Origin of the sequence: Actinoplanes sp. CA-252034 (genome assembly GCF_050956125.1) — a bacterium.
Classification (GTDB): Bacteria; Actinomycetota; Actinomycetes; order Mycobacteriales; family Micromonosporaceae; genus Actinoplanes.
In genome coordinates, this window is sequence record NZ_CP191846.1 from 5,027,710 (window position 1) to 5,083,566 (window position 55,857).

The window sequence follows — 55,857 nt, forward strand, 5'->3', positions numbered from 1 at the left end:
GGCGCCCGGGACAGCACCCCGACGAACAGGCCGTCGATCACCGCGCACACCACCGGCGGTTGGTCGCGCAGCGCCCGCTCGTCGAAGCCGGGGCGCGCCACCAGCACCCACAGCCCGTCGGCGACCGGCAGGCCCGCCTCGGCGACCGCCAGCGCCGCCGCCGACCCGCCCTGCAGCAGCCGCCGCAGGATGGCCGCGTCCCGCCCGACCGGGCGTGGATCGGCGAGCGCCTTGGTGGCCCGGTGCGCGGAGATCAGCCGGCCGCGGACGGCGTCGGCCCAGTCGTCGTAGAGCTCGCGGGCGTCCAGCAGCCTCTCGGCGCTGACCCCTTCGGCCCGGCCCATCTCGCGTGCCCGCGCCCAGACGGCCCGCTCGGCGACGTGGATGGCGCCGAGAACCGCCTCGATCGGCACGCCCTGCCGGGCCCGGGTCACGCCCAGCTCCTCCACGAACGACAGCTCGGCCTCGGTCGGGCCGCGCCGGTCGGCCAGCGCCCGGGTCGCGGCGGTCAGCAGGGCGCGGGTGTGCCCGGCGATGTCCGACGGCGGCAGCACCGCCACCTCGCGCACGGTGGCGCGGACCCCGGAGATCACCGACGGCAGCAGATCGTCGGCGCCCATCACCCGCTCGATCAGGTCGACCATCCCGGCCCAGCCGTCGTTCATGCCGTCATGCTGCCGTGCCGTTGTGGCGGCCCACAACCGTGACGGCAAACGGCGTGGTCCACACCATGTTCCGGCAGGCCGCCGACGCCTACGGTTTGGCCAGCGCCACAACGTCGGTAGGAGAGGTTCCATGCGTGTCGCCGTGATCGGCGCGGGGGCGGCCGGCCTGGCCACCCTCAAGGCCCTGCTCGGCGCCGGGTGCGAGGCCGTCGGCTACGAGAGCGGGGACCGGCCCGGTGGCCTGTGGACCGACACCTACGCCTCCCTGCACCTGAACACCAGCAAGGGCCGCACCGAGTTCGCCGGCTTCCCGATGCCCGCCGACTGGCCCGACTACCCGTCCGCCGCCCGGATCGCCGGCTATCTCGCCGACTACGCCGACCGGTTCGGGCTCACGCCGCACATCCGGTTCGGCACGACCGTCACCCGCGTCGAGCCGTCCTGGACGGTCACCACCGACCACGGCGACGCCGAGCGGTTCGACGCCGTGGTCGTCGCCAACGGCCACAACCGGGTGCCGCGACGGCCGGATCCGGGCTATCCCGGTGACTTCGACGGCCTGCAGATGCACGCGCACGACTACCGCACCCCCGAGGTGTTCCGGGACCGGCGGGTCCTGGTCGTCGGCATGGGCAACTCGGCCATGGACATCGCCGTCGACGCGTCGCACACCGCCCGCGGCCCGGTGCTGCTCTCCGCCCGGCGCGGCGTCCACATCGTGCCGAAATACCTGTTCGGGCGCCCGGCGGACGCCACCGGCGGGGCGATCGCGGGCCTTCCCTGGCGGTGGCGGCAGGCGATCGCCGAGACGTTGCTGCGGGTCGCGGTCGGGACCCCTCAGCGGTACGGGCTACCCGCCCCGTCCGGCGGCCTGTTCCGCAACCACCCGACCGTCAGCGACACGATCCTGCACCGGCTCACCCACGGGGAGGTCGTCGCGCGGCCCGGCATCGAGCGTCTCGACGGCTCGAAGGTCGTGTTCACCGACGCGACGATCGACGCCGTCGACGTCATCGTGTGGGCCACCGGCTACCGCGTGGACATCCCGTTCCTGTCCGCGCGGTGGCGGGGCCCGGACCCGGAGGCACTGCCGCTCTACCGCCGGGTCTTCCACCTCGACGACCCGACACTGGCGTTCGTCGGGCTCATGCAGTCCACCGGCGCGGCGCTCCCGGTCGTCGAGGCGCAGGCCGAGCTCGTCGCGGCGTACCTCTCCGGGTCCTATGTCCTGCCCTCCGCCGATCAGCAGCGCCGCGCCGTCGCAGGGGCCCTGCGTGCCGCCGTCGCCCGGTGGGGCGAGCATGCGCGCCCGCACCTGCGTGTCGATTTCGACCGCTACGTCGCCGAGCTCCACCGCGAGATCGCCCGAGGAGGCCCCCGATGAGCGCCCGCGACCCCCGCGGCATGCGTGTCCTGGTCACCGGCGCGTCCGGGACGTTCGGCCGGGCGATCTGCGCCCGCCTGGACGGCCTCGGCGCCCGGGTCGTCGGCCTCGACCGCGCGCCCCGCGTCAACGACCCGGTCGAGGTCCTGCCCTGCGACATCACCGACGACCACGCGGTGCGCGCCGCCGTGTCCGAGGCGATCGCCCTGCTCGGCGGTCTCGACCTGCTCGTCAACAACGCCGGAGTCGGCGGGCCGGCCCCGGCCGAACTGCCACCCGGGGAGCAGGCCCGGCGGCAGCTCGACATCAATCTGCTGGGCACCTGGCGGGTCACCGCCGCCTGTGTGGACGCCCTGGTCGCCTCCCGCGGCCGGATCGTCATGCTCTCCTCGCGGATGGCGGTGATGCAGCTTCCCCTGGCGGCGGCCTACGGCGCGTCCAAGAGGGCCCTGGTGGCGTACGCCGACGCCCTGCGCCTGGAGATCGGGACGCATGTGGGCGTCACCTGTGTCTACCCGTCCGCCGTGCGCAGCCCGATCCACGACTCCACGGCCGAGGCGGGCCTCTCCCTCGAGGGCATGAGCCGGTACGAGCCACTCGACGGTGTGGTCGACACCGTCGTGCGGGCCGCGGTGCGCCGACGGGCCCGCCGCGACATGCCGACCACCCGTCGCGGGGCGGTCGAGTTCTTCCTGGCCCGTCACCTGCCGGCGCTGACCGACCGGATCGTCGCCCGGACCCTCGCCGGGCGGGTCCGGTCCGGGGCCTTCGGCGAGGCCACCCTGGCCGCCGGTGTCGTCGCCCGGCACGGGGACGCGCGGTGAGCGTCCGGCGAGGGGATCTCGTCGCGTACGCCACCGGGTCGATCGGCATGGGCGTCTGGGTGACCGTGCCCGGCCTGTTGCTGCTCTACTTCCTCACCCACACGCTGGGGGTGCCGCCCGCGCTCGCCGGCCTCACCCTGCTCCTGCCCAAGGTCATCGATGTGGTTGTGCATCCGTACCTGGGCAGCCGCTCCGACCGGGACGCTCACCGGACCGGCCACCGGCTCGGCATGCTGCGTTTCGGCATCGTGCTCGCCGTCGCCATGACCGGCATGTTCGCGGTGCCGGCCGGGCTGTCCGGTGCCGGGGCGGCGCTGTGGGTGGGCGGCTGGTTCATCGCTGGGAACCTGCTGTTCGCCTGCTTCCAGGTGCCCTACCTGACGACGCCGTCGGATCTGGAGGTCGGCTACCACGAGCGCACCCGCGTCTTCATGGTCCGCATGCTGTTCCTGACCCTCGGGCTGCTCGGTGCCGGTGTCGCCGCTCCGGCACTGGTCGCCGGCGGTGGCCGCGGCGACTACGCCCGGATGGCGTTGCTGCTGTCCGCGGTCATGGTCGTCTCCGGTCTGGTCGCCGTCACCGGGGTCCGCCGCCTCACGGCCCACGCCGGGTTCCGGCCGCCCGCCCGGTCCCACTCCACGCTCGCCGACGTCGCCGTGGCCCGGCGCGACCGCGACTTCCGGGCGTTGGTGCTGTCCTACCTGTTCACCGGCACCACCACCCACCTGTTCCTGGCCGCTCTGCCGTTCTACACCGAGTACGTCTTCGCGGACACGGCGCTCACGGCGGTGTTCATGGGCGCGTTCCTGGGTCCGGCGGTGATCGCCGGGCCGGTCTGGGCCGTCGTGTCGCGGCGGATCGGCAAGCAGCGGGGGCTGGTCGTCTCGCAGGCGGTGTTCGTGGCCGGGTCGCTGGCGCCGCTGCTCGGGTACGGGACCGTTCCGGCGCTGCTCGTGGTGGCCGTCCTCGGGATCGCCTTCGCCGGGCTGCAGCTGTTCGCGTTCGCGATGGTCCCGGACGCGGTCGCCGCCGCCTCGGCCCGTGGCGACACGCGGGCGGGCGCGTACACCGGGGTGTGGACCGCCACCGAGGCCACCGGAACCGCCGTCGGTCCCTACCTGTACTCGGCCGTGCTGGCGCTGGGCGGTTTCGTCGCCACCACCGGCGGCCGGAGCGTGGTCCAGCCGGAATCGGCCCACACCGCCCTGCTCCTGGGGTTCACCGTGGTCCCGGCCGCTCTGATGGCCGTCGCCCTCGCCTTCCAACTCCGCTGGACCCTCGACCGGCCCGCCGTCGCCCAGCCGTCGTCCGCGTAGCGGGCCCGTTCGGTGGTGGGGGTGCGGCGGGTTCGAGCGGGCCGCTAGCCTGGCCGGTGATGACCAGAGATCTCGACGCCGCCCGTGAGCTCGCCGCCGGTCTGGCAGTCCGGGCCGGGCGGCTGCAACTGGAGCGGCGCGACACCCTGCGCATGGGCGCCCCCAAGGCGCACGCCAACGACGTGGTCTCCGACGTCGACATCGCCAGCGAGCAGCTGATCGTGGAGGCGGTCCTGGAGGCCTGGCCGGAGGACGCCGTGCAGGCCGAGGAGGGGCACGGGCGGGCCGGTGGCAGCGGCTGGAGCTGGATCGTCGACCCGCTCGACGGCACCCGCAACTACGTGAGCCGGACCGGGCCGTGGTCGGTGTGCATCGCCCTCTACGAGGGCGGCGAGCCGCGGATGGCGGTCGTCCACGATCCGGCCGCGGGGGAGACGTTCAGTGCCGTCGACGGCGGCGGGGCGCTGCTCGACGGCCGGCCGATGCGCGTGTCGGGCGGGCCGCCGCTGGCCGAGGCGCTGATCGGTGTCAGCTTCCAGCCGAACCCGGCGACCAAGGAGCGTGCCGGGCGGGTGCTGCGTGAGCTGCTGCCGGTCTCCGGTGACATCCGGCGGATCCCGGCCGCCCTGAACCTGGTCTACCAGGCCGCGGGCCGGCTCGACGGCGGCCTGGCCCTGGACACGAAGCTGTGGGACATCGCGGCGGGCGCGCTCATCGCCCGCGAGGCGGGGGTGACCCTCGGCGGCCGCGGGCCCGACTACTCGACCGAGCTCACCATCGGCGCTGCTCCCACCCTGTGGGCCGAGTTGTCGGAGAGGGTCCGTGCCGTCGCCGGCTGAGACGCCCGGTGTGCAGGCCGCCCGCCCCGCGCGGGCCCGGACCGTCGTTTTGTGACCACTGTTACCATCGGCCGCCATCCGGAAGAACCCCGGTGGGGGCCGACTTGTCGGTGAGGTGGCCTCAACTCGCACCCTGACCCCGCCCGACGACGACCTCTCGCCAGGCGAGCTGCTCCCGGCCGGGCGCCGCTTCCGGATCGTTCTCGTGCTCGGCCTGCTGACCGCGCTCGGGCCGCTGACCATCGACATGTACCTTCCATCGCTGCCGGCGATCACCAGTGAACTGCAGACCAGCGCCGCGGCCGTGCAGCTCACGCTGACCGGGACCCTGGTCGGCCTGGCGTTCGGTCAGCTGCTGGTCGGCCCGCTCTCCGACGCGTTCGGCCGGCGGTGGCCGCTGCTCGCCGGCATCGCGGTGCACATCCTCGCCTCGGTCTTCTGCGTGATCGCGCCGAACGTGGCCGTCCTCGGCACGCTGCGGGTGCTGCAGGGCTTCGGCGCCTCGGCGGCCGCCGTCGTGGCGATGGCGATGGTCCGCGACCTGTTCGCCGACAACGCCGCCGCCCGTCTCTTCTCCCGGCTGATGCTGGTTGTCGGTGTCGCCCCGATCCTCGCCCCGACCATCGGCGGCCTGGTGCTGAACTGGACGTCGTGGCGAGGCGTGTTCGTGGTGCTGACCGTCGTCGCGGTCACGATCAGTGCGGTGTCGGCGCTGGTCCTGCCGGAGACCCTGCCGCCGGCGGCACGTCGCAGCGGCGGTGTTCTCGGTACGGTCCGTGACTACGGCCGGCTGCTCACCGACCGTGTCTACGTCGGGCTGATCCTGGTGGCGGGGCTGGCCATGGCGGCGCTGTTCGCCTACGTGAGCGGCTCGTCGTATGTCTTCCAGGACGGGTACGGCATGAGCGAGCAGCAGTTCGCCCTGATCTTCGCGGGCGGCGCGGTTGGGCTGATCGGCGCCACCCAGTTCAACGTGCGGCTGCTGCGCCGGTGGCAGCCCCAGCAGATCATGAGCGCGTCGCTGATGGCGGGCCTGGTGTTCGGGCTGGTGCTGCTGGTCCTGGCGGTCACCGGGGTCGGCGGCCTGGCCGGCATCCTGATCCCGTTGTGGCTGGTCCTGGCCATGGTCGGCTTCGCCATGCCGAACGCCCCGGCTCTGGCGCTGTCCCGGCACGGCGAGGCGGCCGGGACCGCGGCGGCGCTGCTGGGCGCGGTCCAGTTCGGTGTCGGCGCGCTGGCCGCCCCGCTCGTCGGGGTGCTGGGGGTCGATGAGGTGGCGATGGCGATCGTCGTCTTCGGCGGCATGCTGTCGGCGACGCTGGTCTGCTTCCTGGTGGTCCGGCCGCACCGCCTGCCCGTTCACCAGACCGCCCCGGTCGTCGCCGTGGCGCACTGACGCGCGAGGTTCCGCCGGAGGCTCCCGGAACCTTTCGACATGGCGCCTGCTGTCGTCTCACCGCCCGTGGGACGACGACAGGCGCCATTCGCGTCTCGCCGTCCGGGGGACGACGAGGGGCGCCAACGGCGGGCGCCGTCGGTGTCTCAGGCCTTCCGCAGGCCGATGGCGGACGCCCAGAGCCGGGACAGGTGGTCGACCATCCGCTCGGTGTCGAGGGGCTCGCGGAGCTCGTTGATGATCACGGCGACCTGCTCGACCATGCCGCCGAGCGCGATCGCCGTCAGGCGGGGATCGAGGTCGGGGTCGGCGAGCCCGTCCGCCTGCAACCGGCGGATGCCTTCGGCGCTGCGGCCGACGTAGAACTCACGGATCTCCAGCAGCAGGCCGCGCAGTGTGTCGTCGAGGTAGGCGCCGTGCTCGACCATGCGGAGCACCTTCGCCGCACGGCCGGTGGCGGCCAGGTACCGCCGGTTCGCCTCGACTATCCGCGCGTACGGGTCGTCGAGGGTCTCCGGCACCAGGCTCGCGGTGATCATCTCGTCGGCCGCCGCCTGCACGATCTTGCGTAACAGGTCGTCCTTGGACTCGAAGTACGTGTAGAAGGTGCCGTAGGAGACCCCGGCGGCCTGGGTGACGGCCTCCGGTGTGAACCCCGCCCACCCGTGCTCCTCGATGACCTCCCGGCCGGCCGCGATCAGCGCGTCGTGGGTCCGCCGGCCCCGGGCGGTGGCCGGCGCCGCCGGTGCGGGGTTGGTCCGCGCTCTTCCCATCTGGCACCCCTCACGATCTGACCTGACTATTTTGTCAGAAGGTACTTGACTACTTTGTCAGAAAGTTTAGTGTGACGATCACCCCCTACACACTGAGGTGTTGAGCCGGACAATGCGCACGATCCGCATCGGGAACTGCTCGGGCTTCTACGGCGACCGCTTCTCGGCGATGGCCGAGATGCTCGACGGCGGTCCGCTGGACTATCTGACCGGGGACTACCTGGCCGAGCTCACCATGCTCATCCTGGGCCGCGACCGCCGGAAGGACCCGTCGCTCGGCTACGCGAAGACGTTCCTGCGGCAGCTCGCCGACTGTCTCGCGCCGGCCCGCCGACGCGGGGTCCGGATCGTCACCAACGCCGGTGGGCTCAACCCGGCCGGGCTCGCGCGGGCCGTCCGGGCGCTCGCGGCACAGCAGGGCGTCGAGGTGGCCGTCGCCCACGTCGAGGGCGACGACCTGATCGGCCGGGCCGAGGCACACGGCTGGCGGGGCGCGCTGACCGCCAACGCCTACCTCGGCGCCTTCGGGATCGCCCGTGCGCTCGAGGCCGGCGCCGACATCGTCGTCACCGGCCGGGTCACCGACGCGTCGCTGACGCTGGGACCCGCGATCGCCGAGTTCGGCTGGGGGCGCACCGACTTCGACCGTCTGGCGGCCGGGGTCGTCGCCGGCCACGTCCTCGAATGCGGCACGCAGGCCACCGGCGGGAACTTCTCCGGCTTCGCCACGGTCGACACCACCCGCCCGCTGGGCTTCCCGCTGGCCGAGGTCGGCGACGACGGCACGGCCGTGGTGACCAAACACCCCGGCACCGGCGGCGCGGTCACCGTCGACACGGTCACCGCACAACTGGTGTACGAGGTGGCCGGGCCCCTCTACGCGAACCCGGACGTGACCGCGCGACTGGACACCGTCGAGCTGGAGCAGGCCGGTCCGGACCGGGTGCGCATCACCGCGGTCCGGGGCGCCGCCCCGCCCCCGACCACGAAGATCGCCCTCAACAGCGCCGGCGGCTGGCGCAACACGGTCGAGTTCGTGCTGACCGGCCTGGACATCGAGGAGAAGGACGCCTGGGTCCGCCGGCAGATGACACAGGCGCTCGCCGCACGGCCACCGGCCGAGATCGTCTGGGACCTCGCCCGCACCGACCACGCCGACCCCGCCACCGAGTCCACGGCGTCCGCGGTGCTGCGCTGCCACGTCAAGGACCCGGACCCGGCCGTGGCCGGCCGCGCGTTCAGCAGCGCCGCCGTCGAGCTGGCGCTCGCGTCCTACCCGGGCTTCCATGTGACGGCGCCGCCCGGTGCGGGCACCCCGTTCGGGATCTACCGTGCCGTGTACCTGGATCAGGAGCTGGTGCCGCACGTCGTGGTCGGGCCCGACGGCACCGCACTGGACATCGCGCCGCCACCGGTCACCGCGGACCTGCCGGAGGAGACGGTGGACGCCTTCGGCCGTACCCCCGAAGGTCTGGGGTCGGAGGTCGCCGTGCCGTTGGGCCGCCTCGTCTTCGCCCGCTCCGGGGACAAGGGCGGAACGGCGAACGTCGGGGTGTGGATTCCGGCCGGCCATCCCCGGCGGGCCGAGGCGTACGCGTGGTTGCGCGCCTGGCTGACACCCGACGCCGTCGCACGGCTCCTTCCCGAGGCGGCGGGGCTCGGCGTCGACGTCCACGCGCTGCCCGACCTCTGCGCGATGAACATCGTGATCGACGGACTTCTCGGTGACGGTGTCGCCTCGTCCACCCGTTTCGACCCGCAGGCCAAGGCCGTCGGTGAATGGCTGCGCGCCCGCGTGGTGACCCTGCCCGAGGAGCTTCTCGCGTGAAGACCAGCGTCGACCCCACCTCGCCCGGCTACGCCGCCAACCGGGAGGCGATGCTGGAACGCGTCGCCGACCTCGCGGCGCAGCAGGCCGTGGCCCTGGCCGGCGGTGGCCCCAAGGCCGTCGAGCGGCATCACCGGCGCGGCAAGCTGACCGCCCGCGAGCGTATCGAGCTGCTCATCGACCCCGACTCGCCGTTCCTGGAGCTGGGCGTCCTGGCCGGCTGGGGGACCGACTTCACCGTCGGCGGCTCGGTGGTCACCGGTCTGGGCGTGATCGAGGGCGTCGAGTGCCTGATCATCGCCCACGACCCGACGGTCAAAGGCGGATCCTCCAACCCGGTGACGGTACGGAAGATCTTCCGCGCCAACCGCATCGCCGAGCAGAACCGGCTGCCCACCGTCACCCTGGTCGAGTCCGGTGGCGCGGATCTGCAGTCCCAGAAGGACATCTTCATCCCCGGCGGCGCGGTGTTCCGCAACTTGACCGTGGCCAGCGCCGACCGCCGGCCCACGATCGCCCTGGTGTTCGGCAACTCCACCGCGGGCGGCGCCTACGTGCCGGGCATGAGCGACTACACCGTGATGGTCAAGGGCGGCGCGAAGGTGTTCCTGGGCGGCCCGCCCCTGGTCAAGATGGCCACCGGTGAGGAGTCCGACGACGAGTCGCTGGGCGGCGCCGAGATGCACGCCCGCACCTCCGGCCTGGCCGACTACCTGGCCGTCGACGAGCTCGACGCGCTGCGGATCGGGCGGTCCATCGTGCGGCGGCTCAACTGGCGCAAGGCCGGGCCCGCCCCCCGGACCGGCTACGCCGAGCCGCTGCTGGACGCCGAGGACCTGCTCGGCATCGTCCCGGCCGACCTCAAGGTCCCCTTCGACCCTCGTGAGGTGATCCGCCGGATCGTCGACGGCAGCGAGTTCGACGAGTTCAAGCCGCTCTACGGGGCGTCGCTGGTGACCGGCTGGGCGCAACTGCACGGCTATCCGGTCGGCATCCTCGCCAACGCGCAGGGCGTGCTGTTCAGCCCGGAGGCGCAGAAGGCCGCCCAGTTCATCCAGCTGGCCAACCAGAGCGACACGCCGCTGCTGTTCCTGCACAACACCACCGGCTACATGGTCGGCGCCGAGTACGAGCAGGGCGGCATCATCAAACACGGCGCCCAGATGATCAATGCGGTGTCCAACTCGACCGTCCCGCACCTGTCGGTGGTGATGGGCGCGTCCTACGGGGCCGGCAACTATGGTATGAGCGGCCGTGCGTACGACCCGCGGTTCCTGTTCAGCTGGGCCGGCGCCAAGTCGGCGGTGATGGGCCCGGCTCAGCTCGCCGGGGTCATCTCGATCGTCTCCCAGCAGGCGGCCGCGGCCCGCGGGGTGCCCTTCGACGCCGAGGGGGACGCCAGGATGCGCGCCCTCGTCGAGAAGCAGGTCGAGGAGCAGTCGCTGGCCTACTTCACGTCCGGGCTGGGCTACGACGACGGCGTCGTCGACCCGCGGGACACCCGCACGATCCTCGGCATCTGCCTGTCGGCGATCCACAGCGCGCCGGTGGCCGGCGCCCGTGGCTACGGCGTCTTCCGCCTGTGAAGGAGAGTCAGTGATCCGCAAGGTTCTGGTCGCCAACCGCGGGGAGATCGCGCGCCGGGTGTTCCGTACCTGTCGCGAGCTCGGCATCGCCACCGTCGCCGTCCACTCCGACGCCGACGCCACGGCCCCGTTCGTCAGCGACGCCGACCAGGCGATCCGGCTGCCGGGCAACGCGCCCGGCGACACCTACCTGCGCGGTGACCTCATCATCGAGGCGGCACGGGCGGCCGGCGCCGACGCCGTCCACCCCGGCTACGGCTTCCTCTCCGAGAACGCCGGCTTCGCCCGCGCCGTCGAGTCGGCCGGCCTCATCTGGATCGGCCCGGCCCCGGAGTCCATCGAGACGATGGGCAGCAAGATCGACGCCAAACGGATCATGGCCGCCGCCGGAGTGCCGATCCTCGAGGTCGACCTCGCCACCGTCACACCGTCCGACCTGCCACTGCTGGTCAAGGCGTCGGCGGGCGGGGGAGGCCGGGGGATGCGGATCGTCGCGTCACTCGACCGGCTGCCCGGGCAGATCGCAGAGGCCGAGCGGGAGGCGGCGTCCGCGTTCGGCGACGGCACCGTCTTCGTCGAGCCGTACCTGCCGACCGCCCGGCACGTCGAGGTGCAGATCCTGGCCGACACCCACGGCACGATCTGGGTGCTGGGCGACCGCGACTGCTCGATCCAGCGCCGGCACCAGAAGGTGGTCGAGGAGGCGCCCGCCCCGCACCTGTCCGAAGCCACCCGCGCCGTGCTGCACGACTCGGCCCGGGCCGCCGCACGGGCGGTGGGCTACCGCGGAGCGGGGACGGTCGAGTTCCTCGTGGACTCCCACCGGGTCTACTTCCTCGAGATGAACACCCGCCTGCAGGTCGAGCACCCGGTCACCGAATGCGTCACCGGCCTCGACCTGGTCGCCTACCAGATCGCCGTGGCCGAGGGGCGGCCCCTGCCCGGCCCGGCGCCCGCGATCTCGGGCCACGCGATCGAGGTGCGGCTCTACGCCGAGGACCCGGCCGCCGGGTTCGCCCCGCAGACCGGCCGCATCCGCACCTTCGACTTCCCGGGCGTCGCCTTCGGCCTGCCGGACCGGTACGGGGTACGGGTCGACTCCGCGATCGAGGACGGCAGCGACGTCAGCGTCCACTACGACGCCATGCTCGCCAAGGTCATAGCCTGCGCCGACGACCGCGACGCCGCGATCCGCCTGCTCGACGACGCTCTGCGGCGTGGACGGGTGCACGGCGTCGTCACCAACCTCGATCTGCTCCGGGCCGTGATCGCCGACGACGAGTTCACCGCCGGGCGGATGCACACCACCCTGCTCGACGAGCGCCTCGACCGCTGGACCGGCGGCCCCGACCCGCGGTCGGTCGCCAAGGCCGCGCTCGCCGCCGCCGTCGGGCAGGCCACCCGGGTCGCGGCGACGGCGCCGGTGCTCGGCCGGATCCCCGCCGCGTGGCGCAACGCCGCCGGCCGGCCCCGGCAGCGGGTGTACCGGCGCGGGCCGCAGGAGTACGCCGTGACCTACGCGTCGACGGGCCACCGGCTGGTGTCGGACTTCGTCGCCGGCGTCGACGTCCTCGACGTGCGGGGCGACCGGGTCGTCCTGAGCGACGGCCCGGTCCGGGAGACCTACCGGGTCACCGTCGCGGGCGATGCGGTCGACGTCGACGGCCCGTACGGCTCCGTCGGTTTCGAGCTGGTCCCCACCTTCGTCGACCCGGCCGAGACGGTCGCCGCCGGCTCGTTGCTGGCCCCGATGCCGGCCACGATCACCGCGGTATCGGTCGAGGTCGGCGCCGTCGTCGGCAAGGGCGACCCCATCGTCGTCCTGGAAGCCATGAAGATGCAGCACACGGTGACCGCGCCCACGGCCGGAACCGTCACCGCGCTCACCGCCAGTGCGGGCCGGCAGGTCGTCGCGGGCGCCGTGCTCGCCGTCATCGAGGAGATCCATTGACCAGTTTCGTCGAGTCCCAGGAGCGCCGCGACCTGCGTGAGGCGGTCCATCAGCTCGGAAGCCGGTACGGCGATTCCTACTTCTACGCGGCCGCGGCCCGGGGCGCCAAGACCACCGAGCTCTGGGACGACGCCGCCGAGGCCGGCTACCTGGGAGTGTCGATCCCCGAGGAGTACGGCGGGGGCGGCGGCGACATCGGCGATCTCGCAGCCGTCGTGGAGGAGCTGGCGACCGCCGGCTGCCCCCTGCTGCTGCTCGTGGTGTCGCCCGCGATCGTCGGCACGATCATCGCCCGTTCCGGCACCGGCGAGCAGAGGCGACGATGGCTGCCGGGGCTGGCCACCGGGCAGGCCCGTTACGCCTTCGCCATCACCGAGCCGGATGCCGGCTCGAACGCGCACCAGATCATCACCCGCGCCCGCCGCGACGGCGACGACTGGCTGCTCGACGGTCGCAAGACGTACATCAGCGGTGTCGACGAGGCGAGCCACGTCCTCGTCGTCGCCCGCACCGAGGACGCCCGCACCGGCAAGCTCAAGCCCGCCCTGTTCATGGTGCCGACCGACGCTCCTGGGCTCGTCCGCCGGCCGATCGAGACCGGGCTCGTCTCGCCCGAGAAGCAGTTCGGTCTCTTCCTCGACGACGTCCGGCTGCCCGCCGACGCGCTCGTCGGCCGGGAGGACGCCGGACTCGACCAGCTCTTCGCCGGCCTCAACCCCGAGCGGATCATGGCGGCGTCGCAGGCCACCGGCACCGCACGGTGGGCGCTGCGCAAGGCCGTCGCCTACGCCGGGCAGCGCGAGGTCTGGGGCACGCCGATCGGCACCCATCAGGCGATCGCCCACCCCCTGGCCCAGATCCACGTCGAGATCGAGGCGGCCCGCCTGCTGACCCAGAAGGCCGCCGCCCTCGACGCGGCCGGTGATCTGCTCGCGGCCGGCGAGGCGGCGAACATGGCCAAGTACGCCGCCGGCGAGGTCGCCTGCAAGGCCGTCGACCAGGCGATCCAGACCCACGGCGGCAACGGGCTGGCCGTCGAGTACGGCCTCGTCCAGGCCCTCGCCAACGTACGGCTGTCACGGATCGCCCCGGTCAGCCGCGAGATGGCCCTCAACTTCATCGCACAGTCCTCCCTCAAACTGCCCCGCTCGTACTGACCGGGAGACCCGGAATGACCCCCTCGCTCGTCCACCTGACCGTCGCCGGCGGCATCGCCACCATCACCCTGGACAGCCCCCACAACCGCAACGCGCTGAGCAGGCGGCTGCTGACCGGGCTGAGCGGTCACCTGACGGCTGCCGAGCAGGACCCCGAGGTCCGCGCCGTGCTCCTGCGGTCCAGCGGACGGGTGTTCTGCTCGGGCGCCGATCTCAGCGAGGCCCGAGCGGGCATGACCAGCGAAGGGCCGCGGGCCATCGTCGCGTTGCAGCGTCAGATCGCCACGCTGCCCAGGCCGGTCGTCGTCGAGTTGGCCGGCCCGGTCCGCGCCGGGGGCCTCGGTCTGGTCGGCGCGGCCGACATGGTGATCGCGGCCGAGTCCGTCACGTTCGCGCTCACCGAGGTCCGTCTCGGGCTCGCCCCGGCCGTCATCTCGCTGAGCCTGCTGGAGCGACTGACGCCCCGGGCGGCGGCCGACGTCTTCCTGTCCGGACGGACCTTCGACGCCACCGAGGCCGCCGCGATCGGCCTCGTCACCCGGTGCGTGCCGGACGCCGACCTGCAGGCCGCGGTCATGGACGCCCTCGCCGAGCTGCTCAAGGGCCGCCCACAGGGCCTCGCCGAGACGAAGCGGCTGCTCACCGCCGGTCTCGTCGCCCGCATCGACCGCGACGGCGGGGAAGCCGCCGAGCGCTCGGCCGAGCTCTTCGCGAGCCCCGAGGCACAGCAGGCCATGCAGGCGTTCCTGACCCGCGGGAACCCCGCCTGACCCACCCGGGCCGCCGCATTCGAACTGGCGGCCGATGTCTACGGTGGACGGCGGTCGAAGCCTGCCGTCCACACGAATTCCAACCCCTTTCCATCGCATGGTCGCGGGTGCAGGTACGAGACTGGGATCCTGGGTGACGGACGGCGCGAAAGGTCGGTGGGGACGAATGGCAGAGACGACGGCGGACGTGTTGCGGACCGCCGCCGGACCGGATCTCTTCCGCCTGAACGCTTTCCGGGCCACCGGGCTGCCGACGACCGCCGATCATCGGGCGATCCGTCAGCGCCGTCAGCAGGTGGTCGCGGCGATGAGCATGGGCGCCGATGTGGACCGGATCCCGTCCGATGTGGATGCCGACGAGGTGCGGGCGGCCTTCGACCGGCTGCTGGAGGAGCCCCGTTACCGGCTGATCGACGAGTTCTTCTGGCTGTGGGACGTCCCGGGCGCCGACTGCGCGTGCCCGTCGTCGCTGCACATCGAGCACGACAAGGCGACGATCGCGCACGGCATGGCGCTCGATCAGGAGTTCAGCAAGCTCGACCCGCCGGGCGCCGACCGGTCCGATCTGGACCGGCTCTGGTCCGAGGCGGCCCGCCTGTGGGACGGGGTGCTGCGGCGCAACGCCACCTGGGACCACATGCGCCACCGGGCCGGCCGGCTCGGTGACCGGCGGCTGGACGACACGGTCGTCGACGAGCTGCGGGCCGGGCTGCCCGCCGCGCTGCTGCGGCCACTGGTCGCGCTCGCCGTCGCGTCGGACAATCCGGAGCCGCTGGCCCGCTGCGTGCGCGGCTGGACGGGGCAGGGCGAGCTGGCCGGTGACATGCTGGTCGAGGCGGCCGGCCCGCTCTACGAGAAGATCGACGACGGGGTCCGCAAGACGCGGGAGCTGCTCGAGGAAGGCGAGCTCACCGAGGCCATCGACAACACCAGAAGCCTGCCGGTCACGCTCCTGCGCCTGCGCGCCATGCTTCCGCCGGACGAGTTCCGCCGGACGGCCAACGCCTGCGAGCTGGTCGCGATCGCGTACAACAACTGCGCCAACCGCATCTTCGAGCAGTGCGGTCCACTCGACGACCGCTACGACGACCTGCTCAACGACGCCGAGGCGCTGGCGATCAACCCGCAGACCAGGGCGACCATCCGGGAGAACCGGGAGGCGTTCCGGGAGAACGCCCAGGGACTGTCCGACCTGCTCGACCAGATCACCTACCTGGCACGCTCGGGGCAGCACGCCGCCGCCGGCAACCTGGCGGCGCACATGCGGGTCCGGCTGGCCGACCTGCCGGGTGCGGTGGCCGAGATCGATCGGGTGACAGCGCAGCTCAGGTCCTCCGGCGTGCGGGTCAGCGCCGGTGCCGACAGCGGCGGCAGCGACGTGCCGTGGGGCGGGATCATCACCATCGGCGCGCTGCTGCTCGGCGTCTGCTTCGGCCTCGCCGACTGCGACGGCGACAACCGGTCCGCGCCGCCGCCCGCGGTGAGTGTCACCACGTCGGTCGACGACCCGGCGCGGGCCGAGACCGCCGTGAGGGTCGTGTGGCCGGCACGGTAGCGCTGCGGATCACGTCGCCCGACGGCGTGACCCGTGGCATCGAGCTCGACGGCGACGCGGTGACCATCGGCCGCCGCGCCCCCGAGCAGTCTCCCGACGTGGTGCTCAGCCCCGACCCGCAACGCTGGGTCGGCCGGCTGCACTGCTCGCTCGATCTGGTGGAAGGGGTGTGGATGGTGACCGACAACGCCAGCGTCAACGGAACCCTGCTGCGCTCACGTGACACCACCGAGCGGCTGCTCGGCCGGCGACGCGTCCAGCACGGCGACGTGATCCTGATCCTCGGCGACATGACCCCCGACGGCGAGCCGCTCTACTGGCAGCTCCTCTTCCTCGACCCGCACACCACCCAGCAGGCGCCGGCCGGCGCGCTGCCGCCTCCGCCGCGGCCGGTCGCGAGCCTGCGGTACGACTGGGTGTCGGCCCGCGCCTACCGCATCGTGAACGGGGTCGAGACGCCGGTGACCGGTCTGCGCCCGCAGGGGCACCAGTTGTTGCGCTACATGGTCGGCCGCAGTGCCGACGGCGCCGCGGTGGCCTGCGACCACGCCGAGCTGATCACGGCGCTGTGGGGGGCCCGGGAGGAGTGGGCCTCGCACCGGGCGTACACCCGGGTCGATCTGGCCGGGGTGGTGCGGGCCGTGCGCCGCAGCATCGAGCCCGACCCGTCGGCGCCGGAGATCCTGGAGACCGTCAAGGGCATCGGCTACCGCCTCAACGTGTGTGGTGTGTCATGACCCTGCTGTCCAGCGGCGACCGGGTGACCGACACGCTCGTCATCGACCGGTTGCTCGGCGAGGGCGCGTTCGCCGAGGTGCACCGGGTCCGCCACGAGTATCTCGGCTGGCAGGCGATGAAGCTGTTCAAGCAGGTCGCCTCGCTGGAGAGGACCCGCGAGATGCTCGGCGAGGCGCAACTGCTGTCGACGCTGGGCCACCCCAACATCGTGCGGCTGTTCGACGCGAACATCGTCGAGACGGCGGCCGGACTGCGCGGGTTCTTCACCATGGAGTATGTGGCCGGCGGCAGCCTGGAACGGCTGTCCCGCTCCTACCAGTCGCAGGTGCCGGTGGACCTGGTCGTCGAGATCGTCGAGCAGATCGCCGAGGGCCTGGCCGCCGCGCACACGCAGATCCCGCCGATCGTGCACCGCGACCTGACCCTGGCCAACATCCTGATCGGCTACGACGGCACCGGCATGCGGGTCCGGGTCAGCGACTTCGGCCTGGCCAAGCGGGCCGACCCGTTCACCCATCTGGCCAGCGCCCAGGGCACCTACGCCTTCATGGCGCCCGAGGTGCTCAAGCATCAGGGCTACTCGTGCGCCAGTGACGTGTGGTCGGTCGGGACGATCGCGTTCCTGCTGCTCACCAACCACATCCCCTACCACGACGGCGGCCAGTTCTCCTCGTTCTCGATGGTCCGGTTCCAGCGCCCGCTGCTGCCGCCCAGCGCCTACAACTCCGACGTGGACCCCGCCCTCGACGAGATCGTGCTGGCCACCCTGGCGGTGGACCCGAAGGACCGGCCGCCGACCGGACGGGCGCTCGCCGACATGCTGCGGGCACGGCGCACCGCCCTGTCCGTGCCGGCGCGCGCGGTCGACGTACCCAAGAAGGAAGCCACCGAGAGGCCCGGGTCGCGTGCCCAGGCCCTCGCCGACGAGGCCTTCGCGATGGCGCGCCGGCCCGGCGCGCTGCAGCGTGCCGCCGACCTGCTGGAGGAGGCCGTGAACCTGTCACCGCGACTGCGGGACCGGCATCTGCACACACTCACGCTCTGGCGCCGAGGGGTGATCATGTGATTCGCGAACGGCTCGACCGTCTTCGCACCGAGCTGCGGCAGCGGCGCTACCACCGGGCCTTCCGGATACCGCCGCCGACCTGGCCGGTCACCCGGCACGACCGGCTGGCCGCCCTGATCGCCGAGCTGGACGCCGCCGCGGCCGAGCCCGACCTGGACACCAGGTCGCTGGCGACCGCCGCGACCAACCTCTGGCGGGCCCGGCGCAGGCTGGCCCAGCAGGCCGGCGACGACGGCGCGCAGGCCCGGCAGGCCGGCCGATACCTGCGAATGTGCCAGGAGGCACTGACCGACGCGGGCCTGGTGGTCCGCGACCACGACGGGGAGACGTTCCACTCCGGACGGTCGCTGGAGGCGCTGGTCTTCAACGACGACGAGAACGTGATCACCGAAACCGTGACGGAGACCGTACGCCCGTCGGTCTTCCTGCGCGAGGAGCGCATCCAGATGGGACAGGTCATCGTCGGATGCCCCGTCAAGACAGAATCGACCCCGGGGAGCGGCAATGCGTGACACCATCGACTTCGGCATCGACCTCGGCACCACCAACAGCGCGATCGCGGTCGTCGAGGACGGCGTGCCCGTGGTCGTCAAGAGCAACGACGGCTGGGACATCACCCCCTCGGCGGTGTGGATCCCCAAGCCGGGCGTCGTGCACGTCGGCCGGGCCGCCCGCGACCGGGTGGAACACGACCAGGGCAACGCCGCCGGCGAGTTCAAGCTCGAGATGGGACTGGCCGACGCGACTCGCACGTTCGCCAACGCCGGGATCGCGATGAGCCCGGTCCAGCTGTCGGCCGAGGTGCTCAAGTCGCTGCGCGCCGACGCCGCCCACCACACCGGCGAGGCGCCCGACGCCGCCGTGATCACCGTGCCGGCCGCGTTCGCGCTCAACCAGAACAAGGCGACCAGCGAGGCGGCGGCGATGGCCGGGTTCACGGTCGCCTGCCCACTGGTGCAGGAGCCGACGGCGGCCGCCTTCGCCTACGGGTTCCAGAAGGCCGACGAGGACGCGTACTGGATGGTCTTCGACTTCGGCGGCGGCACCTTCGACGCCGCGGTGGTCAGCAAGCGCGACGGTGACCTGCGGGTGCTCAACCACGCCGGCGACCCGTACCTGGGCGGCAAGCTGATCGACTGGGCCGTGGTCGAGCGGCTGCTCGCCCCGGCGGTGATCAATGGGCTTGGCCTCAGTGACTTCCGGCGCGACAACCCGCAGTGGCGCGCCGCCTTCGCCAAGCTCAAGTGGGCGGCCGAGGAGGCCAAGATCATGCTCTCCCGGCGGGCGACCGCCGACGTGCTGCTCGACATCACCCTGCCCGGCGGCGGGACCGAGACCTTCGAGCACACGCTGCGCCGCGAGGACGTCGACCGGGTCGCGGAGCCGTTCTACGTCCGCGCGATCAACCTGTGCCGCGGCGCGCTCGCCGAGGGCGGCCTGGACGTCGACGACATCGACAAGCTGCTCCTGGTCGGTGGCGTGACGCTCAGCCCCGGCCTGCGCGAGCGCCTCGCCGACCCGGGACACGGCCTGGGCATCGCGCTCGACTACAGCCTGGACCCGACGACCGTGGTGGCGCGCGGCGCGGCGATCTTCGCGAGCACACTGCGCCGGCCGTCCACGGCCACGCACCAGCCGGCGGCGGGCGAGTTCGCGGTCGAGCTGGCCTACGAGCCGACCACGACGATCAACACGCCGACGGTGGCCGGGCGGCTGCGGTCCACCGGGCCCGTCGACTGGTCCGGCTACCGCGTGACGATCACCAACGCGGACTTCCGTACGCCCGCGCTCACCCCGAACGCGTCCGGGGCGTTCTCCACCGAGGTGTACGTGGACGACCTCAAGTCCGCCCGCTTCACCGTCGAGCTGACCACCGTCGCGGGCGAGCCGCAGAAGCTCGCCCCCGACGCCCTGACGATCACCCACCGGGCGGTGGAGTTCGGCGGTGTGCGGCTCGCCCACTCGCTCGGCATCCAGCTCGCCGACAAGGCCTTCGCGCCACTGGTCCGCAAGGGCGCGACGCTGCCGACCCGCGAGCGTGAGGTGTTCCGCACGTCGACGCCGCTGAACCGGTCCGACACCGACGCGGTCATCCGCATCCCGGTGGTCCAGGGCGAACGGCCGCGCGGCGACCGCAACCGGCAGGTCGGCATGCTGGAGATCCGGCCCAAGGACGTGCGCATCGACCTGCCCGCCGGTAGCGAGGTCGAGGTGACCTTCGAGGTGGACACGTCCAGCCTGGTCACGGTCATCGCCGACGTGCCGCTGATCCAGACGCAGTTCGAGGCGGAGATCGCGCTCGACGACGTGCGCACCCCCGACCCGGTGGTGCTGACCGCCATGCTGGACGACGCCGAGCGCCGGATGGCGCATCTGCGCGGCGCGGTCGCCTCCGGTGACTCCGACGACGCCCGCGACCGGCTCGCCGCCCTCGACCGGGAGGGCACCATGACCGGCGCCCGGGAACAGGTCCAGGCGTCCGGGGTGGACGCGGGCGCCGCCGCCACCGCCGAGGACCGGCTGCGCAACGTGCAGGCCGAGCTCGACGTCATCGAGGACGCGGTCGGGCTGCCCGAGCTGATCCAGCAGCTGCGCGAGGCCCTGTCGGCCGCCGACGAGCTGGCCGCCGACGACGCCGACCGCCGTGAGGTCGGCGAGCTGCGGCGGCGCTCCCAGACGGCGATCGACGCCCGCGACAGGGCCGCCATCCAGGCGCAGCTCGAGCGGGTGCACGACTTCCTCATGGAGGTCGAGCGGCGGGCGCCGGACTGGCCGGTCAAGGTGTTCTTCATGCTCTGCGTCGAGCACGAGAAGATCGGCATCTCCGCGCAGGCCGACGTGCTGATCGCGCAGGGCCGGCAGGCGATCGCCGGCCAGGACCCGCGGGCCCTGGACGCGGTCAACCAGCGGCTCGTGCGCCTGCTTCCGGTCGAGGTGGCCGGCAAGATCGGGGGCGTGCTCCGATGACGGCGGTCGCTGTCTCGGAGGAGCTGGAGCTGGACCGGGCGCGCGCTGCCGCCCGCTCCGGCGACCTCGACGGCGCGCTCGAGCTGCTCGGCGGCGACTCGCCGGCGGCGCTCGACCTGCGGGCCCGGGTGCACGCGCAGCGCGGCGAGTTCGAGCTGGCCGACGCGGCGTGGGCGAAGGTGCTGGCCGCGGACCCGTCACACGAGGGCGCGGCGGCCGGCCGTAAGGCGATCGCCGGCCGTGCCACCCGCCGGGCCGTGACCGTGGGTGGCACGGCACTCGGGGTGGTGGTCGTGCTGGCCGGCTCGGCGCTGCTGATCCAGCGGCTGGACGCCTCGCCGTCGTCGCAGTCCGCGGAGGCGCTGCCGGCGGTGGCGTCCGCCCCGGCGCCGTCATCCACATCGGCGCCCAAGGCCTCGTCGGCGCCCAAGGCCTCGTCGGCGGCCACGCCGTCGGCGCCCACTTCCGCGGATGCACGCCTGCTGCGCCTGCTGGCCGTCGAGGGGGCGACCACGCGGGCGGAGGGCGACGCGGTCCGGGTCGTCTTCGACGAGGGCCTCTTCGTCCGCGACGACGCGCTGCGCGGCGGCTCCCGGGCCGTGCTGGACCGGGTGGGACGGGCGCTGCGCGATGCCGGTGACGTCACGGTCACGGTGATCGGGCACGCCGTCCCGGTCACCGGCGGGCGCACCGCGGGCGGATCGACCACGGCGCTCGCCCGTGCGCAGGTCGCCGCGGCCCGGCTGGCGCGTGCGAGCGGTCTGCCGCTGACGTCGTTCTCGCTGGTCAGCGCCGATCAGAAGAACGGCCCGCACACCACACCGGAACGCAACCGTACGGTCACCCTGCTCGTCCAGCCGTCCGTGGGGTGAGGGTCATCGGCTGTTTGAGTGACGTACATCTCATATTCACCTTCATGAAGACGCGGAAGGCCAGGCCATGTGGGTTGCGGTGAGCCGCTTCGGGTGCGCGGGGTGGCCCCGGAGTGCCGCCCTGTTCACCTTCGTGCCCTAGCTTCGGCATCCATCGCACACAGTTCCGACAGGTGAGCGTTGCGTGATCCTGCCTGGACAGCGGAGTGAAGGGAGCGCCGTCATGGCGAAGGACAAGAAGAAGGACAAGAAGGACAAGAAGGACAAGAAGTCGAAAAAGAAGTAAGTGGTGCAGCGGCTCGCCCGGCTTCCCGGGCGGGCCGTGCCGTTATCGGGCGGCCGCGCCGCTATCGGTTGGGCGGGCCGTTATCGGGCGGGCCGCGCCATTATCGGGTGGGCGGGCCGCGCTCTTATCGGTCCCCGCCCCGCCCGGCTATAGAAGCCGGGCGGCGGCGCGGGCTCGCCGGTCAGAGCCCGGCGTCGAGCGGGGCGTCGAGTTTCAGGCCGGGGTGACGGCCCGCCACCGTACGCATCCGCCAGCGGTGGGCGAACACGGCGAGCAGCGCCCCGTCCCGGACCCGTGTCATCACCTCGACCTGCGACTCCCCGCGCAGCAGTTCCTTGCCCTCGGCGTCGGTGACCGCCGCGATCTCGTACGGCAGGCGGTCCAGATGCACCTTCACCCCGAACTCCGCCTCCAGCCGGAAGGTGGCGACCTCGAACTGCATCGGCCCGACGGCGGCCAGCACCGGCAGGCCGTCACCGCGCAGGTCGGAGCGCAGCACCTGGACCACGCCCTCACCGTCGAGCTGTTCGATACCGCGGCGGAAGCGCTTGTAGGCGCCGGTGTCGTCGGCCCGGCAGACGGCGAAGTGCTCCGGCGGGAACGACGGCAGCGGAGGATACTGCACCGGCTTGTCGGCGTAGAGGGTGTCGCCGATGCCGAGCGCGGTCGCGTTGACCAGGCCCACCACGTCGCCGGGGAACGCCTCGTCGATGGTGTCGCGGCCCTGGCCGAAGACCTGCTGGGCGTACTTGGTGGTGAACGGGCGGCCGGTGCCGGCGTGGGTGACGACCATGCCGCGCTCGAACCGGCCGGAGCAGATCCGCATGAACGCCACCTGGTCGCGGTGCGCCTTGTTCATGTTCGCCTGGATCTTGAACACGAACCCGGAGAACCCGCTGTCCACCGGCTGCTCGCCGCCGGCCACCGTGGGCCGGGCCGTCGCCGGTGGTGCCAGCTCGACCAGGATGTTGAGCAGCTGCCGTACGCCCAGGTTGGCGACCGCCGCGCCGAAGAGCACCGGCGTGCTGGTGGCGCCGAGGAAGGTCTCCTGGTCGTGGTCGGCGCCGGTCAGCTCGAGCAGCTCCAGCTCCTCGTTGGCGGCGACCCACTCCGCGCCGTACTTCTCGGCGGCCTCGTCGTCGGCCATCTCCTCCTCGATGGCGAGGTCGGCGCCGCCGGGGAGCGCTGCATGCGGGTGAACACCCCGGTGCGCCGGTCGATGACGCCGTGGAAGTGCCCGGCGATGCCGACCGGCCAGGTCAGCGGCGTGGGCTTGAGCCCGATGCGCTGCTCGATCTCGTCCATCAGCGCGAGCGCCTCGTGGCCGGGCCGGTCCCACTTGTTGATGAACGTGATCACCGGGATGGCCCGCTGCCGGCACACCTCGAACAGTTTCAGCGTCTGCGGCTCCAGGCCCTTCGCCGCGTCGAGCAGCATCACCGCGCTGTCGACGGCGGTCAGCACCCGGTACGTGTCCTCGGAGAAGTCGGCGTGGCCCGGCGTGTCGAGCAGGTTGATGACGGTGTCGCCGTAGGAGAACTGCAGCGCCGCGGACGTGACCGAGATGCCACGCTGCTGCTCCATCGCCATCCAGTCGGAGACGACACCCTTGCGGTCGCCCTTGCCGTGCACCGCGCCGGCCTGGCCGATCACCCGCGCGTGCAGGGCGAGAGCCTCGGTCATCGTCGACTTGCCGGCGTCCGGGTGCGAGATAACCGCGAACGTACGCCGCCGCGCCGCCTGGGCAGCGACCCCCGCCGCCGATGTCAGCACGCTTTGACTCACCGATCCACCCCTCACGAAACCGTGGCAGCCAATCGGCCGCCACAACCCGCAACCTTAATTCAGGTACGGCCGTCGCGTTCCTGAGCCTGTCGCAGCGACCGCTCGTAGGGCACCCAGTCGGCCAGCCGGACCGGAAATCCCTCGGTCTTCAGCCGTTTGACCACGGCCGGGTCGTCGTCGACGATCACGGTGATCTCGCCGTCGCGGGCGAGCCGGCGCAGCTGCGAGAGCTTGAAGTCACGCGCCGGCCGCCGGTCGTCGTCGGGGCGCATCAGCAGCAGCCCGGCCGGCAGCCCGTGCCGCTCGAACCACCGCTCGGTGACCGGCCGCAGCCACTCGGGCCGCCCGGTGAGCCAGACCAGCTGATGGTCCGCGACATATCGGTGGACCAGCTTGGTCCCCTCGGGCAGCGGCGGATCCCGGTCGGCGGCCGAGAAGAACCGCGCCCAGTCCTTCGGTTGCCGGGCGACATGCCGTAGACGGTGCCGCACGTCGGCGACGACCCCGTCCACGTCGAAAACGGCGAACGGCGCGTCGGGCATGTGATCATCCTGCCGGATGCGCCGGGCACGCTGTCAGAGGGGCAACGCCCTGATCTGGTCCACGATCTTCTGGCGGTCGCTGTCGTCGCGGCCGAGGTCCGCGCTGTCGATGGCGGCCATCAGGGTGGCCCGGTCGGCCTCGGAGAAGCGCCGCAGGTTCCTCTCGACCAGCACCAGTGCCTGGTACTGCTCGTTGCGGGTCACCGGCACGGTGATCGCCTCGGCCAGGCTCGCCACGTCCACCAGGCGTGGATCGCCCTGCATGAGTCCGAGCAGCAGCACCCGTACCGGCCCGGACGCCGTGGGGAAGAGCAGCTTGACCTCGTCGGGGTTGAAGGTCCGCTGGCTGGCGAAGGCCGCCGCCCGGGCGGCGAGATGATCCTGCACCTGCTTGCGGACGGTGTAGAAGGTGCCGCCGACCAGTTGGGTGTGGATCACCCCGTACGCCTGGGCTATCTCGGCCAGTTCGGTGTTGTCGAGCAGCCGGGCCGTCTCCGGGGCGCCGTGCTGCGCCATCTCCCGCACCAGCCGCAGCTGGAAGCCGTCGACGCCGAGGACGAGGGCCTCCAGACGGGGCAGCAGGAACGGGCTGACCAGCAGCAGCCCACCGGTGACCACCAGGACTATGAGCGCCGCGCCGGGATCGGGGGAGAAGAAGGTCTTCCATCCCGCCACCGCCAGAACGACTCCGCCCACACCCCCGACCGCCCACAACCACCATCGATTCATGCAGGAGAACCTATCTGCTTCTCACCCCTCGAGTCCCGTGTGGGCGAGACCTTCGCGCGTCTCATCTGCGTGGGGTGACGCGCCCGCCCCCCGATCCGCCGAGGCTGGAGCCGAAGACGGATCGGTGGAGGAGTTGCCGCGTGAACGTATCTGTCGTTGCGCCGGCCGTGCTGCTGGTGCTGGGTGTGTCACTGCTGGCCGGCATCCTCTGGGACCGCCGTGGTCAGCGGGCGTTCATCCGTGAGGGCCCGGTGTTCGCCGCCCGGTTCCGGAGCGCCGGGCCCCGGCCGCGGGCATGGCGTGGGCTGCGGCGCGGCTGGTCCCGGCGGATGTGGGCGTACTGGCGCGACGATGTCCTGGTGATCCGCCGCGGCCCGGTCCTCGACCGCCGGCTCCGGATGTTCGCGCAGATCACCGTCGCCGGCGTGTACCGGCTGTCCGGCCCGGGTGGTGCGATCGCCGTGCACCTGCGGCTGCCGGACGGCGCCCTGCTCGAGGTCACCGCGCGTCCCGGGGACCGGATCGAGCTGGTCGGGCCGTATCTCGCGGCCGGCCTCAGCCATCTGCCCCGGGCTCCCCTGCGGCGCCGTGACCACCGCCGTCGCCCCTGAGGGCCGGTGTCGTCGCAGGAGAAAGGGCCCGGCGTCGCACGCCGGGCCCTTTCTCTCCCCTCCTACCCGCGGTAATGCTTCAGGAAGAGCGCCTCGGCATGGGCCAGCCGGGCGATCTCACCCGGGTCGACGCTCTCGTTCGGAGCGTGGATCGCGGCCAGCGGCTCCTCCACCCCGATCAACAGGATCTCCGCCTCGGGATAGGTGGCGGCGAACACGTTGCACAGCGGGATCGAGCCGCCCTGGCCCAGGGTGACCATGTCGCGGCCGTACGACTCCCGCATCGCCGCCGCGAGGGCCCGGTAGGCCGGCCCGCCGGTGCGGGCCTCGAACGGCTGCCCGAGCGCCTCCGGCTCGACGCTCACCCGTACGCCCCAGGGCGCGGCCGCGTGCAGGTGCGTGATCAGCGCCCGCTGGGCCGCGGCGGCCTCCGTGCCCGGGGGGACCCGCAGGTTGAGCCGGGCGCGGGCGCGCGGCTGGATCGCCGCTGCCGAGCCGACCACCGGCGGGCAGTCGATGCCGAGGACGGTGACCGCGGGCCGTGCCCACACCATGTCCGACACCGTGCCGTCGCCGAGCAGGGCGACGCCGTCGTGCAGCCCGGCGTCGGCGCGGAACTGCGCGGCCGGATACGGCTCGCCGGTCCACGTCTGGGTGCTGTCCAGCCCGGTGATCGTGGTGTTGCCGACCCGGTCCCGCAACGACGACAGGATCTGGATCAGCGCGGCCAGCGCGTCCGGGGCCGGCCCGCCGAACATGCCGGAGTGGACCTCGCCGCCCAGCGCCTCGACCGTCACCACCACGTTGACCAGGCCGCGCAGCGTCACCGTGGCGGCCGGCGCCCCGACCGCCGCGTTGCCGGTGTCGCAGACCAGGATCGCGTCGGCGCGCAGCAGGTCGGGGTGGCGTTCGACGAGGTCCTCCAGGCCGCCGGTGCCCTGCTCCTCGGAGCCCTCGACGATCAGCTTCAGGTGGACCGGAAGGTCGTCACCCAGAGCCCGGAGCGCGGTCAGGTGCATGACGATGTTGCCCTTGCAGTCGGCGGCGCCCCGGCCGTACCACCGGCCGTCGCGTTCGGTGAGGGCGAACGGCGGCGTCCGCCAGGCGGCCTCGTCCAGGGGCGGCTGCACGTCGTAGTGGGCGTACAGCAGCACGGTCGGCGCGTGCGGGTCGCGGGCGGGGCGCTCTCCGTAGACCGCGCTGCTGCCGTCGCTGGTCTCGTGCAGGCTCAGGTCGGTGAAGCCGGCCCCGGCGAAGCGGTCGACCACCCAGTACGCGGCCTTCGTGCACTCCTCCGGCGGGAACTGCCGGGGGTCGGCCACCGACCGGATCGCGACCAGCTCGGCCAGGTCGGCGCGGGCGCGGTCCATCAGGGCGGCGACGTCCTTACGCAGTCCCATCAGGCCACGTCCTCGAGGTGGAGGCCGTCGACGACCTTCTGGAACGATTCGAGATGGTGCGGGCAGTACACCTTGATGATCAGCAGCTGGCCCTGGACGACCTTGTTGTCGGCGATCACCGGCCGCTGGCCGGGCCCGGCGGCGCCGTTGACGAGCTGGCCGTAGAGGATCCCGCGGCGCAGCGCGTCGTCAGGGTCGAGACAGACCGCGCCGCCGTCCGCGCCGAGGGTGCTGACGATCTGCTCGGTCGACGGTGTCCGCAGCCCGGCCGCGGCGAGGTCGGTCTGCAGTTGCTGGGCCTTCGCGGTGGCCTCCTGCGTCTGTTGCTCGCCGCTGTAGGTGATCAGGCCGATGCCGGCGAACAGCACGACCGTCATTCCGGCGATGGTGTAGAGCAGAGTGTTGGCTCTCATGACGCGGGCGCCTCCTTCCAGGACGGCTTGCGCAGGCGGTAGAAGAGGTAGGGCACCAGCAGACCCAGGCCGAGCGCGCCACCGGCGACGATCAGCAGGTAGACGCCGACACTGCCGGAGCCGAACTGCGACGGCGGGATGAAACCGATCAGCAGGGCGGCCAGCGACGCCGCGAACCCGACGCCGCAGAGCCCGGTGATCATCGGGGCGCGGTAGCCGCGCGGGTGGTCCGGCTGGGTCCTGCGCAGCCGGACGGCGGCCACGAACATCAGCAGGTACATGATCAGATAGACCTGCGTGGTGATCACCGAGAAGATCCAGTACACGCTGGAGACGTCCGGGATGAACGCGTACGCCAGCGCGATGACCGTCGTGACCAGACCCTGCACGACCAGGATGTTCTGCTGTACGCCGTGCTTGTTCAGCCGTTGCAGGAACGGCGGCAGGTAGCCCTCCTGGCGCGAGATCAGCAGCAGGCCCTTCGACGGCCCGGCCAGCCAGGTCAGCATGCCGCCCAGGGACGCGGCGACCAGCATGATCCCGAGGATCGGGGTGAGCCACTGGGTGCCGAACTCGGCGAACACCGCGTCGAAGGCCTGCATCACGCCGGCCGTGAGCGACAGCTGTTCGGCGGGGACCACCCAGCTGATCGCCAGCGCCGGCAGGATGAAGATCAGCAGGACCAGGCCCATGGACAGGAACATCGCCCGCGGGAACTCCCGGCCCGGGTTCTTCAGCGAGCCGACGTGCACCGCGTTCATCTCCATGCCCGAGTAGGACAGGAAGTTGTTGACGATCAGGACCAGGCTGGACAACCCGGCCCAGGCCGGCAGCAGATGGTCGGCGGTCATCGGGGCGGCCGACTCGTTGCCCTGGCCCAGGAAGACCATGCCCAGGATCACCAGCAGGGCGCCCGGGATCAGCGTGCCGATGATGAGGCCGCCGCTGGCCAGGCCGGCCACGCCGCTGGTGCCGCGCGAGGAGATCCACACGCCGGTCCAGTAGCAGACCATGATCACGATGGCGGTCCAGACGCCGCTGGAGGCCAGGTCGGGGTTGATGACGTACGCCAGGGTGCTCGCCACGAACCCGAGCAGGCTCGGGTAGTAGAAGATCGTCATGGCGAACTGGCACCACACGGCGAGGAAGCCCAGCGGCTTGTTCAGCCCCTGGCTCACCCAGTTGTAGACGCCGCCGGACCAGCCCGAGGCCAGCTCGGCCGAGACCAGAGCGGTCGGCAGCAGGAACACGATGGCCGGCACCAGGTACAGGAAGATGCTCGCCAGGCCGTAGACGGCCATCGTCGGGGACGGACGCAGGCTGGCCACCGAACTCGTGGTCATCAATGCCAGCGCGACCCAGGATATGTAGTTGATGGTCCGCTTGGCGGACACGTCGGTCGAGCTCAACGCCGCCTCCCTTCGTGACAGTGCGGCTTCTGGCGGCATCGTGGGCGCCGGGCGGCCGGTGGCGCCTCATCCGTGGTGGGCGGTTCACGCGCGTTCCTTGCGCAGGATCCCGGTCCGGCCGAACGTGCGGGCCAGCGCGCGGAAGATCGGGTGGCCGCAGAGCACGCCGAGCGCCACCGCCACCATCGACCCGGCCGCGCCGAGCAGGTCCTCCGAACCCAGCGCGGAACTGCGGGCCAGGTACTCGGTCAGCCCGATCAGGCTCAGCGCGCCGGGCACCAGCAGCCAGAACCCGGGCAGGAACGACACCAGCGCCGGCGGCCCGGAGGGGAACCGCTCCACGATGTACGCCACCACGGTCAGCACCAGGGCACCGGCGAACCCGCTCAGGTACCCGCCGAGCACGATCCCGCCCAGGTACTGGCCGATCCAGCCGGAGTAGAGGACGAGACAGAGCCACCCCAGCGTGCGGGGCGGGCCGGAATGGACCAGGTAGCAGCCGAGCCCCACCACCCCGGCGCCCAGCCACGGCGCCCACGCGCCGATCGAGTTCTCCGGGGCGCTCACCGGCACCTCGTACCGGGGCAGATCCACCACCTGGGCCGCCCCGATGATCCCGAAGGCCAGCAGCATCAGCTGCAGGATGCCCGCCACGAGACGGCTCGCGCCGGTCACCATCTCCGCCGCGGACAGCTCGACCACCGCCATGGTGAGCATCGCGCCGGGCAGGAACGTCGCCAGCGGCGCCACCATGGCCCGCAGATCGGCGTCCGTCCAGCCGCTGTCGGCCAGCAGGAACGTGGTCGCGGCGACGGCGAACGCGGCGGTCACCGGCATGATCATCTGTACGCTCCGCCAGCGCGTCCCGATCGTCTTGAACACCCCCACCAGCGCGCCGAACATCCCCGCGAGCAGCAGGTCCGACCAGGTCGGCTGCAGGATCAGGCAGATCCCAGCGGTCAGCACCGCGAAACCGAGGATCTGCACCGACAGGTGGAAACGCGACGGCATCCGCGAGATCTCCCGCAGCCGCTCGATGCCCTCCGCCGGGGTGATCTCGGTCCGTTCGGCCGCCTTCAGCACGTCGTAGACGGCGGCCGTCTGATCCAGGCGCAACCCTCCGTCGAGCAGCCGGGTCGGCTCCATCGTGGCCGCCCGCCCCGGCTCCAGGGCGACCACCAGATAGGTGGGCAGCACGCTGACCCGCGCATACGGGGCGCCGTAGGCGTGGGCCACCCGCAGCAGCCGCTCCTCGATCTGGTTGACCGCCTCACCGGCCGAGGTGAGCGCGCTGCCGAGATACTGCAGGAACTCTTGCAACGCGTCGCTGCTCATCGCCCGCACGCTAGGCGCGTGCCGGTGGGCGGGGACTCACCCCGAGCGGGTGATCCAGCCCGGCCCCGCACCCGCGAAGCTGACCGGCGTGTCCACAGAAGTGCAGTCGAAGAAGGCCGGACCCGGCGTCCTCACCGCCGCCTGCGTCTCGGCGCTCGTGGTCAACGCCAACACCTCGGCGGTCACCATCCTGCTCCCGGCGATCAGCGCCGACCTCGGCGTCCCGGTCGACCAGCTGCAGTGGGCGGTGACCGGATACATGCTGGTCGGCGCGGCGGTCATCGTCACCGCCGGCGCACTCGGCGACGTCTTCGGCCGGCGGCGGGTGTTCCTCGGCGGCCTGCTGCTGTTCGTCGCCTCGTGCGCCCTGATCGCGCTGGCCGACTCCGGGACCGGTGTGATCGCCGGCCGGATGATCCAGGGCGCGGCCGGGTCCACCATCCTGGCCTGCGGCATGAGCCTGCTCTCGGTCGGCTCGGCCGGCGCCGGGCAGATGCGGGCGATCACCCGGTGGGGCGCCGCGTCGGCAGTCGGCGCGGCCGCCGGGCCACTGATCGGCGGCGTGCTGGTCGGCTCCACCGGCTGGCAGGGCCTGTTCTGGATCGACGCCGCCATCGCCGCCGTCTGCATCCCGATCGCCCTGTTCACCGTGCCCGAGTCGCGCGACGGGCAGCGACCCCGTTCGATCGACGTGCTCGGCACGATCCTGGTCGCAGTCGCACTGGCCCCGCTCGTGCTGGCGCTCAGCGAAGGCGGCTCGTGGGGGTGGCTCTCCGCGCGGACCCTCGGCTGCCTGACCCTGGCGGTCCTCGGCGCGGTGGGGTTCGTGCTCGCCGAGCGGCACGCGACCGCGCCGCTGGTCGACCTGCGGCTGCTGCGCAATCGGGTGCTGGTCGGCGCCACCATCGCGATCCTGCTGGTGGCCGGATCCATCAACGCCCTGATGTACCTGCTCAGCCTCTACTTCCAGGATCCGGCCGCGTTCGGCATGAGCCCCCTCGAGGCCGGTCTCGCCACCCTGCCCGCGGCGGCCGCGATGATCGCGATCACCCCGTTGATCACCCCGCTCGCGGTGCGGATCGGCGCCGGGCGGGCGGTCGCGCTCGGCTTCGGCCTGGCCGCCCTGGCCGGCGCCGCCCTGATCCTCGTCGACGCCGGCTGGACCTACACCATGTTCGTACCGCCGCTGATCGTGATCGCCGTCGGGCTCGGCCTGGCCAACGGCCCCGCCTCGTCGGCGTCCACCGCGGCTGTGCCGGCCGACCAGGTGGGCCAGGCGTCCGGCATCTCCAACATGGCCCGCTACGTCGGGGGATCCCTCGCGGTGGCCGCGGTCGCCACGGTGTCCACGGCGGTCACCGGCGCCCGTACCGCCGAAGGGGCCTCCACCGCCGACGCCCTCGCCGCCGGCCTGGCCGGCGCGTCGATCCTGATGACGGTCATGTGCGCCGCCGGGGTCGCCCTTATCGTGTTGATGCGCCGGCACCGGGCGGAGCGGCCGCACGCCGTGCACCTGGCCGCCGCCGAGGCCTCGACCAGCCACACCATCCCCACCCGGCCCGTGCCCACAGGAGGAAGCCCCACATGACCGATCTCTTCCGCCATCGGATGCGACACGCCGTCGCGCAGGCCGCCGACGCCGGACTGACCGGGCTGCTGGTCACCCCCGGCCCGGACCTGACCTACTTCACCGGCTACCAGCCGACCGCGATCACCGAGCGGCTCACCGTGCTGATCCTCGCCACCGGCGTCGAACCGCAGCTGATCGTCCCGGTGCTGGAGCGCCCCGACGCCGCCGAGGCCGACGGCGCGGCCGCGGTGAGCATCAGCGGCTGGGCCGACGGCGCCGACCCGTACGCCGTCGCGGCCCGGCTGCTCGACCCGGAGGGGGTCTACGCGGTCAGCGACAACGCGTGGGCGCTGCAACTGCTCGGGTTGCAGCAGGCGCTGCCCGGGTCGCGGTACACGTCGATGACCGCGGCGCTGCCGATGCTGCGGGCGGTCAAGGACGCCGACGAGGTCGAGCGGCTGGCGTCGGCGGGGGCGGCGGCCGACGCGGTCTTCGAGGAGATCGTGGGGGTACGGTTCGCCGGCCGCACCGAACACGAGATCGGCACGGAGCTGGCCGCGCTGCTGCGTGCCCACGGGCATTCGCAGGTCGACTTCACCCTGGTCGCTTCGGGGCCCAACGGCGCGAACCCGCACCACGCCATGAGCGAGCGGGTGATCGCCGACGGCGACATGGTGGTCCTCGACTTCGGTGGGCTCAAGGACGGCTACGGGTCGGACACCACCCGTACCGTGCACGTGGGCGAGCCGACCGCCGAGGAGCGCCGGGTGCACGACGTGGTCCGCGAGGCGCAGCAGGCCGCGTTCGAGGCGGTCCGGCCCGGGGTGGCGTGCGAGGAGATCGACCGGGTCGCGCGGGACGTGATCACCCGGGCCGGGTATGGCGAGCACTTCATCCACCGGACCGGGCACGGCATCGGGCTGACCACGCACGAGCCGCCGTACCTGGTGGCGGGGGAGCGGCGCCCGCTCGTACCGGGGATGTGCTTCTCCATCGAGCCGGGCGTCTACCTTCCGGGCCGCTTCGGGGTGCGTATCGAGGACATCGTGACGGTCACCGCCGACGGCGGGCGCCGGCTCAACGACTCGGGCCGGGACCTGCGCATCGTCGCCTGAGCGCTCAGGGTGCCGTCGCCGGGTCGAGCACGACCGGCTTGCCGTCGGCGGTGGGCGTGAGAAGCCGCGCGGCCACCTCGGCGGCGCTGATCCGGCCGGGCACGGTCCGGTGGGCGATCATCGCGCTGACCACCGCGGCCGCGAACGACGTCCCGCTCCACCGGGCGTACCCCCGGAAGGTCCTGTCGTGGCGGGTCGCCGGGGCGGGCCCGGGACCGTCGGGGTCCTCCCACACCGAGACCGGGCCGCTGAGGTAGGTGCTCTCCAGGCCGGTTCCGGGGGCCACGGCGGTGATCCACGGGCCCTTCGCGCTGAACCCGGCGCCCTCCGCGCCGACCGCGACGACGTTCGGGAACGCGGCGGGGAAGGCCGGCTGACGGTCGCGGCCGTCGGCCAGGTAGCCGTGGTTGCCGGCCGCGGCCACCACCACCGTGTCGCGGCCGAGCCGTTCCAGCGCGGTGGCCAGCACCAGCGGCCCGGCGCCGTCGTCGGTGTAGCAGACGAAGGACAGGTTGAGCACGTCCACCCCGGCCCGGCCGGCCTCGACGATCCGGTGCGCGGTGGTCCAGGCGTCGGCGGTGCCGTCCAGCACCGGATGCACACTCAGGGTCGCCGCCGGTGCGTAACGGCGCACCAGGCCGGCGATGAACGTGGCGTGCCCGGTCTCGGCGCGGACCGGCCGCCCGTCCCCGGCGCCCGGATACGGGCCGGTCCACGCCCCGGTCAGGTAGTCGTGGCTCACCATCGCGGTGTCGATCAGGCCGACCACGACCCCGCTCGGTGCGGTGCCCGGCCGGTGCGCCCACGCGGGTCTCGCGATGGCCACCGGCGCCCCACCGCCGCCGTGCGACACCTCCCCGGAGGCCGGCTCGGCGCCGCCGGACCGCATCCGGCCGTGCACCTCGCCCACGATGCGGTTCTTGCCGAGCAGCGGCGTCCATCCGTGGTGATCCCGGCCGAATCCGGCGCGCACCGCGGCCAGGATCCGGTCGAGCGCCGGACCGCTGCGGTCCCCACCGATCGACGCCCACCTCTCCAGCGCCGCGGCGGCCCTCTCCGGGGCGGGCAGCGTGATCAGCGCCAGGCCCAGCACATCGCTGGTCCGTGTGTCGGCGTGCAGCCGTCCCGGGTCGGTCTCGGCGCGCTCACGGGCCTCGTCCAGCGCGCTCAACACCATCCCGAGGTGCGGTAGCGCGACCACCAGCTGGGTCGGCTCGGCAACAGAGGTCATAAGATCCTGATTAAACATGATTTATAAGAGCAACGAGCGGGTCCTTTCGTACGTGAAAGGCGCGCTCATTCGGACGGAGCGGGGATCGTCGTGCCGGGCCGTCCGGTAGGGCGAGGCGGGACGTCGCCGGGAGGGACGTGGGTGCAAGCGGGAGTCGTCGTACCGTCCGACGCCGCCGAGGCGCTGCGGCTGGCCGCCGTCGAGCCCGCCCGCGCCCGGCAGCTGGCCCACGCCGCCGACCGGGCCGCCCGCGCCACCGGTGACCGGGTCGGCCGCAGTGTCGCCCAGCGCGCCCTCGGCGTGGCCGCCCTGCAACTGCGTGACCTGGACGAGGCCGTCGCCCGGCTCCGGGCCTCGGTGGATCTCGCCCGCCAGGCCGGCGCGACCACCCTGGCCGGCGAGGCCCGGACCAGCCTGGCGTCGGCGCTCGCCCTCAGTGGCTCCGCCGGATCGGCGTTCCGGCAGATCGCCACCGCCCTGCAGGAGCTGCACGGGGTGGGGGCCGCCCGCGCCCGCGTGCAGCAGGCGGCGATCCTGCAGGAGCTGGGCCGCGTCGAGGAGGCCCTGGCCGCCCTCCGTCCCGCCCTGCCGGTGCTGCGCCGAGCCGGCGACGTGCAGTGGGAGGTTCGCGCCCTCAACAACCGCAGCCTGCTGCACCTGGAGCGGCGTGCCTTCGCGGCCGCCGAGACCGACCTGCTCACCGCCATCGACCTGTGCGTGCGCCACGGACTCGACCTGCCGCGGGCGTACGCCGAGCAGAACCTGGGCTGCCTGCGCGCCGGCCGGGGCGAGGTGCCGGCCGCCCTGGCCAGTTTCGACCGGGCCGAGGAGCACTACCGGCGCCTCGACATGCGGGTCGGGTCGCTGCTGGTCGACCGGGCCCGGCTGCTGCTGTCGGTACGCCTGGTCGGCGAGGCCCGGGCCACCGCAGAGGCGGCCGTCGCGGCCTACGCCGAGCAGCACCGGATCAACCTGCCCGAGGCCCGGCTGCTGCTGTCCACCGTCGCGCTGGTCGAGGGGACCTCCCGGTCGCCGAGGAGGCGGCACGGCAGGCGGCCCGCGAGTTCCACCGCGCCGCGCGCCGCGAACTGCTGGCCCTGGCCCGGCACGCCCGGCTGCAGGTGCGGATGGTGCGCGACCCGGGCAGCGTGACACCGGCGCAGGCCCGGCGCTGCGCCGACGACCTGGCCCGCGCGGGCTGGGCGGTGCCGGCGCTGGAGGCCCGGGTGATGGCCGGCCGGCTGGCGCTGGACCGCGGGCGGCGTACCGAGGCACGCGCCGACCTGATGCGGGCCAGCCGCGCCCGGTCGGCGGGCCCGGCGGAGGCACGCGCCCGTGCCTGGACGGCCGAGGCGATGCTGCGCCGCGCCGACGGCCGTCGCTACGGCGCGCTGCGCGCGGTCGAGGCCGGGCTGCGCATCGTCGAGGACCAGCAGGCCCTGCTCGGCGCCACGGATCTGCGCGCGCACATGTCCGCCCACCGCGGCTCGCTGGCGCGTCTGGGCGTGCGGATCGCGCTGGAGAACGGTAGCGCCCGCGAGGTGTACCGCTGGGCCGAACGGCGACGGGGCGTCACCGCGGTCGCCCGCCCGGTCCGCCCGCCGCGCGATCCGGTGCTGGCCGCGCTGCTCACCGACCTGCGGGCCACCATGACGGCGATGGAGAACGGCGGCCCCACCGCGGCCCTGACACACCGGCAGGTCACCCTCGAGCGGGAGATCCGCGACCACTGCCGCCGCACCGACGGCTGCGGGGCCGGCCCGTCACGGCCGGGCCCGCCCCCGATCGACGCGCTCGCCGCGAGGCTGGGCGACGCGGCCCTGGTCGAGTACGTGGAGCTCGACGACCACCTGCACGCGGTGACCGTGCTGTCCGGCCGGACCCGGCTGCACCGCCTGGGCCCGCTCACCGACGTGACCGGCTGCCTGCGCCACCTGCCGTTCGCCCTGCACCGGCTGGCCAGCGAGCACACCACCCCGGCGAGCGCGGCCGCGGCCCGTGCCGTGCTCACCCGCGCCGCCGACACGTTCGACCGGGTCCTGCTGCGCCCGCTGCGCCTCGGTGACCGGCCCCTGGTGCTGGCGCCCAGCGAACAGCTGCGGTCGCTACCGTGGTCGATCCTGCCGTCCTGCGCCGGCCGCCCGGTGACCGTGGTGCCGTCGGCGCGCCTGTGGCTGGACGCCGCCCACCGCCGTGCCGAATCGCCGGGCCCGGTGGTCGTGGTCGCCGGACCGGGCCTGCGCGACGCCCACCGCGAGGCGGAGGCGGTGGCCCGCCGCTACCCCGGGGCGGTGCGGCTGATCGGTGACGCGGCCGGCGCGGACCGGGTCGCCGCGTCGATGGCCGGCGCCCGGCTGGTGCACGTGGCCGCGCACGGCGACCTGCGGTCGGACAACCCACTGTTCTCCGCGCTGCGGCTGGCCGACGGCCCGTTCACCGTCTACGACCTGGAACTGCTGGAACGCCCGCCGCAGCACGTGGTGCTGGCCGCCTGCGACGCCGGCCGCGGGCAGCCGGTCGCCGGCGAGGAGGTCCTCGGGCTCACCACCGCCCTGCTCGGCCAGGGCACCCCGACACTGACCGCGCCGGTGATCCCGGTGCCCGACGCGGAGACGGCCACCCTGATGGACGGCTACCACGCGGGCCTGGCCGCCGGACGGTCCCCGGCCGAGGCGCTGGCCGCCGCCCAGCAGCGCACCCGCGACGAGGGAGGTCCCGCGCTGGCGGCGGCGGCCGGGTTCGTCTGCCTCGGCGACGGACTGGCCCCGCTCACATCCTGACCCAGTCGGTCATCAGCCGCACCGGTGCGGCCTCCACCCGCAGCCGGAACGGCTCACCCACCGGCACGGCGACACTGAAGCAGCCCACGTCGTCGATCGCCGACTCGGCGCGCAGACCACCCGCCCCCTCGGCCGTCAGACGGCCCGGCGCGGGCGGGATCACCTGCCCGACCAGCTGATCGCCGTCGCGCTCCACCTGCACCTCGGCCGTGTCGCCGGTGAACAACACGGTCCGGATGTCCGCGGCGGAGCGCACGGTGGCGCCCGCGTCGATCAGCGAGTCGTAGCTCAGACTCGCCAGCTCCAGTTCCTCGTCGATGCCTCGCCAGGTCCACACGGCGCTCGCCGCCCGTACCCTCTCGGTCAGATGCCCGGACTCCCGCATCGCCGCCGCCAGCTCACCCAGCAGCACCGCATCGTGGTCGTTGCCGTCGTCGTCCTGGATCCGTGTCTCCATGGCCCGCTACCTCTCCTCGCCGCTACCGGCTGCCGGTCGACTGCATTGCGCTGATGTCCGGGCATGCGCGCAGGCGTTCCAGCGCCCGTGCCCGGGTCGGGCCGATGCTGCCGACCTTGATCCGCAGCCTCCGGCTGATCTCGGCGTACGACACCGGCGGGTCCTCGATCAGCAGGAGCAGCAGCTCCCGTTGATGGTCCGGCAGCTCGGCCAGCCCGGCCAGCAGCGCCTGATGGCGGGCCACCCGGATCAGGTGCTCGTCCGGATCGGCCGTGGTGGCGGCCGACGGCCCGTCCCCGGCCGGGTGCTCGGCGAGCGGATCGTACGGCCGGGTCCGCCGGCTCGCCCGCACCTGGCGCAGGCACTCGTTGCGGGTGGTCGTGATGATCCACATCGGCAGTGCCCTGGGCTCGCGCAGGCCGCCGAGATGTTCGAGCAGCCGCAGCCAGACGGTCTGGGCGACATCGTCGACGTCCGTGCCGTGCAGCCGGAATCCGTGCGCCACCGAGGCCACGAGCGGCGTGAACCGGGTGACCAGGCTCTCCCAGGCCGCCTCATCTCCGTTCGCGGCCGCGGCCACGAGATCGGTTACGTCGAAGCTTTCGTTCACACCCTGAGGATCACGACGTTCCCCGGTTGATACCGGTTTACGGAGAAAGTCCCTACCGGCAGGACGCGCGTGTCACCGGTATCAGTCACCCGCCCCGGCCATCAGACAAGAGAGGCGCCTGCCGAGCAGGAAACGGGGGACCGACATGTCCGTGGAGTTGATGGACCTGCGCAGCGACACCATGAGCCGACCCACCCACGCGATGCTGCACGCCATGATGACCGCCGACCACGGTGACGACCGGTTCGGGGAGAGCGCCGCCACCCGCGCGCTCGAGGAACACTGCGCGGCCCTGTTCGGCAAGCAGGCCGCCCTGTTCATGCCGACCGGCACGATGAGCAACCAGGTCGCGCTCAGGGTCCTCGCCGCCGGCGGCCGGGAGGTGCTGTGCGAGGCGGGGCACCACCTCAACCTCGTCCAGGCGCCGTCCGCCGCCGCGCTCGCCGGAGTCACGATCAACGCCGTCACCACCACCGACGGCCTCCTGCGCCCGGAGATCGCCGCCCGGGCCCTCGACGACCGCGCCCGCTGGACGCCGGACCGGCCCGCCACCGGGCTGGTCTGGACGGAGAACACCGTGTCCGCGCGCGGCGGGCGCGTCTATCCGCTCGCGGTGCTCACCGCCCTCCGACGCTGGAGCCGTCACCACGGCCTCACCGTCTACCTCGACGGCGCGCGGATCATGCACGCCGTGGCGGCCACCGGCACCGCTCCCGCCGTCTGGGGCGGCACCAACGACGCCATGACGCTGTGCTTCACCAAAGGGCTCGGCGCCCCCATGGGGGCGGTCCTGATGGGCACCGAGGAGCTCATCGGCGCGGCACGCCGCTGTCGTCAGTGGTACGGCGGAGGCCTGCACCAATCGGGGCCGATGGCCGCCGCCGCTCTGTGGGCGCTGCGGCACAACAGCGCGCGACTCGCCGAGGACCACGCCAACGCCGTCGTGTTCGCCGGCGTGCTCTCCGAGTCACCGCACTTCTGCGTCGACCGGCCGGACACCAACATCGTGCACGTCGACATCAGCCGGCTCGCCTGTTCCCCCGCGGAGTTCGTGGCCCGGGCCGCGGAGTCGGGGGTCCGGCTGCTGGCCCGGCGTCGTGCCGAGGTGCGGGCGGTGTTCGACGTCCGTACGCCGCGGCACCGGGCGGTACGCGCGGCCGAGCGGTTGATCGCCGTGGCCGGAGAGCTGCGGCCCGGACGGGGTACGGCCCGGACACGCTGGTGGGACCGGATCGGGCCGGTCCACCCGGTCACGATCTCCGACCAGGTGTACAGCCGGACGTGGGGCTGACCGCCCCGCAGCCGGCCCGCGTCAGTCGGTGCGGTCGGAGGTCAGCGCGGCGTGGCGGGGGACGGCTCGCCACAGGTCGTACAGATGCGGGTGCTCGGTGACGGTGGCCCGGACGGTGGCCAGCGCGGCCGCTCGCGCCGGGCCCGGCGGGGTGTGGTCGAAGCCGGTGTCCCCGGTGGCCAGCGTGTGGAAGCCGGTGAACCGCATGTCCAGGCTGACCTGCCGCAGCACCCGGCCGCCGGGCTCCGGCAGGGTGAACTGGCGGGTGAAACACAGCATCGCGGTGCGGTCGGTCCACGAGTAGCGGCCCCACTGCACCCGGAAACCGTCGTCGCCGAGCCCGTCGAACCCGGTCTGGACGAACTCGGTGAACGCCAGCCACGCCGACTCGACGTCGGTGACGGTCACCGGATCGACGTGATAGTTCAGTAGGAGCCGCTCGAAGATCTCACCGGGCGTCTCCGGGCGTACGGCCTCCGCCGCCACCCGGAACGTGTCGCGCCCCCGCCGGTCGGTGGCGCCGTGCCCGAGCCGGATCAGGACGGTGTGGTCGTCGTCGCGTCCGACCACGTCACAGCGCAGATCGAGCGGGGTCGGCAGCCGGGAGCCACGGACGTCACCGATGTCGAGCAGCGGTGCGTGCCCGAGGATGACGGCGGCCGTACCGTCGGACTCGGCCAGGTGCACCTCGACCCGGACGGGCCAGGTCCCGGTCACATCGATCGCTGTCGCCGTTACGTAGTGCACCACACCGATCGTGCCCTATCGGCGCATCCCGAAGGCCACCAGGGGCGCCTGCCCCTGGTGACCCACCGGGCGGCCGGTCAGAGGACTGTGCAGGCGGTGCCGTTCAGGGTGAACGCGGCCGGGACCGGGTTGCCACCGGTCCAGCTGCCGAGGAAGCCGAACGAGGTGGAGCCGCCGGCGGGGAGGCCGCTGTTCCAGGCGGCGTTGCCGACGGTGACGGTGGCGCCCGACTGCGTGACGGTGCCACCCCACAGCTGGCTGATCTGCTGGCCGCCGGTGAACTGCCAGGACGCCTTCCACGACGTGAGCGCGGCGCTGCCGGTGTTGGCGAGCTTCACGTCGGCCTGGAAGCCACCCGGCCAGCTTCCGGTGACCCGGTAGGTGACGGCGCAGGAGCCGGCACCGGGATTCGTGCCGGTGCTCGGTGACACGCTGACGCTGGGCGACACGCTCGCGCTCGGGCTCGTCTCGATCCTCGTCGGGTCGGCCACACCCCAGTACGCCGGCTTGGCCTGCAACCGGGTGTCGAACAGCAGCGGAGCGTCCTTGCGGGTCACCGGGAACGTGTCGAGCCACGTGTTGTCGTCGGCCAGACCCCACAACGTGACCGAGGTGATCTCGTTGCTGTACCGGCGGAACAGGGCGAACATGTCGCGGTAGACGTACGCCTGCTTGAGAAGCCGGTCCGCCGGTGGCGTCGGGAAGCTCTCACCGTCGCCCGTGTAGATGCTGACGTCCATCTCGGTGACCTGCTGATCGATGTCGAGGGGGATGAACTTCGTCAACATCGACTCGGTCTCCGCCAGAGTCGGCCAGTTGATGTTGATGTGCACCTGGTGGCCGACCCCGTCGATCGGCACCCCCTCGGCCTTCAACTGCTGCACCAGGGTGAACAGGAAGTCCCGCTTGGCCGGAACGTTGGTGTTGTAGTCGTTGATGTACAGCTTCGCGTGCGGCGCCACCTCACGGGCCACCCGGAACGCGGTGCGGAGATAGTCGAGACCGGCCACGTTGTACCAGTTGCTGCGTCGCAGGCCGTCCGGCCGGCTCTCGTCGATCACCTCGTTGGCCACGTCCCACACGCCGATGTCGGTGCCGTAGTGGGCGGCCACGTTACGGATGTGGTTCTCCAGGCGGCCCAGCAGCAGCGCCTTGTCCTCGGCGGTCGCCGTCATGGGCTGACCGTCGGCGCCGGTGAACACCCACGACGGAGTCTGGTTGTGCCACACCAGGGTGTGACCGCGCACGGCGAGACCGTTCGCCTTCGCGAACGCCATCAACGGATCGGCCTGGGCGTACGTGAAGGTGTTCTCGCTCGGCTCGGTGGCGTCCCACTTCAGCGCATTGCCCGGGGTCACCGAGTCGAAGTGCTTGGTCAGCAACCGGCCGTGCTCGGTGACGATCTCCGCGCCGGTGATCGCGGCACCGACCGGGAACTCGGTGACGACGTCCTTCACCGACGGGATGTCGGTCTGCACCGGCAGCGCCGGCACGTAACCGACGGTGAGATCGTCGATGTGCAGCGAGCCGGTCGTCGACGCGGTCTCCACATAGACCCGCAGGAACTCCACGTCCGTCGCGAGGGTGTAACGGCCGGTCAGGTTGACCCACGCGCCACTGGTCACCGCGGTGTTCCCGACGACCTGATCGTAGGCGGCGACCCCACCGGTGCGGCGCTCCACACTCAGGCGGGCGCTGTCCGAGTCGGATGCCATCCGTACCCACACCGAGATCGTGTAGGCGGTGCCCTTCTCGAAGGTGCCGAGCACGTCCAGGGACGGGCCCTGCCAGGTCGCGGTGCGACCGCTCACCAGCAGGCTGCCGGTGCCGCCGTGCGCGACCGCGGTGCTGTGGGCGAGCGTCTCGGCGGAGCGCCCGGCCCAGCCCTGGACGGTGCCGTCCTCGAAGTCGCTGGTCAAGACGGTGATGGGGGAGGGATCGGCGGCGGCGTCGGCGGTCGCGCTGACGACGGCGACGGTCGCCGCCGCGGTCAGGGCGGCCAACGCCAGGCGGGGGAGAGCGCGCACGAGCGGGCTCCTTCGGGGAGAGGAGAGGAATTGAGCGACATCGTTACATGGGAGCGCTCCCATTACAACGTTGTTGCCGGGCGGTGTCCGGGCGGGGATTCTCCGAGGGCGCAAAACCGGAATGCGAGCATTTGTCATAGCTACGCTGCGGGTCATGCTGTTTCGACGAATCATGGTCGCCGTCGCCGCGGCCGTCTCAGTGGCCGCGCCCGTCTTCGTAGCCGCAGTCGGCGCCATCGCGTGGGCCGCCTCTCCCGCCTTGGCGGTCTCGGCGGCCTCTCCCGCCTTGGCGGCCTCTGGGACCTCGGCGGTCTCGGGAGCCTTGGCTCCCTCTGGGGCCGGGGCGGCCTTTGGGACCTCAACGGTCTCGGGAGCCTCGGCCGCCTCTGGGGGCTGGGCGGCCGGGGATCCGCTCGCGGAGCACGGCCTTCGGGCTGCGGCGCGGCCCGCCCTCGCCGTTCCGGGTCCGGCCACCGCAGCGGTGGACCCTTCGACGCAGGACACCGCCTTCCTTCAGGCCGCCAACGAGATCAACCTCGCGGGTATCGCACAGGGTCGCATCGCCTGGACGAAGACGAAGAACGCCGAGGTCAAGGAGATCGCCGGCCGGTTCATGGTCGACCACATCCGGCTCAACGCGGAGGTCACCGAGGCCGCCCGCAAACTGAAGATCAAGCTCAGCATCAGTCCGAACGCCGAACAACTCGCCCTCGCCGAGCGCTATCAAGCCGCGTCGGCCGGCTCGTTCGACGCGCTCTACCTCTCCACCCAGCTGGAGCTCCAGCAGGAGGCCAAGCGCATCACGGACACCCAGGTCGCGAAGGGCAGCGACGTGAGCATCAAGCAGGTCGCCGCCGCTGCTTCACCGATTCTGGCCGGTCATCAGCAGATGCTGAAGGAAGCCGCTCGCTGACCGGTATCAGACTGGATTCCTAGGATGCTTTACCGGTGGTGCGGCAGCCCCGCTCGCCGTCCTCCCGCACCGTGCCCTACCCCTCCTCCGTGATCGAATTCGGGAGTTCGATCACGGAGGAGGGGTTTCGGGTGAGTGATATCCGGCAGTTCCGGTGGAGCGACTACGACCAGGTGGCTCATGTGTGGCGGGAGTCCGGTGCCGAGGTCCTCTCCCGGGCCGAGCTCGAGGCGAAGCTGGTTCGCGACCCGGAACTGTTTCTCGTAGCTGAGGCGGGTGAGCAGATCGAGATCGCCGGCGTGGTGCTCGGCACGTACGACGGACGGCGGGGCTGGATCTTCCGGCTCGGCGTCCACCCGGATCACCGTCGGCGGCGGGTGGCCTCGAGGCTGGTCGCCGAGCTGGAGAACCGATTCCAGGCTTTGGGCTGCCCCGCATCAACCTGCTGGTGCGGCCGGAGAACGAGGCCGGACTGCGGTTCTGGCAGGCCTTGGGCTACGAGTCGTATCCGGACGTGCTGTGCAGCAAACCGGTCCCCGTCACAGGAAAAGACAGTCTTACAACCTAGCATCCTAGGACACGCTAGACAGCGTGCGGCGAGCCGCACAAGAACCAAGACGACGGCTTCGCCGACCGAACAAGAACAGTGAATTGCCTTGGCCGTCAGCGGCCGCTCGACCGCCAGGGCGGGCGGACGACGATGACTCGGGGATCGACCTGCATCCGTAGACTTCGCCCGTGGCAGGCATCCGGCGGATCTCGTATGTGCTCGAGCAGGAGTCACCGGGAGTGTGGTGCGCCAGTGCCTTCATCCGGCCCGGAGTGGGCCTCATGGAGGACGGCCCCACTCCGGAGGCGGCGGTCGAGGAGCTGCGCGAGTCGTTGACGTTCGTGGTGGGGGAAGTGGAGCTCACCCGGGTGGCGAAGCTGGGCGATACCGCCTGACCCGCCCGACGTGCCCCCTCGACCGGGCCGAGCCGCCCGGCCGCACGCGGCTCGGCGGTCGCTGTGGCTACGGAGATGTGGCGATGCCGGTTCGGGTGTCACCGCAACGGCCGTGGCCAGATGGAGCGTCCGGACGATACCGGCCGCGTGGCGATACGCCGCGCGAGGGGAGCCGTCCCTGCCGGAGCCGGCCTGAGTCCTCGGCCGCCGCTACGACAGCGGCGTGTTACAGCACCGGCTGACCGGCACTGCGCTCGTAGCCCTTCGCAGCCGCGTCCGGACACCTTTTGAGGGCAGGGTCTGCCGCAGCGCGGGTGTCGGTACTGGTGAGACCCGCCTATTCAACTGTCGCGAGTTCGCCCGCCAGTCACGTCCTTCCATCACTTTCCGTAGTTGCCCGGGGCAATCCGGACGGCCGGGGGCGTCGGGTTGGATGTGGCTGTGACCGCTCATGATGCTGCTGGACGCCTGCCGCATATCGCGACACTGCGGGCGAGGGTGCCGGCGACGGCCTTCAGGCAGCTCAGTTGCCGTTCGGCGCTGCCGAGCAGGTAGAACGTCGACGCGGCGACGTAGACCAGCGGGAACGGGAACGGTGCGGGTGGCCGGAAGTCGGCCATGTCGGCGATCCGTGCGATACCGAGCTTGAGGGCGGGCCCGTCGCCTGCCAGCTCGTGCAGGACTGCACAGCGGGGGCGGGCTCGAGGTGGCCGGCGGAGTCAGCGTCGTAGTGGGGTGCCCACCGGTGCCAGTGGTCGGCCTGCTGCGTGAAATGACGGTTGCTGTCCATTGATCACCTTTCACACGCGCGGATGGGTGACAGGTTCCGCCGGAGGTGTGTCAGGGCCCCTGCGGGCGTCCGGGAGCCGCTAGGTTTCCGCGGTGCCCTGGTCGCGTTCGTTCGCGGCCGGGGATTGCTTTGCCCGGTCCGTGACCGCCCGATCTTGTGAGGTATGGCGCCCGTGGGTTACCTGCAACTGCTGCGGAAGCGTTCGGTGCTGGTGCTGTGGTCGTCGGCGGCGCTGAGCGTGCTCGGCGACCGGCTGTACGGGCTCGCGGTGATGTGGGTGGTGTACGAGTCGACCGGCTCGGCGACGTGGATGGGTGTCGCCGCGGTGGTCGAGTCGATCCCGTACATCCTGATCGGCACGTTCGGCCGGGACCTCGTCGCCCGGTTCTCGTCGTACCGGGCGCTCGGCTGGCTGGATGCCGGCCGAGCCGCGGCGGCGTGCGCGCTGCCGTTGCTGTGGTCGCCGGACGGCGGTGGCCTGGCGGTGCTGCTGGCGATGGTGTTCGTGCTGGGCACGTTCGGGGCCCTGTTCGGCCCGAATCTGGGCGCCCTGGTGCCGGATCTGGTCGAGCCGGGGCAGGTGCGGCAGGTGATCGGGCTGCTGGACCTGACGACGCGGATCGCGGCGATCGCCGGGCCCGGCGCGGTCGGCCTGATCCTGCTGGCCGTCTCTGAGGTGCAGCTGTTCGCGCTGGACGGGGTCACGTTCGCGGTGTCGGCCGTGGCGATGTGGTGGCTGCATGCCCACGCCCGCCGCACCGCCCGGGTCGCGGCCGCGTCCGGGCTGGCCGCCGCGGTGCTGGGGGCGGGGAGCCGGCGCCGGCGGCGTGGCCGGTGCTGCGCCGCCACCCGGACGTGACGCTCGCGGTCTGCCTGCACGGGATGGGCTTCTTCGTGGCCGCCGTCAGCGCGGTTGGGCTGCCCGCGCTGCTCGCGGTCCAGCTCGGCCAGGGCGCCGCTGGGTACGGGCTTGCGCTGGCGGCGGTCGGTGCCGGGGCGCTGGCCGGGAATCTTCTGATCGGCAATCTCCAGCTGGGCCACTGGCTGTCGGTGTACTGCGGGGCGTGGATGGTGGCCGGGCTGACGTTGTTCGGGTACGGGATTGCCCCGTCGATGCCGGTCGTGCTGGCCGTCGGGTTCATCGCCGGGCTGGCCACCCCGGCGGCCGCGGTCACGTTGCGGACGCGGCTGTCTGAGTTCGGTAAGCAGGAGCGGCTGCGGCTGATGACCGTCGACCAGACGGTGATCCGGACTGCGGGCACCGTGGGCATGCTGACCCTTCCGATGGCGGTTGATGCGGCGCCGGTCACCGCGTTCGCCGGCGCCGGTGTGCTGCTGCTGGTGACCGCCGCGGTGACGGCCGCTGTGGGGCGCCGATGGGCGACGGTGCCGGAGTTCGTCGCGGCCGAGCCGGTCAGCGGCCGCGCGTCCTGACCTGGGGACGCAGCCGCCCGCCCCGTACCGAAGTACGAGGCGGGCGGCTGCTGTGCGCGGCGGAATGATCAGATCGTCACGCCGGCCGTGAGCGCGGCCGGCGAGTCCGGGGCATCCTCGGTCGCCTTGAACTCGGCCACCTCGGCGCACAGGAAGTGCTCGATGGTGATGGCCGACTCCGGGATGCCGATCATCTCGTAGACCTTCCGGTGCATCCGGGAGAAGCCGGCACCGCCGCGCTCGGTGAAGAACTCCTGGTCGTACCAGGCGACGCCGAGGTACACGGTGCCGCCGCCCACGCCGGGGGTGTCCGGGTTGTCAAACTCGACGTACGTGTTGTCCCAGTCCCACAGCATGAGGTCCTCGGGCGGGCCCGGAGCTTGTCGTCGGAGTCCTTGATGGCGTCGACGCACGCGACCAGGGTGGCGAAGTCGTCGCACCGGTAGCGGCAGTCACTGAACGCCACGACCGTCTTATCACCGCGGCGGGCCGGGTCGCTGCTCTCACCCGTGAGCACCTGGATACGGGTTCGGGGGGTGGAGCTGGAGAGGATGGATTCGAGCACGCTCATGGTTCGTTTCCTCCTTGCTCGGTGTGGGACTTACCAGCTGGGCCCGGCGATCGGGTACAGCTGGGGTTCTTGGCCGTTGCGGCGGAGCACCGCGCCGGGGGCGACGTAGCGCAGGTTCAGTCCGATCCGGGGCCGGCCGGACGTGTTCGGCGGGCTGGAGTGCAGCAGCCGCATGTCCATTGCCAGCGCCTGCCCGGCGGCCAGTTCGGCCACGACGGCACTGGGGCCGCCGGGCGGTACGTCGGTGGTGAGCGCACGGCCGTGCTGGCCGCCGTGCGGGTCTTCTCGACGGGTCGGCAGGTAGCCGTGCATGTGGGAGCCGGGGATCACGCGCAGCGCCCCGTTCCCGGCGGTCGCCTCGGTCAGCGCCATCCACACGGTCACCGACCGTTCGGGGTCCAGCTCCATGTCGGCGCCGGCGCCGTCCTGGTGCCACGGCACCCGAAAATCGGCGCCGGGCCACTTCGTCAGCAGGAAGCCGCCTTCGAGGGCGATGTCGGGGCCGATCAGGTCGGCGACCGCGTTGACGATGACGGGCCGCCGGACGAGCACGGCGATTTCCGGCAGGGTCAGCCAGGGCTGCTTGACGACATCACCGTGGCCGGAGACCTGCTGGGCGACGCGGATGGCCTCGCCGGGGTCCGCCCACTGCAGCCCGGTCGAGAAACCGGCCGTACCGAGACGTCCTGCCGTGGTGAGCATGGGATTCACCTCTCTGCCGGTGCGGGATACGAGTTCCGCGACGCATCCATCAACGCGCACGTCAGCCGGTTGCCGGTAGGTGCCGTGCAGCCTTTGACAGCGGTTTGCAGAGCGTGAAAACCCGGAGAGGTGCCTCGATCACTCCCAGTCGATACGGTCCCGGGATGGACGCACAGGCTCCGCTCGTCGCGTCGACCCATCACGTGTGGGTCTCCGCTGAACTAGCCGAAGCTGTTCGCGACGATCAGCCCGGCGCGGTGATCCGCCTTGCCCGCCAGGCTGCCGGCCTCACCCTCGACCAGCTGGGCAAGCTCTATGGCTGCTCCCCTTCAACGATGTCGCGCATCGAGCGCGGGGGGCCGCCCGGCGACCAGGTCGTCGTCCGCCGCAAGCTAGCCGAGCTGCTCGGCATCCCCCTGAGTACGTCGGCCTGACCCGACACGCCCGGTCAGCCGACCAGCACCCGCGGTCGGCGGCGGATACTCTGCGGGCAGGAGGTGGTGATCCGATGCGACGGAGGACCCTGTTCGGCGGGGTTGGAGCAGCAGCTCTCACCACCCTTGCCGGTGCGTCACCGGCCGGCGCCGTCGCACCCGTCGACATGGGGGCCCACCTCGAACGGCTGATGTTGGCACCGACCCGGGCGGCCGCACCGTTGACGCTGGCGCAGGCCACTGCGGACGTCAACGCGGCCAGCGGCGCATACCGCAGCGCCCGCTACGGCGCTGTCGCGGCTGCCCTGCCCGATCTGCTGGCCGGATTGCATGCCACCGCAGCGCACAGCACAGGCCGGGTTCGCGACAGCACGGCCGGCCTGTTGGCGCGCGCCTATCAGCTGGCATCGAACGTGGCGACGAAACACGGCGATGACGCGATCGCGTTGACGATGGCGGACCGGGCCCGCACCGAAGCGGCCGCGTCGGGGGATCCGCTGATGCTCACCGCGGCAACGCACATCCTCGCGATCACTATGCGCCGCGACGGCCACCACGCGGCCGCGCTGGAGCTGCTCACGGGGACCGCGCAGCAGCTGGAGATCGACAAGTTGGACCCGGCGATCGTCGCCGCCTACGGCAACTTGCTGTGCACCGCGGCGTACACCAGCGCGCAGGCCGGCAGCCAGAGCACGGCCCTCGCGTACCTGCTGGAGGCGACTGCTGCCGCAGCCCACATGGACGGCCACCACATCCCGGCCAGCGCCCTACCGTTCTCGGCGACCACGGTGGCGATGTACCAGATCAGCGTGCACACCGCGCTCGGCAACACGGGGACGGCGCTGAAACACGCCGCCGGCGTCAACCCGGCGCTGCTGCCTTCTCCGGAACGCCACGGCCGGTATCTCGTCGACACGGCGCGGGCCTGGGCAGGTCACGGCCGGGCCGACAAGGCCGCGCACGCGGTGCTCGCTGCTTATCGTCATGCGCCGGAGGAGGTGAACCGGGCCAGCGTCCGTGACCTGGTCACCACTCTGCTCTACTCGCCTAATCCCACCCCTGCAGCGCTGCGTGACCTGGCCAGCCGGATCGGCGTCGGCTGAGCAGGTGACGAGCAGGGCGGTGTTCCGGCTGGCGGCTGTGGGAATGCCGTGGCGGTGCAGGGAGCCAGCGAAGGCGTAGGGGTTGGTCGGCCGGCTGGGAGGCCGTCCGGGGAAGAGATCGCGCTTCTGCTGGACGGCAATCTGATCGAATCGGCGGGGCTGGTCGACGAGGCTATCGAATCAGGCGGGCGAGGCTCGGTGGGAGTAGCGCTGGGGTGCCGCCGAGGTTGAGGTAGGTGCCTCCCGCATGGTTGGACAGATGCGCGGTGGTGAGAGCGGGGACCGTTGCGGCGCCGATGCCGTAGAGCAGGACCAGGGCGCCAGCGTGATCCTGCCTGGTCGCCGAGCAGTATCCGCAGCCGCCGCCCGGTGAACTCCGCAGCGGGCAGCTGCATCGGCACGCAGTCTCCGCGGTGCGGCAGCACAGCTGATGGTCGTGACCAGGCCTCGTACAAGGGAGGGCGAACTTTCCGCACTCCTGTGCACCACAGCGAGTCCTGGGCATGGTCGATGAGTCGGCGTCACTCGAGCACCGGGCTCACCGGCCGGCAAGGTCGTCACGCGGGAGAGGTCTCACCTGGACGTACGCCGCCGAGCCGCGTCACGTCTACGCCGCGGCGGAGCCCGAGGAGCCCGAGGCGGACCGACGCCGCGCCGGGCCGGGCGGCAGGAGCAGGAAGGCGAGGGCCAGCGCGGCGGATGCGCCGAGGCCGCCGCGCAGACCCGAGTCGGGCGGCAACTTAACGTAGTCGGGCGTGGCGGGTTCGTGGGCCAGCAGCCATTCGTGGCCCATGACCAGGAATACTAGGGCCGCGACGGCGGCCATCAGGCCGATCAGCCGGAACACCCGGGCGACGGCCGGCCGCCACGCCGCCGCGCTCGCCATGGCCAGCCCGATCAGCACGGCGGCGAGGAACAGCTGCCGCCACGCGTCGACGTCGAGCTCGGTGGGCCCGTCCGGGTCCGGGTAGCGGACCTCGCTGCCATACCACGGCATCGTCAGCGCCGGCATCACGCAGACCACTGCGACAGCCATCAGGATCCGGTAGCCGCCGACCCGCCACGGCCGGGTGCCGAGCCGGACCAGGACCGGGGCGGTACCCGAGACGGCGACACCGAGCAGGACCAGCCCCAGGCCGGCCGCGTAGAGCAGGTAACCGGTGGACACCTCGGCGGCGCCCACCAATACGTCCGGCTGCATGGTGCCCTGCCGCAGCAGGACCTCCAGGAACCGGAACAGCCAGGCCGACGCTGCCGCCGCCGCGATCAGGACAAACGCGAGTTGCGACGCGGGCGGCATCCGCCGGCCCCACGCGAGACAGAACGTGGCTCCAGCACCGACGGCGGCCAGCAACACCACCGCGCCCCCGCCCTGAGCCGGCGGCAGATCGGTGAGATAGCGGGGCTGCAGGACCGGCGGCCACTCCTCCTCCGGCATCGCGTTCGACCAGGGCAGCACCAGCGACACCAGCGCCAGGACGGCCCCGGTGACGCAGAGAACCATCCCTGCCCGCCACGCCACCACCTGACCACCATATCGCGACCGGTCTATGCCAGCTGAAGGGTGGCCCGCGCGCCAGCCACGCTTAATCGAGGAGGTCCGCGCTGCCGTCGAAGGTCCTTCTGCTGAACACCGGCCCGGCCGACAGCGCCGGGACCACCGTCTGCCGGGCCAGGTCACGCATCGCGATCAGATCGCTCACCTCGACGTCGAGCGCCAGGTCGAGCAAGATCATCCTTAGCGGGACTTTCCCGAATGTCAGCCCTTGTGCCACCGCCACGAACCGCGCATCACGCTGGCTGCTCCCCGGACGCTGCGCCGGACAGCCACTCCGGTCCGACACACTGTCCGCGCTGGTCCACAAGATCGGCGTCCCAGCCACCGCCGGCCGCGCCGCCGCGATCCGTCAGCACGTCCTCGACCTGCCCGCCCCGATCGTCGCCACCGCACTCGGCTACCACCACCACACCACCACCACCACCACCACCACCCGCCACACCGCCGAAGCCGGCAGTCAGAACCGGCCTTGCATGACGATCAGGCGAGCCGATACTCCCAGCCTTGGGCTTGCCATTCGAAATCGGCCGCGACCAGTTCCCGCACGGTCAGGCCGGTGGTTACGTGTTCCAGCGCCCGATACGTCGCGAGGTGCCCGATCAGCATGACGCGTCGTCCAGTCCACCTGGACGGCAGGTCGGCGAGGAATCCGACCACCCGCGCGATCGCCTGCTCATGACTTTCGCCATCGGGATAGGGACGATCGCAGTAGTCGAGGCGGTCCTTCTTGACCTCGGCCCCAGGTGAGCCGTTGCGGGTGCCGAAGTTGCACTCGCGCAGCCGCCAGTCATAGAGGATCGGGATGTCGGTGTCGCCGAACGCGATCTCCGCCGTCTCCGCCGCGCGATGCAGGTCCGAGGTGAACACTGCAGCGATGCCGTCATCGCGCCGACGTCGGCCCATGTCGGCGGCGTTGGCGCGGCCCTGATCGCAAAGGCGCCCGGGAAGCCAACCAGTGGCGATGCCACGCTCGTTGTCCTCGCTCAGCGCATGGGTCTCGAACACGATCTCGATCGGCATCACGCGAGGCTACAGGGAACGCTGCCAGCTCCGATTCATAACACAGGGTGACCATCGGTCTTGCCGGCGCCGGGAACACACGACAGTTCAATAGGCGCTCTCACCAGTACCGACACCCGGCACAGAGTGGGCGGGGTGGCGAGCTTCAATGTCAGGTCGGGGCGTGCCTTCCGGTCGGCGGTTCGGTGTCGGTGTCCGGGGGAGGAGGCGGGGGCGGCTCGTGCCGGTGGCGCGGCTGGGTTCGTTTACCGCTGTTAGAGAGGCGGCAATGGTGCCCAGGCCCGTTTCCGGGTGCGGTCGCTGTCTCCGTCGTGACCGGTCAGTAGTGGGCGCCGTGCGTCGTTCGGCACCGGTCGGGGGTGCGGGTTCGAGGCTGGAGCGCCGAGCGGTGACGGTGGTCCACCAGCAACGATTCGGGCAGCTCGATCGCGAAGGGCGAGGGCGGCTCGTGCACCCTGTGGCGGCACTGGGTTCGATCAGCGCTGGTAGACGGGCGGCGGTAGTTGACCAACCTGTTCCCGGGTGCGCCCGTGGTGGATGTCAGCGACCCTGGCGAGACGATATTGTTTCATCCTAGGACGCCTTAGAAGTAGTGCGGCAAGCCGCACTACAGAACTCAAAGGACGGCTTCGCCGACGAACACCTTTGTTCAGGTGTTCGTCAGGGCGGGTTCGGTGCTGGAGGTACGGGACCGTAGGGGCCACAGGGCGGCGAGCATGAGCAGGCCGGTGGCCGGCATGAGGTTGAGGTCGGCGGTGGGCAGCAGCACGGCGACGAGCATGAGGGCGGGGCTCCACCGGGGCAGGCTGCGGGTACGGGTGGCCAGGGCGGCCATGACGACGATGCCGACGAAGAACAGCAGCGGGCCGAAGTCGTAGACGGCCGGTTGGATGCCGGGGATGTCGGAGAAGTCGTGCTGGAGGCGGCGCAGGTCGTCGCGGTCGGTGGCGGCCACGGCCAGGAGCATGTCGGCGCTGAACTGGACGATGGTGGCGGTCAGGCCGAGCAGGGTGACTGCCGCAGTGACGGTGACGGTCGTGACGAGAGTGCGGCCGACGGCGAGGCCGTCGGTGCGGTCGGTGCGACCGGTAGTGACGGTACGGCCGGTGGTGCGGCCGTCGGTGACGGTGTGGCCGGTGGCGGGGGTTTGGCCGGTGGTGGCGTGGCGGCGCAGGGCGAGGACCACGGGGATGAACAGGACCATCCCGGTGAGGCCGAGCAGGTGGGCGATCTGCCAGTCGGGGCCGGGGCCGTAGTGGCCGTCGATTCGGCCGAGGATGCGGGCGATGCCGTAGGCGGTCATGGCCAGTGGGGCGGCTACGAGTGCGGTTTTGGTGAGGCCGAAGGTCATATCGATGATCGTGGTGGGTGGTGTGGTGGTGGCGCCTCCGGTGGTTTCCCGGACGGGGACCCTGATTCGGAGGGTTCAGAGGGTGATGAAGGTGGGGGGTTCGTGGCGGAGGAAGTCGTGGTGGGAGATGTCCCAGCCGTAGGCGCCGGCGCGGGCGTAGAGGAGTAGGTCGCCGGTGCGCAGGTGGGGGACGTGTTGGTTGCGGGTGAGGACGTCGCGGGGGTGCAGAGCTCGCCGACGGCGTCGACGGGGGTGTCCCGGATGGTGAGGCGGGGTAGGGGTGGGGCCAGTCGTCGATGGGGATGACGGTGAAGGGGTGGGAGTAGCCCCAGGCGGCGGGTAGGCGGAAGTGGTGGGTGCCGCCGCGGAGTACGGCGAAGGTGCGGCCGTGGGTGGTTTTGAGGTCGAGGACTTCGGTGGCGTACCAGCCGGCGTCGGCGGTGAGGTAGCGGCCTGGTTCGAGGATGAGCTCGAGGTTGTCGGGGACGGTGACGCTCGTCAGTGGGGTGAGGTCGATGGCGTCCTGGGTGAGGTAGTCGATGCCGAGGCCGCCGCCGGCGTTGACGATGCGTAGATCGATGCCGAAGGTCCGTGCCGTTGCGACAGACCAGGTGATGGCTTCGGTGAGGAAGCGGGCGTGGGCGGTGCCGTCGAGGTTGTTGGAGACGGCGTGCAGGTGGAAGCCGATGACGCGCAGGCCGTCGGGGATGTCGGCGAGGACCTGGGGGAGTTGGGTTTCGTCGATGCCGAACGGGGTGGGTGTGCCGGTCATGGTGTGGCTGCCGGTCAGGGGGCTGCCGGTGCGGTTGATGCGGAGGCAGATGTCGGCGGTCACTCCCAGTGCGGCGAGGCGGCGCAGTTCGTGGGGGCTTTCGACGTTGAGCAGGGCGCCCGCAGCAACAGCGGCGGCGAGTTCGGCGTCGGTTTTGGCGGGGCCGCCGAAGACGATGCGGCGGGCGCCGGCTTGGACGGCGAGGGCGAGTTCTCCTCCTGATGCGACTTCGAGGCCGTCGCATGCGGACGCGAGGGTGCGGATGACGTCGGGATGCCCGTTGGCTTTCACGGCGTACAAAATGGTGGTTTTGGGGGGTAGTGCTGCCTTGAGGGTCGCGGCGCGGGCGCGTAGTGCGGTGGTGTCGTAGAGGTAGGCGCAGCGGGGTGCTGGTAGGCGGCGTAGTGCGGCGGTGAGGTGGTCAGTCATGGAGGGGGTTGCTGACGGGGATGTGGATGTCGCCGGTGCCGGCGAGGCGCATCCGGACGAGGGCTTTGTGGGGGACGGTCTTCGCGGTGAGCCACTGATGGTCGGCGGCGGCAAAGGCGGCGGAGCCGAGCGACGAGTAGGTGTCGTCGATGACGTGGCGGATGAGGCGCCAGGCGTGGTGTTCGTCGAGGTTGTGGGTGTCGGCGAGGCGGATGACGAGTTCGCCGAGGTGGGCTTGCAGGGCGGTGTAGCCGAGTTTGGCGCGCAGGGTTTCGGTGTCGTCGGTGGTGATGACGGAGCCGGGCCACAGGTCGAGGGTGTGTCCGGCGGTGGTGAGGCGGCCGGGGTGTAGGCGCAGGCCGGCGAGGTCGCGTAGGGCGAGGCGGTGGGGTCGGCCGTTGATGAAGGTGGGCAGGCAGTTCTGGAGGTGGGCTTCGAGGGCGATGCCGTGGGTGAGCAGGCGGAGTAGGGGTGGGAGTAGGAGGCGGGTGTAGTCGGTGAGCCAGGTGGCGGGGTTGCCGCCGGTCTGGTCGACGAGGTCGCCGATGAGCAGGGGTAGGGCGCCGCCGGGGATGGGGTGTTCGTCGGGGGTGAGGCGGCCGGTGAGTCCGGTGCGGGTGATGGCGGACAGGTCGCGGCCGGTGCCGGCGGGGACGGCGGCGCCGGCGGGTTCGGTCATGAGGAGCAGGCGGTGGCCGTCGGGGTCGTCGTTGATGAGGTGGGTGAGCAGGGTGGACAGGGCGGGGCCGTTGCGGGTGGAGGCGACGCTGATGCTGCGGCGGGTGGAGGTGACCTGGATGTCGAGGCTGAGTTTGAGGTAGCGGCCGTCGGGGAGCAGCAGGGTTCTGAGAGCGGCGGTGGGGATGGCGTCGAGGTGGTGGTCGACGTGGTGGAGGGTGCCGTCGATGAACAGGTCGGCGTAGCGGGTGCGGACGGTGTCGAGTTGCCAGGCGTGGACGGGTTGTAGGCGGTATCCCTGGGGGGCTTGCAGGCCGAGGAAGGTGCCGAGGTCGTCGCCGAGGTGGGTGTCGTCGCGGACGGCGACGAAGTGGATGCGGGTGTGGCCGGCTTCGAGGTCGTGGGCGAGGACGTCGACGGTGTCCCAGCCGAGGCGGGTGCGGCCGCAGGGGTGCAGGTTGTGGCCGGCGATGGCGAGGCGTTCGAGGCGTACGGCGGTGGTGTCGGGGTCGTCGGCGGTGGGGAGGTTGTCGCGGGCGCGGGCGTGGGCGATGGCGAGGTTGATGACGGCGTTGCGGATCTCGGCGGCGAAGGTGCCGGTGGTGTCGATGCCGGTGAGCAGGTCGACGGGGTCGGCGACGCCGGCGTCGGGGTATTCGACGCGGTGGAAGGCGTGGCGGCGGCCGCCGGGTGTTTCGGGGGTGAGGTCTTCGCGGACGAGGGCGGCGCGCAGGCGGCGGCCGACGGTGTCGGCGGCGGTGGGTAGGTGGGCGACGAACGCGTCGACGAGGTGGGGTTCGTGGACGGCGAGGGCGGCTTCGGTGTGGGCGGCGGCTGTGGCGAGGCGGCCGCTGGTGGCGAGGCGGATCATCGGGGGTCCTTCCGCGGGTGGCTCATGCGTGGGCCGCCATGGGGTTGGGCAGGTGGGTCCAGCGGTCGTGGAGGGGGTCGGTGGCCAGTCGCATGGCGGTGGTGGCTTTGACCGGGAGGGGGTGGGTGAGCAGGTCGGGGTGGTTTTTGAGGGCGGTGGCGATGAGGTGCCAGAGGGGTTCGGGGTCGGTGTCGGCGTTGGTGATGAGTTGGCGGGCGACGGTGGCGAGGGCGGCGGCGGCGAGTTTGGTTTGTAGTTCGG

At 72.1% G+C, this 55,857-nt stretch carries 55 protein-coding genes and 1 pseudogene (2 of these 56 cut by a window edge); 30 read left to right on the top strand and 26 right to left on the bottom strand.

What is annotated here, in order from left to right; genetic code table 11:
• Positions 1-665: the 5' portion of a helix-turn-helix domain-containing protein gene (locus tag ACQPZW_RS22825; RefSeq protein WP_433796957.1), read on the bottom strand. 436 nt of this gene lie to the left of the window's left edge; the window shows 665 of its 1,101 coding nt (coding positions 1-665); the start codon lies at positions 663-665; its stop codon lies beyond the left edge, outside the window.
• 130 nt (positions 666-795) lie between these two features.
• On the opposite strand from ACQPZW_RS22825, the gene ACQPZW_RS22830 reads away from it, so the two are divergent.
• The 5 genes from ACQPZW_RS22830 (at position 796) to ACQPZW_RS22850 (ending at position 6,424) form a co-directional block, all read left to right on the top strand.
• Positions 796-2,049, top strand: a complete 1,254-nt coding sequence (locus ACQPZW_RS22830; RefSeq protein ID WP_433796958.1) for a flavin-containing monooxygenase — start codon at positions 796-798, stop codon at positions 2,047-2,049.
• Positions 2,046-2,873, top strand: coding sequence for an SDR family NAD(P)-dependent oxidoreductase (locus tag ACQPZW_RS22835; protein WP_433796959.1), 828 nt, complete (start codon positions 2,046-2,048; stop codon positions 2,871-2,873). The genes ACQPZW_RS22830 and ACQPZW_RS22835 overlap by 4 nt, the downstream gene beginning before the upstream one ends.
• Positions 2,870-4,189, top strand: coding sequence for an MFS transporter (locus tag ACQPZW_RS22840; protein WP_433796960.1), 1,320 nt, complete (start codon positions 2,870-2,872; stop codon positions 4,187-4,189). Before ACQPZW_RS22835 ends, ACQPZW_RS22840 begins: the two co-directional genes overlap by 4 nt.
• 59 nt (positions 4,190-4,248) lie before the next feature.
• Complete coding sequence (locus ACQPZW_RS22845) at positions 4,249-5,028, top strand: inositol monophosphatase family protein (RefSeq protein WP_433796961.1); 780 nt, start codon at positions 4,249-4,251, stop codon at positions 5,026-5,028.
• A gap of 115 nt (positions 5,029-5,143) precedes the next feature.
• Entirely contained in the window at positions 5,144-6,424 is a 1,281-nt protein-coding gene (locus ACQPZW_RS22850) for a multidrug effflux MFS transporter (protein ID WP_433796962.1), read from the top strand.
• A 146-nt stretch (positions 6,425-6,570) separates the two neighbouring features.
• On the opposite strand, the gene ACQPZW_RS22855 is transcribed toward ACQPZW_RS22850, so the two are convergent.
• Positions 6,571-7,197, bottom strand: coding sequence for a TetR/AcrR family transcriptional regulator (locus ACQPZW_RS22855; protein ID WP_433796963.1), 627 nt, complete (start codon positions 7,195-7,197; stop codon positions 6,571-6,573).
• A gap of 112 nt (positions 7,198-7,309) precedes the next feature.
• Here ACQPZW_RS22855 and ACQPZW_RS22860 point away from each other — a divergent pair, with 112 nt between their 5' ends.
• From ACQPZW_RS22860 to ACQPZW_RS22910, 11 genes are all read left to right on the top strand, one after another.
• Positions 7,310-9,025, top strand: a complete 1,716-nt coding sequence (locus ACQPZW_RS22860) for an acyclic terpene utilization AtuA family protein (RefSeq protein ID WP_433796964.1) — start codon at positions 7,310-7,312, stop codon at positions 9,023-9,025.
• 50 nt (positions 9,026-9,075) lie between these two features.
• Positions 9,076-10,611, top strand: coding sequence for an acyl-CoA carboxylase subunit beta (locus ACQPZW_RS22865; protein WP_433797598.1), 1,536 nt, complete (start codon positions 9,076-9,078; stop codon positions 10,609-10,611).
• Positions 10,612-10,621: 10 nt separating this feature from the next.
• Positions 10,622-12,562 carry an acetyl/propionyl/methylcrotonyl-CoA carboxylase subunit alpha gene (locus ACQPZW_RS22870; protein WP_433796965.1) on the top strand — a complete coding sequence of 647 codons (1,941 nt, stop codon included), beginning with the start codon at positions 10,622-10,624 and terminating at the stop codon, positions 12,560-12,562.
• On the top strand, positions 12,559-13,719 hold the full coding sequence (locus tag ACQPZW_RS22875) for an acyl-CoA dehydrogenase family protein (RefSeq protein WP_433796966.1): 1,161 nt from the start codon (positions 12,559-12,561) through the stop codon (positions 13,717-13,719). Before ACQPZW_RS22870 ends, ACQPZW_RS22875 begins: the two co-directional genes overlap by 4 nt.
• Before the next feature lie 14 nt (positions 13,720-13,733).
• On the top strand, positions 13,734-14,489 hold the full coding sequence (locus tag ACQPZW_RS22880; protein ID WP_433796967.1) for an enoyl-CoA hydratase family protein: 756 nt from the start codon (positions 13,734-13,736) through the stop codon (positions 14,487-14,489).
• Positions 14,490-14,655: 166 nt separating this feature from the next.
• Complete coding sequence (locus tag ACQPZW_RS22885; protein WP_433796968.1) at positions 14,656-16,044, top strand: hypothetical protein; 1,389 nt, start codon at positions 14,656-14,658, stop codon at positions 16,042-16,044.
• On the top strand, positions 16,029-16,781 hold the full coding sequence (locus tag ACQPZW_RS22890) for an FHA domain-containing protein (protein WP_433796969.1): 753 nt from the start codon (positions 16,029-16,031) through the stop codon (positions 16,779-16,781). Before ACQPZW_RS22885 ends, ACQPZW_RS22890 begins: the two co-directional genes overlap by 16 nt.
• The gene (locus ACQPZW_RS22895) at positions 16,778-17,848 is read left to right on the top strand and encodes a serine/threonine-protein kinase (RefSeq protein ID WP_433796970.1); all 1,071 of its coding nucleotides are present in this window, start codon (positions 16,778-16,780) and stop codon (positions 17,846-17,848) included. Before ACQPZW_RS22890 ends, ACQPZW_RS22895 begins: the two co-directional genes overlap by 4 nt.
• Positions 17,845-18,360: a hypothetical protein gene (locus tag ACQPZW_RS22900; RefSeq protein WP_433796971.1), complete on the top strand. Its 516-nt coding sequence runs from the start codon at positions 17,845-17,847 to the stop codon at positions 18,358-18,360. Before ACQPZW_RS22895 ends, ACQPZW_RS22900 begins: the two co-directional genes overlap by 4 nt.
• Positions 18,353-20,815: an Hsp70 family protein gene (locus tag ACQPZW_RS22905; protein WP_433796972.1), complete on the top strand. Its 2,463-nt coding sequence runs from the start codon at positions 18,353-18,355 to the stop codon at positions 20,813-20,815. Before ACQPZW_RS22900 ends, ACQPZW_RS22905 begins: the two co-directional genes overlap by 8 nt.
• Positions 20,812-21,687 (top strand): tetratricopeptide repeat protein, encoded by an 876-nt coding sequence (locus ACQPZW_RS22910; RefSeq protein WP_433796973.1) that lies wholly within the window; start codon positions 20,812-20,814, stop codon positions 21,685-21,687. Before ACQPZW_RS22905 ends, ACQPZW_RS22910 begins: the two co-directional genes overlap by 4 nt.
• A gap of 467 nt (positions 21,688-22,154) precedes the next feature.
• Here ACQPZW_RS22910 and ACQPZW_RS22915 read toward each other — a convergent pair whose 3' ends face one another.
• The 4 genes from ACQPZW_RS22915 to ACQPZW_RS22930 are packed head-to-tail and all read right to left on the bottom strand — an operon-like array spanning position 22,155 to position 25,029.
• Positions 22,155-23,120, bottom strand: coding sequence for a hypothetical protein (locus ACQPZW_RS22915; protein WP_433796974.1), 966 nt, complete (start codon positions 23,118-23,120; stop codon positions 22,155-22,157).
• Positions 23,042-23,758, bottom strand: a complete 717-nt coding sequence (locus tag ACQPZW_RS22920; protein ID WP_433796975.1) for a GTP-binding protein — start codon at positions 23,756-23,758, stop codon at positions 23,042-23,044. The genes ACQPZW_RS22915 and ACQPZW_RS22920 overlap by 79 nt, the downstream gene beginning before the upstream one ends.
• A 59-nt stretch (positions 23,759-23,817) precedes the next feature.
• Positions 23,818-24,300 (bottom strand): LNS2 domain-containing protein, encoded by a 483-nt coding sequence (locus ACQPZW_RS22925; RefSeq protein ID WP_433796976.1) that lies wholly within the window; start codon positions 24,298-24,300, stop codon positions 23,818-23,820.
• A 33-nt stretch (positions 24,301-24,333) separates the two neighbouring features.
• Positions 24,334-25,029, bottom strand: coding sequence for a hypothetical protein (locus ACQPZW_RS22930; RefSeq protein WP_433796977.1), 696 nt, complete (start codon positions 25,027-25,029; stop codon positions 24,334-24,336).
• Between the two features lie 140 nt (positions 25,030-25,169).
• Here ACQPZW_RS22930 and ACQPZW_RS22935 point away from each other — a divergent pair, with 140 nt between their 5' ends.
• On the top strand, positions 25,170-25,640 hold the full coding sequence (locus ACQPZW_RS22935) for a hypothetical protein (protein WP_433796978.1): 471 nt from the start codon (positions 25,170-25,172) through the stop codon (positions 25,638-25,640).
• 62 nt (positions 25,641-25,702) lie between these two features.
• Here the strand turns inward: ACQPZW_RS22935 and ACQPZW_RS22940 are convergent, their stop codons facing one another.
• The 4 genes from ACQPZW_RS22940 to ACQPZW_RS22955 form a co-directional block, all read right to left on the bottom strand.
• Positions 25,703-27,040, bottom strand: a complete 1,338-nt coding sequence (locus ACQPZW_RS22940) for a dipeptidase (protein ID WP_433796979.1) — start codon at positions 27,038-27,040, stop codon at positions 25,703-25,705.
• Positions 27,040-27,453 carry a hypothetical protein gene (locus ACQPZW_RS22945; RefSeq protein ID WP_433796980.1) on the bottom strand — a complete coding sequence of 138 codons (414 nt, stop codon included), beginning with the start codon at positions 27,451-27,453 and terminating at the stop codon, positions 27,040-27,042. Before ACQPZW_RS22945 ends, ACQPZW_RS22940 begins: the two co-directional genes overlap by 1 nt.
• Complete coding sequence (locus tag ACQPZW_RS22950; protein ID WP_433796981.1) at positions 27,450-28,862, bottom strand: APC family permease; 1,413 nt, start codon at positions 28,860-28,862, stop codon at positions 27,450-27,452. The genes ACQPZW_RS22945 and ACQPZW_RS22950 overlap by 4 nt, the downstream gene beginning before the upstream one ends.
• Positions 28,863-28,946: 84 nt before the next feature.
• A complete protein-coding gene (locus ACQPZW_RS22955; RefSeq protein ID WP_433796982.1) occupies positions 28,947-30,197 on the bottom strand; it encodes a threonine/serine ThrE exporter family protein in 1,251 nt (416 codons plus the stop codon).
• An 88-nt stretch (positions 30,198-30,285) separates the two neighbouring features.
• Here ACQPZW_RS22955 and ACQPZW_RS22960 point away from each other — a divergent pair, with 88 nt between their 5' ends.
• Both ACQPZW_RS22960 and ACQPZW_RS22965 read left to right on the top strand, forming a co-directional pair.
• Entirely contained in the window at positions 30,286-31,785 is a 1,500-nt protein-coding gene (locus ACQPZW_RS22960) for an MFS transporter (RefSeq protein WP_433796983.1), read from the top strand.
• Positions 31,782-32,882: a M24 family metallopeptidase gene (locus ACQPZW_RS22965; RefSeq protein WP_433796984.1), complete on the top strand. Its 1,101-nt coding sequence runs from the start codon at positions 31,782-31,784 to the stop codon at positions 32,880-32,882. The genes ACQPZW_RS22960 and ACQPZW_RS22965 overlap by 4 nt, the downstream gene beginning before the upstream one ends.
• A 4-nt stretch (positions 32,883-32,886) precedes the next feature.
• Here the strand turns inward: ACQPZW_RS22965 and ACQPZW_RS22970 are convergent, their stop codons facing one another.
• Positions 32,887-34,113, bottom strand: a complete 1,227-nt coding sequence (locus ACQPZW_RS22970) for a S8 family peptidase (RefSeq protein WP_433796985.1) — start codon at positions 34,111-34,113, stop codon at positions 32,887-32,889.
• A gap of 141 nt (positions 34,114-34,254) precedes the next feature.
• On the opposite strand from ACQPZW_RS22970, the gene ACQPZW_RS22975 reads away from it, so the two are divergent.
• Together ACQPZW_RS22975 and ACQPZW_RS22980 are read left to right on the top strand one after the other, a co-directional pair.
• Positions 34,255-35,265 carry a hypothetical protein gene (locus tag ACQPZW_RS22975; protein WP_433796986.1) on the top strand — a complete coding sequence of 337 codons (1,011 nt, stop codon included), beginning with the start codon at positions 34,255-34,257 and terminating at the stop codon, positions 35,263-35,265.
• Complete coding sequence (locus ACQPZW_RS22980; protein ID WP_433796987.1) at positions 35,241-36,893, top strand: CHAT domain-containing protein; 1,653 nt, start codon at positions 35,241-35,243, stop codon at positions 36,891-36,893. Before ACQPZW_RS22975 ends, ACQPZW_RS22980 begins: the two co-directional genes overlap by 25 nt.
• Here ACQPZW_RS22980 and ACQPZW_RS22985 read toward each other — a convergent pair.
• Together ACQPZW_RS22985 and ACQPZW_RS22990 are read right to left on the bottom strand one after the other, a co-directional pair.
• Complete coding sequence (locus ACQPZW_RS22985) at positions 36,883-37,350, bottom strand: hypothetical protein (protein WP_433796988.1); 468 nt, start codon at positions 37,348-37,350, stop codon at positions 36,883-36,885. The genes ACQPZW_RS22980 and ACQPZW_RS22985 overlap by 11 nt on opposite strands.
• Before the next feature lie 22 nt (positions 37,351-37,372).
• Positions 37,373-37,960, bottom strand: coding sequence for an RNA polymerase sigma factor (locus tag ACQPZW_RS22990; protein ID WP_433796989.1), 588 nt, complete (start codon positions 37,958-37,960; stop codon positions 37,373-37,375).
• A 145-nt stretch (positions 37,961-38,105) separates the two neighbouring features.
• On the opposite strand from ACQPZW_RS22990, the gene ACQPZW_RS22995 reads away from it, so the two are divergent.
• Positions 38,106-39,251 carry a threonine aldolase family protein gene (locus ACQPZW_RS22995; RefSeq protein WP_433796990.1) on the top strand — a complete coding sequence of 382 codons (1,146 nt, stop codon included), beginning with the start codon at positions 38,106-38,108 and terminating at the stop codon, positions 39,249-39,251.
• Positions 39,252-39,272: 21 nt separating this feature from the next.
• Here the strand turns inward: ACQPZW_RS22995 and ACQPZW_RS23000 are convergent, their stop codons facing one another.
• Together ACQPZW_RS23000 and ACQPZW_RS23005 are read right to left on the bottom strand one after the other, a co-directional pair.
• Positions 39,273-39,998, bottom strand: a complete 726-nt coding sequence (locus tag ACQPZW_RS23000; protein WP_433796991.1) for a hypothetical protein — start codon at positions 39,996-39,998, stop codon at positions 39,273-39,275.
• 77 nt (positions 39,999-40,075) lie between these two features.
• Positions 40,076-42,025, bottom strand: a complete 1,950-nt coding sequence (locus tag ACQPZW_RS23005) for an endo-1,4-beta-xylanase (protein ID WP_433796992.1) — start codon at positions 42,023-42,025, stop codon at positions 40,076-40,078.
• Positions 42,026-42,197: 172 nt separating this feature from the next.
• Between ACQPZW_RS23005 and ACQPZW_RS23010 the strand changes: the two genes are divergently transcribed.
• The 3 genes from ACQPZW_RS23010 to ACQPZW_RS23020 all read left to right on the top strand — a co-directional run bounded on the left by ACQPZW_RS23010 (position 42,198) and on the right by ACQPZW_RS23020 (position 43,883).
• Positions 42,198-42,938, top strand: a complete 741-nt coding sequence (locus ACQPZW_RS23010) for a DUF4142 domain-containing protein (RefSeq protein WP_433796993.1) — start codon at positions 42,198-42,200, stop codon at positions 42,936-42,938.
• Positions 42,939-43,120: 182 nt separating this feature from the next.
• Positions 43,121-43,588, top strand: a complete 468-nt coding sequence (locus ACQPZW_RS23015; RefSeq protein WP_433797599.1) for a GNAT family N-acetyltransferase — start codon at positions 43,121-43,123, stop codon at positions 43,586-43,588.
• An 88-nt stretch (positions 43,589-43,676) separates the two neighbouring features.
• Positions 43,677-43,883 (top strand): hypothetical protein, encoded by a 207-nt coding sequence (locus ACQPZW_RS23020; RefSeq protein ID WP_433796994.1) that lies wholly within the window; start codon positions 43,677-43,679, stop codon positions 43,881-43,883.
• A 449-nt stretch (positions 43,884-44,332) separates the two neighbouring features.
• Here the strand turns inward: ACQPZW_RS23020 and ACQPZW_RS23025 are convergent, their stop codons facing one another.
• Entirely contained in the window at positions 44,333-44,503 is a 171-nt protein-coding gene (locus tag ACQPZW_RS23025; protein ID WP_433796995.1) for a hypothetical protein, read from the bottom strand.
• A 333-nt stretch (positions 44,504-44,836) separates the two neighbouring features.
• Here ACQPZW_RS23025 and ACQPZW_RS23030 point away from each other — a divergent pair, with 333 nt between their 5' ends.
• Both ACQPZW_RS23030 and ACQPZW_RS23035 read left to right on the top strand, forming a co-directional pair.
• Positions 44,837-45,532: an MFS transporter gene (locus ACQPZW_RS23030; protein ID WP_433796996.1), complete on the top strand. Its 696-nt coding sequence runs from the start codon at positions 44,837-44,839 to the stop codon at positions 45,530-45,532.
• Positions 45,508-46,107, top strand: a complete 600-nt coding sequence (locus ACQPZW_RS23035) for a hypothetical protein (RefSeq protein WP_433796997.1) — start codon at positions 45,508-45,510, stop codon at positions 46,105-46,107. The genes ACQPZW_RS23030 and ACQPZW_RS23035 overlap by 25 nt, the downstream gene beginning before the upstream one ends.
• Before the next feature lie 68 nt (positions 46,108-46,175).
• Here ACQPZW_RS23035 and ACQPZW_RS23040 read toward each other — a convergent pair whose 3' ends face one another.
• On the bottom strand, positions 46,176-46,463 hold the full coding sequence (locus ACQPZW_RS23040; RefSeq protein WP_433796998.1) for a hypothetical protein: 288 nt from the start codon (positions 46,461-46,463) through the stop codon (positions 46,176-46,178).
• 245 nt (positions 46,464-46,708) lie between these two features.
• Positions 46,709-47,380 (bottom strand): phytanoyl-CoA dioxygenase family protein, encoded by a 672-nt coding sequence (locus ACQPZW_RS23045; RefSeq protein WP_433796999.1) that lies wholly within the window; start codon positions 47,378-47,380, stop codon positions 46,709-46,711.
• A gap of 164 nt (positions 47,381-47,544) precedes the next feature.
• Between ACQPZW_RS23045 and ACQPZW_RS23050 the strand changes: the two genes are divergently transcribed.
• Together ACQPZW_RS23050 and ACQPZW_RS23055 are read left to right on the top strand one after the other, a co-directional pair.
• On the top strand, positions 47,545-47,814 hold the full coding sequence (locus ACQPZW_RS23050) for a helix-turn-helix domain-containing protein (protein WP_433797000.1): 270 nt from the start codon (positions 47,545-47,547) through the stop codon (positions 47,812-47,814).
• Between the two features lie 74 nt (positions 47,815-47,888).
• The gene (locus ACQPZW_RS23055) at positions 47,889-48,917 is read left to right on the top strand and encodes a hypothetical protein (RefSeq protein WP_433797001.1); all 1,029 of its coding nucleotides are present in this window, start codon (positions 47,889-47,891) and stop codon (positions 48,915-48,917) included.
• A gap of 607 nt (positions 48,918-49,524) precedes the next feature.
• On the opposite strand, the gene ACQPZW_RS23060 is transcribed toward ACQPZW_RS23055, so the two are convergent.
• The 5 genes from ACQPZW_RS23060 to ACQPZW_RS23080 all read right to left on the bottom strand — a co-directional run bounded on the left by ACQPZW_RS23060 (position 49,525) and on the right by ACQPZW_RS23080 (position 52,846).
• On the bottom strand, positions 49,525-50,442 hold the full coding sequence (locus ACQPZW_RS23060) for a hypothetical protein (RefSeq protein ID WP_433797002.1): 918 nt from the start codon (positions 50,440-50,442) through the stop codon (positions 49,525-49,527).
• A gap of 61 nt (positions 50,443-50,503) precedes the next feature.
• The gene (locus tag ACQPZW_RS23065; RefSeq protein WP_433797003.1) at positions 50,504-50,653 is read right to left on the bottom strand and encodes a hypothetical protein; all 150 of its coding nucleotides are present in this window, start codon (positions 50,651-50,653) and stop codon (positions 50,504-50,506) included.
• 55 nt (positions 50,654-50,708) lie between these two features.
• Positions 50,709-50,885 carry a hypothetical protein gene (locus ACQPZW_RS23070; protein WP_433797004.1) on the bottom strand — a complete coding sequence of 59 codons (177 nt, stop codon included), beginning with the start codon at positions 50,883-50,885 and terminating at the stop codon, positions 50,709-50,711.
• A 70-nt stretch (positions 50,886-50,955) separates the two neighbouring features.
• Positions 50,956-51,495: a histidine phosphatase family protein gene (locus ACQPZW_RS23075; RefSeq protein WP_433797005.1), complete on the bottom strand. Its 540-nt coding sequence runs from the start codon at positions 51,493-51,495 to the stop codon at positions 50,956-50,958.
• Between the two features lie 649 nt (positions 51,496-52,144).
• Positions 52,145-52,846: a hypothetical protein gene (locus tag ACQPZW_RS23080; protein WP_433797006.1), complete on the bottom strand. Its 702-nt coding sequence runs from the start codon at positions 52,844-52,846 to the stop codon at positions 52,145-52,147.
• Between the two features lie 388 nt (positions 52,847-53,234).
• Here ACQPZW_RS23080 and ACQPZW_RS23085 point away from each other — a divergent pair, with 388 nt between their 5' ends.
• Entirely contained in the window at positions 53,235-53,420 is a 186-nt protein-coding gene (locus tag ACQPZW_RS23085) for a hypothetical protein (protein WP_433797007.1), read from the top strand.
• Here the strand turns inward: ACQPZW_RS23085 and ACQPZW_RS23090 are convergent.
• From ACQPZW_RS23090 to ACQPZW_RS23100, 3 genes and pseudogenes are all read right to left on the bottom strand, one after another.
• A pseudogene (locus ACQPZW_RS23090) lies at positions 53,343-54,047 on the bottom strand (alanine racemase); the annotation flags it as partial. The gene ACQPZW_RS23085 and the pseudogene ACQPZW_RS23090 sit on opposite strands and share 78 nt — an antisense overlap.
• Positions 54,040-55,596 carry an IucA/IucC family protein gene (locus ACQPZW_RS23095; protein WP_433797008.1) on the bottom strand — a complete coding sequence of 519 codons (1,557 nt, stop codon included), beginning with the start codon at positions 55,594-55,596 and terminating at the stop codon, positions 54,040-54,042. The pseudogene ACQPZW_RS23090 and the gene ACQPZW_RS23095, both read right to left, overlap by 8 nt.
• 22 nt (positions 55,597-55,618) lie before the next feature.
• Positions 55,619-55,857, bottom strand: the 3' portion of a protein-coding gene (locus tag ACQPZW_RS23100) for an IucA/IucC family protein (protein WP_433797600.1). The gene runs 802 nt beyond the window's last position; only the last 239 of its 1,041 coding nucleotides appear in the window; the start codon falls outside the window, past its right edge; its stop codon occupies positions 55,619-55,621.

Coding starts and splice junctions, on each gene's coding strand:
- ACQPZW_RS22830 (WP_433796958.1), top strand. CDS start 796: ATGCGTGTCGCCGTGATCGGCGCGGGGGCGGCCGGCCTGGCCACCCTC.
- ACQPZW_RS22835 (WP_433796959.1), top strand. CDS start 2,046: ATGAGCGCCCGCGACCCCCGCGGCATGCGTGTCCTGGTCACCGGCGCG.
- ACQPZW_RS22845 (WP_433796961.1), top strand. CDS start 4,249: ATGACCAGAGATCTCGACGCCGCCCGTGAGCTCGCCGCCGGTCTGGCA.
- ACQPZW_RS22855 (WP_433796963.1), bottom strand. CDS start 7,197: ATGGGAAGAGCGCGGACCAACCCCGCACCGGCGGCGCCGGCCACCGCC.
- ACQPZW_RS22860 (WP_433796964.1), top strand. CDS start 7,310: ATGCGCACGATCCGCATCGGGAACTGCTCGGGCTTCTACGGCGACCGC.
- ACQPZW_RS22865 (WP_433797598.1), top strand. CDS start 9,076: ATGCTGGAACGCGTCGCCGACCTCGCGGCGCAGCAGGCCGTGGCCCTG.
- ACQPZW_RS22880 (WP_433796967.1), top strand. CDS start 13,734: ATGACCCCCTCGCTCGTCCACCTGACCGTCGCCGGCGGCATCGCCACC.
- ACQPZW_RS22885 (WP_433796968.1), top strand. CDS start 14,656: ATGGCAGAGACGACGGCGGACGTGTTGCGGACCGCCGCCGGACCGGAT.
- ACQPZW_RS22895 (WP_433796970.1), top strand. CDS start 16,778: ATGACCCTGCTGTCCAGCGGCGACCGGGTGACCGACACGCTCGTCATC.
- ACQPZW_RS22905 (WP_433796972.1), top strand. CDS start 18,353: ATGCGTGACACCATCGACTTCGGCATCGACCTCGGCACCACCAACAGC.
- ACQPZW_RS22910 (WP_433796973.1), top strand. CDS start 20,812: ATGACGGCGGTCGCTGTCTCGGAGGAGCTGGAGCTGGACCGGGCGCGC.
- ACQPZW_RS22915 (WP_433796974.1), bottom strand. CDS start 23,120: ATGGCCGACGACGAGGCCGCCGAGAAGTACGGCGCGGAGTGGGTCGCC.
- ACQPZW_RS22925 (WP_433796976.1), bottom strand. CDS start 24,300: ATGCCCGACGCGCCGTTCGCCGTTTTCGACGTGGACGGGGTCGTCGCC.
- ACQPZW_RS22930 (WP_433796977.1), bottom strand. CDS start 25,029: ATGAATCGATGGTGGTTGTGGGCGGTCGGGGGTGTGGGCGGAGTCGTT.
- ACQPZW_RS22940 (WP_433796979.1), bottom strand. CDS start 27,040: ATGGGACTGCGTAAGGACGTCGCCGCCCTGATGGACCGCGCCCGCGCC.
- ACQPZW_RS22945 (WP_433796980.1), bottom strand. CDS start 27,453: ATGAGAGCCAACACTCTGCTCTACACCATCGCCGGAATGACGGTCGTG.
- ACQPZW_RS22955 (WP_433796982.1), bottom strand. CDS start 30,197: ATGAGCAGCGACGCGTTGCAAGAGTTCCTGCAGTATCTCGGCAGCGCG.
- ACQPZW_RS22965 (WP_433796984.1), top strand. CDS start 31,782: ATGACCGATCTCTTCCGCCATCGGATGCGACACGCCGTCGCGCAGGCC.
- ACQPZW_RS22970 (WP_433796985.1), bottom strand. CDS start 34,113: ATGACCTCTGTTGCCGAGCCGACCCAGCTGGTGGTCGCGCTACCGCAC.
- ACQPZW_RS22980 (WP_433796987.1), top strand. CDS start 35,241: ATGGTGCGCGACCCGGGCAGCGTGACACCGGCGCAGGCCCGGCGCTGC.
- ACQPZW_RS22985 (WP_433796988.1), bottom strand. CDS start 37,350: ATGGAGACACGGATCCAGGACGACGACGGCAACGACCACGATGCGGTG.
- ACQPZW_RS22995 (WP_433796990.1), top strand. CDS start 38,106: ATGTCCGTGGAGTTGATGGACCTGCGCAGCGACACCATGAGCCGACCC.
- ACQPZW_RS23010 (WP_433796993.1), top strand. CDS start 42,198: ATGGTCGCCGTCGCCGCGGCCGTCTCAGTGGCCGCGCCCGTCTTCGTA.
- ACQPZW_RS23025 (WP_433796995.1), bottom strand. CDS start 44,503: ATGGCCGACTTCCGGCCACCCGCACCGTTCCCGTTCCCGCTGGTCTAC.
- ACQPZW_RS23030 (WP_433796996.1), top strand. CDS start 44,837: ATGGCGCCCGTGGGTTACCTGCAACTGCTGCGGAAGCGTTCGGTGCTG.
- ACQPZW_RS23040 (WP_433796998.1), bottom strand. CDS start 46,463: ATGCTGTGGGACTGGGACAACACGTACGTCGAGTTTGACAACCCGGAC.
- ACQPZW_RS23045 (WP_433796999.1), bottom strand. CDS start 47,380: ATGCTCACCACGGCAGGACGTCTCGGTACGGCCGGTTTCTCGACCGGG.
- ACQPZW_RS23050 (WP_433797000.1), top strand. CDS start 47,545: ATGGACGCACAGGCTCCGCTCGTCGCGTCGACCCATCACGTGTGGGTC.
- ACQPZW_RS23055 (WP_433797001.1), top strand. CDS start 47,889: ATGCGACGGAGGACCCTGTTCGGCGGGGTTGGAGCAGCAGCTCTCACC.
- ACQPZW_RS23065 (WP_433797003.1), bottom strand. CDS start 50,653: ATGATCTTGCTCGACCTGGCGCTCGACGTCGAGGTGAGCGATCTGATC.
- ACQPZW_RS23075 (WP_433797005.1), bottom strand. CDS start 51,495: ATGCCGATCGAGATCGTGTTCGAGACCCATGCGCTGAGCGAGGACAAC.
- ACQPZW_RS23080 (WP_433797006.1), bottom strand. CDS start 52,846: ATGACCTTCGGCCTCACCAAAACCGCACTCGTAGCCGCCCCACTGGCC.
- ACQPZW_RS23095 (WP_433797008.1), bottom strand. CDS start 55,596: ATGATCCGCCTCGCCACCAGCGGCCGCCTCGCCACAGCCGCCGCCCAC.